Origin of the sequence: Mycolicibacterium llatzerense (assembly GCF_000878195.1) — a bacterium.
Lineage (GTDB): Bacteria > Actinomycetota > Actinomycetes > Mycobacteriales > Mycobacteriaceae > Mycobacterium > Mycobacterium llatzerense.
This window is the reverse complement of the sequence record NZ_JXST01000004.1, coordinates 56,050-111,893: the sequence shown is the minus strand read 5'-3', so window position 1 is coordinate 111,893 and position 55,844 is coordinate 56,050. Positions and strand designations below refer to the sequence as shown.

The following is a 55,844-nucleotide window of genomic DNA, read 5'->3' as shown; positions in this document are numbered from 1 at the left end:
ATCACGCTGCTGGAACTCGTTGCGCCGCAGGGCAGTCCGGAACCAGTGCAGGTCGGGCAGAGCTACCCGTTCGCCCCGCCGGTCGGCCTCATGTTCGTGCTGTGGGACGAGCGTGCGGTCCGCGATTGGCTGGGCAAGGAGCCGACGATCCCCCTGCGCACCGACAGTGCGCGGCTGGAGCGAGTGATTGCCGAGTGCCGCGAATCGGGCTACCTCGTCGAGCGACTGACGCCCGGCGGCCGGCGGCTGTACGCCATGATGGCCGGCATGTCGAGCAACCTGCCCGACGAATTACGGGTCCTGCTGGGCGAACTCGTCTCCGACATCGGCGAGCGCGTGTACCTGCCCAGCGAGTCGGGCGGGCGATCCAAGCACGACATCAGCGTCATCGCCGCGCCGGTGTTCGACCATCACCAGCGTCAGGTCATGGTGCTGTCACTGCAGATCGGCCGTGCGCTGACCGATGCCGAAATCAGTAAACGCGCCCGTGGGCTGGTGGCCGCGGCCGCGACGCTGACGACACAGCTGGGCGGATCTCAGCCCGGCCGAACGTGAGCTTGTGTGCGAAATCCGTTGGTGGATTGACACATTCGCTCACGTTCGGCGAGTGAGAGCTAAATGCCGTTGAGCACCGCGAGAGCGTCGGTCGGCGCGACCTGCAGGCCGCAGCGATCCTTGAAGGCGGCCAGCGGCGCCTGGATGCCGCGCAGCGCGTCGGCCTGGTCCGGGTGCTCCTTGAAGTAGTTGTCGAACTGGCTCATCGCGGTGAATGCCGGTTGACGGGTGGCGTCGAGCAGCGAGCTGTCGGCATCCGGGTGTGCAGCGAAGTAGTCCGACAGCTGCAGGGTGACCGAGCTGATGGTCTTGGCCAGCGTCGCGGTGCTGCAGTCGGCGACGGTGGCGGCCGGCGCCACGGTGGTCGTCGTGGTTGTCGTCGGCGCCGCGGTGGCGGAAGTGGTGGGTGCGGCCGTCGTGGTCGGTGCAGCCGTCGCAGACGTGGTCGGTGCGGCCGTCGTGGACGGCGTGGGCGTCACCGGCGTCGGATCCGCCGACGCGCGCGGCACGACCAGCGCGGCACAGGCAGCGCCCAGGGCGATGAAGCCGAGGGTGGAACGGCCGAAGGTAACGGCACGAGTCATGGAATCCTCCTTGGTTCTGGCCGCATCCTTCTTCCCCGGCCTCTGGGGGTATTTCGCTCGCTGCGGTACTGCTGTTACACAAGCGCTCAAAGTTGCAGGTCAGCGTGGCTCCGCACAGCAAGTATTCGCTTTCCTGGATTAGCTCGACTGTGGTGCTATTGGGCATGCAGCATTCGTCCTGGCCTCTGGCGGAACTGGAGGTGACCACTCCGGTCCTGCTGCTGTGCCATGTGACCGATGGCCTGGCCGATGAGCTCGCCCACCTGGCCGCCGAAGGCATCCACGATCCGGCGACCATGCCGTTCTCGGTCCCGTGGACCGACGCGGTCTCCCCCGAACTGGAGCGCAACACCGTCCAGTACTTCCAGCAGACCCGCGCCGAGGTGTCGACGGAGCACTGGGACGTACCGATGGCCGTCGTCGTCGGCGACAAGGCCGTGGGCGTCTGCGTGGTGACCGGCGACGGCTTCCCCGCGCGGCGGATGGTGTCCACCGGCTCGTGGCTTGGCCGCCGTTATCAGGGTCGCGGGCTCGGCCGGGAGATGCGCACGGCCGCGCTGCAGCTGATCTTCGCCGGCTTCGACGCCGACCTGGCGTGCACCAGAGCCTGGCACGACAATGCGGCGTCACTCGGCGTCACCCGGTCACTGCCCTACGTACAGACCGGCTCGTCGCGGCAATCGCGGCGCGGGGTGTTCGACACGATGCTGGAGTTCACGATGACGCGCGTCCAGTGGGAGACCGTGCGTCGCGGCGACATCCGGCTACGCGGCGTCGACGCGGTGCTCGACCAGCTGGGGCTGCGCCGGACCTAGCTCAGTGGCCAGCTATCGCACGCATATTGCGAAAATGCGTGCGCCAACTGGCCGCTCGGCGAACGACCCGTCAGCTGACGGACGCGATCCCAAACGGCAGCACTGCGGGCGCCCCGGCAGCGCGCAGCACCTGCGTCGCCATGGTCAGGGTCCAGCCGGTATCGACGAGGTCGTCCACCAGCAGCACCGGACCGCTGACATCCAGGACGGGGACCTCCCACGAATCCACCAGCGCCGCTACCCGATACGCCGAGTTGGCCGCGGTCACCGGGCGCCGCTGTGGCCGATAGTGCAACGTGCCGAGGTTCTGCAGCCGGCCGAGTTCGGCCAGCCGGGTCACCAACGAGCCGATCAACTGCGGGTGGCTGTCGGAGTCCAGGCCCATCACCGCTACCGGTCGGGCATCCCAGTTCCAGGCCTTCAGCACCGCAACCGCGGCCTGCACCACCTCGTCGGGCGCCTCGCCGTCGGGCCCGTCCAACAGCTGCCGCAGCCGAGCACCCCAACCCAGGTCGGTCAGGCGCCCGATCACCCGACCCGGCTCGGCTCCGCCGGAAATCCGCCCGGACAACTCAATTCCCAAGGAGCGCAGGCCTGTCGGCCACTGCTTTCGCGTAGCGAGCTCGACGCCGGGTCGCATCAGTTGGTCCCGTACCGCCGACGCGGCGCCGGCGTCGACGTCCGCGGTGTAGTGCGCACCTGCGCAGTTGTCGCAGCGGCCGCAGCCTTGGCCGTCGAGTTCGGGATCGTCGAGTTGGCTGCGCAAGAACACCATTCGGCACTCGGTCGTCGATTGGTAGTCCCGCATGGCCTGCTGCTCACGCTGCCGCGCCGCGTCCAGATTCCGGTAGCGCTCCTCGTCGTACGACCACGATTCGCCGGTACTGATCCAGCCGCCCTTGACCCGGCGCACCGCACCGTCGACGTCGAGCACCTTGAGCACCATCTCCAGCCGTGACCGGTTCAGGTCCACCAGCGGTTCCAGCGCCGCGGTGGACAGCGCCCGGTCCATCTCGAGTTCGCCAATCACCTTGCGTACCAAGGCTTCCGACGGGAAGGCGACCGAGGCGAAGTATCGCCAGATGTCGGCGTCCTCCTTACCCGGCAGCAGGATCACCTCCGCGCTGGAGGTGGCACGGCCGGCACGGCCGACCTGCTGGTAGTACGCGATGGGCGACGACGGGGCACCCAGGTGCACGACGAAGCCCAGGTCCGGTTTGTCGAACCCCATGCCCAGCGCCGACGTGGCGATGAGCGCCTTGACCCGGTTGTTCAGCAGGTCGGCTTCCAGCTGTTCGCGTTCGGCGGCTTCGGTGGAACCGGTGTAGGACGCGACGGGGTGCCCCTGCTCACGCAGCAGCGCGGCGACGTCATGCGCCTGCGACACCGTCAGGGTGTAGACGATGCCGGAGCCGGGCAGCGAATCCAGGTGCGCCGCAAGCCAAGCCGCGCGTTGCGCCGGTCCCCCGGCATGTACCACCGACAGCCGCAGCGACTCCCGGTCCAGCCCGCCGCGCAGCACCAAGGTGTCGCCACCGCCGACGCCCAGCTGCGCGGCGACGTCCTGCACCACGCGGTCGTTGGCGGTCGCGGTGGTGGCGAGAACCGGTATACCCGAACCCAACTCACCGATCAGGGTGCGGATGCGCCGGTAATCCGGACGGAAATCGTGGCCCCAGTCGGAGACGCAGTGCGCTTCGTCGACCACGACCAGCCCGGCGTCGGCGGCCAGTGCCGGCAGCACGGTGTCGCGAAAGTCCGGATTGTTCAACCGCTCCGGGCTGACGAGCAGGACGTCGAGGTCGCCCGCGGAGACTCGCTGGTGCACCTCGTCCCATTCGGTGACGTTGCTGGAATTGATCGTGGCAGCGCGGACGCCCGCTCGTTCGGCAGCGGCCACCTGGTTGCGCATCAGTGCCAGCAGCGGCGAGACGATGACCGTCGGGCCGCGGCCGGCGGCCCGCAGCAGCTTGGCGGCGATGAAGTACACCGCGGACTTACCCCACCCGGTGCGCTGCACCACCAGCGCCCGGCGGCCCTGCACCACCAGTGCCTCGATGGCCACCCACTGGTCGTCGCGCAGCACGGCGCCGGGACCGGCGAGCTGTTCGAGGAGCGCCTGTGCGTCAGTACGCGTAGGTGTTGCGGGGCTTGGGGATTGGGTCGGCACTGGTCACTTCCATGGTCGGGACGAAATTCGTGGACGGGCTGGACGTCCCGGGTATCACCTTGCCCTGCACCTTCAGCCAGGTGTCATCCGGGTGCGGACCGACCGCGCCGGTCAGGTGGACGCGGGCCAGTTGCGCGTCGGCGGCGCAACACACGATCACGACCCGGGCCAGATCGCCGCCCATCGTGAATCCGGTGACGGTGATGGTCCGTCCCTCAAGGCTTTTCGTGGAGTCGGCGCCGGCCCGCAGCACCACCTCCGGCAGCGATACCGCGCCGTCGGCCGGGAGCGGGGGAAACGCCCGCTTCGGCGGGGCCACCGCGGCGGTGACCGTCTCCGCACCGACCGGGCTCATCGGCGGCACGGCGACGAACGCGGTCAATGCCACCGGCACGAGCAGCAGCCACACCAGCAGGCCCCGGTGGTGGTGCCCGCCCGGCGGCCCATGACGCAGGTCCCGCACCAGACACACCAGAGCCAGCGCCACCAGCAGGACGGCGGCCACCAGCAGCCACGGGAACAGCGCCGGTTTCACGAAATTCAGGTAGGTGCCCTTCACTGCGATCAACCCCGTGCTCAGCCCGATCAGCAGCACCAGGATGTTCTGCGTTTCCCGGCTCATCGCACGTCCCCGAGCACCAGCAGCCCGACGGCCGTGGCGCACACCGCGGCCACCACCAGGGTCACGGGTGCGAATCGCACCGCGAACGGCCGGCCGAACACGCCGGCCTGCATCGCAAACAGCTTGACGTCCACCGCCGGACCGACCACCAGGAACACCAGTCGCGGCACCAGGGGGACCATGGTGAGGCTGGCCGCAACGAACGCGTCGGCCTCGGAGCACAGCGCCAGCACCACGGCCAATAGCGCCATGGTCACCACACCGACTGCCAGGTTGCCGGCGACATGCTCGAACACCCACGGCGGCACCGCCGCCCGCAGCACGGCCGCCGCACCGGCGCCGATCACCAGGTAGGCCGCGGACTGCAGGAAGTCGTGCCGGGCCGCCTCGGTGAACACGGTGAATCGGGACGCGCCCTCGTCGTGGTGGGTGGGCAGGGTGCGGGTCACCCATTCGGCGCGGCCCCAGCGCTGCCACAACAGGCCCATCACCACGGCGGTCAGCAGCGACGCCACGCAGCGGGCCACCACCATCTGCGGCTGGCCGGGAAACGCGACCGCTGTCGCCACCAGCACCACGGGGTTGATCGCCGGTGCCGACAGCATGAAGGTCAGGGCGGCCCCGGCCGTCTCGCCGCTGAACAGCCGGCGCGCCACGGGCACCGACCCGCATTCACATCCCGGCAGCGCGGCGCCGCCGACACCCGCCACCGCCACGGCGAGCGCGGGCCGGCGCGGCAGCAGGCGAGCCAGCCGTTCCGGGGTGAGATACGCAGCCACCAGGCCGCTGACGATGACGCCCAGCACCAGGAACGGCAGGGCCTGCACGAAAACCCCACAGAACACCGTGGCCGCGGTGGCCAGGCGGGCGTGGTCGGTCAGTAGGCCGCTGACCCAGGAACCCGACAGCGCCAGACCGGCGAGGCCGACGAGCAACAGCTCCATCGACCCGGCCCGCCGTCGGCGCTCGGGCGCCAGCGTTGATTCGTCCCCGGCCATGCGCCCATCTTGCCGGGGAAGTCTGACAAGTCGCTCGTTACGTCGGGACGACCGGGATGCGGCCCGCGCTCGCGCCGCCGTCGACCGCCAGATCCGCGCCCGTGATGATCGCGACCTTGCCGGTCAGGTCCACTGGGCCTCCCGCCCGCCACCCATGACTAGTTGTGATGTCCGGGGAGGTTGGTCAGTCGGGTGACTGGTGGCTGGCCTCCGATGGCGGAGTGGGCTCGGTGGTGATTGTAGAAATGCAGCCAGCCCGGTAGGGCCGTGTTGCGTTGTTCGGTCGACTCATAGAGCCGGGCGTAGGCCCAGCCGTCGGCCAGAGTGCGATGGAATCGCTCAATCTTTCCGTTGGTCTGAGGCCGGTACGGGCGCGTCTTCTTCGGCGTGATCTGCAATTGGGCGCAGGCGTCGCGCCACGCGCAAGACCTGTAGGCGGCCCCGTTGTCGGATAGAACGCGCTCTACGGTGACGCCTCGCTCGGCGAACCATGCGACCGCGCGGTGAAACACAGCGACCGCGGTGGCAGCCTTTTCGTCGGTGCAGATCTCGGCGTAGGCGACCCGCGAGTGGTCGTCAATGACGGTGTGCACGAACGCCGTTCCGGTCTTGGGACGCCAGTTCTCGGTGCTGTCACCGCGGTTGCCGGTGCGGATGGCCGTCTGGATCGCGTTGCGCTTGCTTTGTGCTCGGCCCACGAATCGGTGGCCGCCGCCATCGGGAATGTTGCCGAACTTAGTGACATCGACGTGGATCAACGCGCCGGGATGAGGATGCTCGTAGCGGCGCAGCGGCTCCCCGGTAACCCGGTCGATGTGAGAAAGGCGGTTGATCCGACACCGGGTCAGCACCGCGTGCACCGTCGAGGCCGGCACGCCCAGGCGTCCCGAGATCTGCACAGGCCCGTACCGGTGTCGCCACCGCAGACCCACAATCTGGCGCACCACCTGGGGCGCAGTCCGGGTGGGGCTGACAAGTGGCCGCGAACTGCGGTCGGCCATACCGTCCTCACCCTCGGCGCGGTAGCGGTCGGCCCACTTCTTGGCGGTTCGCGGGGCGACCATGAACATCTTAGCCGCTGCCGCATAGGTCCAGCCGGACTCGACGACAAGCAGGGCGAGTCTCAATCGAGCGCGCGGAGTCAGAGCAGCGTTAGCGTGGGACACGAAGGCCTCCTGGTTGGTGAAGCGGTTCCTAGACAGCTCCACTTCACAACCGGAGGCCTTCCCTGTCACACAGGCTCACCGATAACCAGAGGTACAACCTCCCCGGACATCACAACTAGTCGCTGTCCTGGTCGATACCGGTGAGCATCAGCTCGGAAACCCGGCGCGGGGTCTCCGTGAGGTAGGCCATCGCCGCGATCCGCTTGGGCAGGATGACGTGCTTCTTCTCGTGCTCGACCGCGTCCGCGATGGCCTCGGCGACCATGTCGGCGTCCAGCGGCTCCTGCGGGATCATCCGGAATTTGAGCGACCGCTCGATGGTGCGGCGGGCCGGCCCGAACGACCGGATGTGGTCGATCATGTCGGTCTTGACCTCACCGATCTGCACCAGCGTGGTGTTGACCGGCTTCTGGCGCAGCTCGGAGCGGATGCCGGCGGTGAAGTGGCTGAGCCCGGCCTTGGAGGCGCCGTACAGGGTGACGCCCGGTCCGGTCGAGATGGCGCCCATCGAGGACACGTTGACGATGTGGCCACGGCCCCGCTTGATCATCAGCGGCATCACCTGGCGACACAGCTCCATCGGCGCAATCAGGTTGACTTGCAACAGGTCTCGCACATCCTGCGACGACGCCTCGTAGAAGCGGCCGACCCGGTCGACGCCGGCGTTGTTGATGATGACATCGATGGGGCCGTCGGCCTCCACGCGGTCGATCAGCGCTTCGGCGGCCGCGGGGTCCATCAGATCGGTCGGATATGCCTTGCCGCCGAGCTCTTTGGCGAGCTCTTCGAGCTGGTCAGCGTTCCGGGCAACCAGCGCGACGTCAGCGCCGCGGCGAGCCATCGCCTGCGCGATGTTCTTGCCCAGACCACGGCTGGCACCGGTGACCAGAACTCGGCTGTTCCTCAGTTGCATATCCCTACTCCATTCAAAAAAGCGTGCAGACACAGACCGGCAAAGCCCCCTCCAGCTCCGCGTCGCGACGCCGAGTCAGCTCATGGTGAGCACGCTAAATGGGGTGCGAGCCGAAATTCAGAGGTAGTTCCCGATCAACGAGACAACATGTCCGCTGGCTCACATTTTCGGCCTCATAGTGATGTATGCGACGTTTATCGGGCGAGGACAACAGCTTCCTGGCGTGGGAAAGTGCCGTCCAGCCGCAGCACACCATCAAAGCCGTCGTGCTCGATCCCGCACAGGGCCATGAACCCATCACCTTCGAGGCCGTCCGGGCCGCATTGCCCGGACTCGTCGACCGCGTCGAGCCCCTGCAGTGGCAACTGATGTCGCCGCGGTTCGGTGCCGGCCGGCCGTGGTGGGTCACCCGCCCCCGGGGCGACCTGAACTACCACATGAAGCGCGCCACCGCCGCCGCTCCCGGCACCGACCGCGAGCTGGGCGCGGAGATCGCCAAACTCTTCGAAGAGCCCCTCGAGCGGGGCCGCCCGGCGTGGCAGATGTGGTACATCGACGGCCTGGCCGACGGCCGCGTCGCCCTCGTGCTCAAGATCCACCACGCCGTCGCCGACGGCATGGCATCGCTGAATTTGCTCGAGCAGTTCTACAGCCAGGACCCCGCCGACCTGCTGCCCGAGCCGTCGGCCCGCCCGGCGCCCGACGAGCACCGCCCGCCGGCCGCCGAATGGCTGCCGATGGTGGCGCGTCAGCAGGTCAAGTCGCTGACCAAATTCCCGAAGGTCGTGGCACGTACGGCCAAGGTCACCCGCACCATCCAGGACCGGCAGAAGTCGGGCAAGCCCGGCTATGCCGAGGCCTTCATCCCGCCGGCTCTGCCGTTCAACGAGCCGCTGACCGCCAACCGTGGATTCGCGTTCGTCAACGTCGAGATGGACCAGATCAAGCGGGTGACGAAGGCGTTCGGCGTCAGCGTCAACGACGTCTTCCTGGCCATGTGCGGCACCGTCCTGCGCGAGTACCAGGCCTCGCGCGGCCCGGTCGGCGACGACACCATGACCGCCGTGGTGCCGGTGTCGATGCGCCCCCAGGACGGCGACCGCTGGGGCAACAAGGTGGCCCGCTGGAACGTCGAACTGGCCACCAACATCGCCGATCCGGTGGAGCGGTTGAAGGCCATCGCGGCGAACACCGCCACCGCCCGCGAGGTGCAGAGCGAACGCGATGCCTGGCTGCAGCACGACTGGATGGAGTACTGGCCGCTGTTCAAGGTCTACTCGCGGGTGCTGCCGACCATCGGGGCGCAGGTCAAGAAGCGTCCGATGTTCAGCATGATCGCGTCGAACATGCGCGGCCCGCAGCAGACGCTGTACTTCGGCGGCGCCCCGGTCGAGAAGCTGATCTCGACCGGCCCGCTGGTCTTCCCGATGGGCATGAACATCACCGGCTGGAGCTACCAAGGCGGCATGCAGATCTGCGTGCTCACCTGCACCGACCAGGTCAAGGATCCGCACGGCATCGCCGATCGCCTGCCGGCGGCGCTGGCCGAGCTGGTCGCACGCTGCGAGACCGCGGCCGACTCCGTCAACAGCTGACCCGGCTACGCAAAACGCCGGCCGCCCCTTTCGGGACGGCCGGCGTTTTCGTGTCTCGGTCGGTCAGGCCTTGCCCTCGGCCCGCTCCCGCTGGATCTCGAGCGCGATGTCGATCAGCTGGTCCTCCTGGCCACCGATCAGCTTGCGCTGGCCGACGCGGAGCAGCAGCTCGTGGGCGGGCACGCCGTAGCGCTCGCCCTGGCGCACCGCGTGCTTGAGGAAGCTGGAGTACACGCCCGCGTACCCCATCACCAGCGCGTTGCGGTCCAGCAGGCACTCGGCCGGCATCGCCGGGGCGACGACCTCTTCGGCCGCGTCGGCGATGTCGAAGAAGTCGATGCCGGTCTTGACGCCGATCTTGTCGAACACCCCGACCAGCGCCTCGACCGGCGCGTTACCCGCACCGGCGCCGAACCGGCGGCAGGAGCCGTCGATCTGCTTGGCCCCGGCACGCACGGCCTCGACCGAATTGGCAACGCCCAGACCGAGATTCTCGTGTCCATGGAAACCCACCTGCGCGTCGTTGCCGAGTTCGGCGACCAGTGCGGCCACGCGGTCGGCGACACCTTCGAGCACCAGCGCGCCCGCGGAGTCCACCACGTAGATGCACTGGCAGCCGGCGTCGGCCATGATGCGGGCCTGCGCGGCCAGCTTCTCCGGGGAGATGGTGTGGCTCATCATCAGGAAGCCGACGGTCTCCAGACCGAGCTCGCGGGCGAAGCCGAAGTGCTGGATCGCGACGTCGGCCTCGGTGCAGTGGGTGGCGATGCGGCAGATCGAGCCGCCGTTGCCCTGCGCGATGCGGATGTCTTCCTTCGTGCCGACGCCCGGCAGCATCAGGAAGGCAATCTTCGCGGTCTTCGCGGTCTCGGCCGCGATGGTGATGAGTTCCTGCTCCGGGGTCTTCGAGAACCCGTAGTTGAAGCTCGAACCACCGAGCCCGTCACCGTGCGTGACCTCGATGACCGGAACGCCGGCGTTGTCGAGCGCACCGACGATCGCGCGGACCTCGTCGCCGGTGAACTGGTGGCGTTTGTGGTGCGAGCCGTCACGCAGCGAGGTGTCCGTCATCCGGACGTCCCACGCGGCGTCGAAGAAGATGTCTCCGGGTTCAAGTGCGGTGCTCATGCGTTCGCTCCCACGATTTCCTTGGCAATCTCTTCGCCCACCTTGGTGGCCGCGGCGGTCATGATGTCCAGATTTCCAGCGTAGGTCGGCAGGTAGTCGCCGGCACCCTCCACCTCGACGAAGATGCTGACGACGTGCTGGCCGCCGTTGACCACCGACGGCTCGTCGAACTGCGGCTCATTGAGCAGCCGGTAGCCCGGCACGTAGGTCTGCACGTCAGCGACCACGTCCTTGACCGACTGGGTGATGGCGGCGTGGTCGGCATCTTCGGGGATGGCGCAGAAGATGGTGTCGCGCATGATCATTGGCGGATCGGCCGGGTTCAGGATGATGATGGCCTTGCCGTCGCGAGCCCCACCGATGTTGCGCACACCGGCGCTGGTGGTCTTGGTGAACTCATCGATGTTGGCCCGGGTGCCGGGGCCGGCCGAAGCCGACGACACCGACGCCACGATCTCGGCGTAGGGCACGCCGCCCTGCGCCTCGACGGCACGGGCCACCGCGTAGACCATCGGGATGGTGGCCTGGCCACCGCAGGTGACCATGTTGACGTTCATCGAATCCAGGTGCGCCCGCAGGTTGGCCGGCGGGATCACGCCCGGGCCGACGGCGGCCGGGGTCAGGTCGATGGCCCGGATGCCGGCTTCCTCGTACCGCGGCGCGTACGCCTTGTGCACGTAGGCGCTGGTGGCCTCGAAGATGAAGTCCGGCTTCTCGCTCTGGGCCAGCAGCCAGTCCGCGCCTTCGGCGCTGGTCTCCAGCCCGAGCTTGCGGGCGCGGGCCAGGCCCTCGCTCTCCGGGTCGATACCGATCATCCAGCGCGGCTCGAGCCAGTCCGACCGCAGCAGCTTGTACAGCAGGTCAGTACTGATGTTTCCCGAGCCGACGATCGCGACGCTCGCTTTTGACGGCATGCTCACTCCTCTTTTGAAACTTTGGGTATTAGGCGAAAGACAGGTGGACGGAACCCAATCCGGCGAATTCGGCGACGAAGTCGTCGCCCGGCTTGGCATCGAACGCCCGCATGCAGGCGCCGGGCAGCACCACGTCACCGGCCTTCAGGCGCACACCGAACTGGTCGACCTTGCGGGCCAGCCACGCCACCGCGGTGACCGGGTTGCCGAGGACCGCGTCGCTGCGGCCCTCGCCGAGCACCTCGCCGTTGCACCGCAGGACGGCCGGAATGGCTGTGATATCCACGTCCTTCGGGGACACCCGCTCCTTACCCAGTACCCAGCCGGCCGAGGACGCGTTGTCGGCGATGGTGTCGCACAACTTGACCTGCCAGTTGGTGATGCGGGTGTCGATCAGCTCGATGGCCGGGGCGAACGCAGCGGTGGCGGCCAGCACGTCGTCCTCGGTGCAGCCGGCCCCGGGCAGATCGTCGGCCAGCACGAACCCGACCTCGACCTCGACCCGCGGCAACAGGTACTTCGAGGTCAGCACGGGCTGGTCCTCGAATACCTGCATGTCGTCGAGGAGGTGCCCGTAATCGGGTTCATCCACATTCATCATTTTCTGCATGGCCTCGCTGGACAGGCCAACCTTGTGTCCCACCACGCGGGCACCTTCTGCGACACGCTGACGAATGTTGAGCAGCTGAATCTCGTACGCGTCGACGACGTCGATGTCGGTGTACGTGTCGGTCATCGGCGACATCGCGACCCGGCTGCGCTCAGCTTGAGCCAGCGAGGCGGCGAGCTCGGCACGCACGTTGTCGGACAGCATTCGTGAATTCCCCTAACTTCATGGACCGGCGCAGTTGTCCACAGGCCGGGCAATTCTATAACGTGTTCTACATGACTGGACAGGAGTACGACGTTGTCGTCGTCGGCAGCGGTGCAGCCGGTATGGTCGCCGCCCTCACCGCAGCCCATCAGGGCCTTTCGACAGTAGTCGTTGAAAAGGCCCCACACTATGGAGGTTCCACTGCGCGGTCAGGTGGCGGCGTCTGGATCCCGAACAATGAGATTCTGCAGCGTGCGGGGGTCAAGGACACCCCGGAAGCGGCCCGCACCTACCTGCACAAGATCGTCGGCGACGTGGTGCCCGCAGAGAAGATCGACACCTATCTGCAGCGCGGCCCCGAGATGCTGTCGTTCGTGCTCAAGAACTCGCCACTGAAGCTGTGCTGGGTGCCCAACTACTCCGACTACTACCCGGAGACCGAGGGCGGCCGCGCCGGCGGACGGTCCGTCGAGCCCAAGCCGTTCAACGCCAAGAAGCTCGGGGTCGACGAGAAGGGCCTGGAGCCGGCGTACGGCAAGGTGCCGCTGAACATGGTTGTGATGCAACAGGATTACGTCCGCCTCAACCAGCTCAAGCGCCACCCGCGCGGCGTGCTGCGCAGCCTGAAGGTCGGCATCCGCGCCACCTTCGCCGGCATCACGGGCAAGAACCTGGTCGGCATGGGCCGCGCCCTGATCGCGCCGCTGCGCATCGGCCTGCAGAAGGCCGGCGTCCCCGTCGAGCTCAACACCGCGCTGACCGACCTCTACTACGAGGACGGCCGGGTTGCGGGCATCTATGTCCGTGACACGAATGCGCCGGAAAGCGCTGAACCGCAACTGATCCGGGCCCGCAAGGCGGTCATCCTGGGCAGCGGCGGCTTCGAGAAAAACCAGGAGATGCGCACCAAGTACCAGCGTCAGCCGATCACCACCGACTGGACCGTTGGCGCCAAGGCCAACACCGGCGACGGCATCCTGGCCGCCGAAAAGCTCGGTGCGGCACTGGAAATCATGGAAGACGCGTGGTGGGGCCCGACAGTGCCGCTGCCCGACAACCCGTGGTTCGCGCTGTCCGAGCGCAACTCCCCCGGCTCGATCATCGTGAACCTGAGCGGCAAGCGGTTCATGAACGAATCCATGCCGTATGTCGAGGCGTGCCACCACATGTACGGCGGCCAGTACGGCCAGGGCGATGGCCCCGGCGAGAACGTGCCGGCCTGGCTGCTCTTCGACCAGCAGTACCGCAACCGCTACATCTTCGCGGGTCTGCAACCGGGACAACGCATTCCGAAGAAGTGGACCGAGGCCGGCGTCGTCGTCAAGGCCGACACCATCGAAGAATTGGCAGAGCTCACCAACCTGCCCGTCGACGAGCTCAAGGCGACCATCGAGCGGTTCAACGGTTTCGCCCGCGGCGGCGTCGACGAGGACTTCGGCCGTGGCAACAGCGCCTACGACCGCTACTACGGCGACCCCACCAACAAGCCGAACCCGAACCTGGGCGAGATCAAGCACGGCCCGTTCTATGCGGCCAAGATGGTGCCCGGCGACCTGGGCACCAAGGGCGGCATCGTCACCGACATCCACGGCCGCGCGCTGCGTGAGGACGGCTCCGTGATCGAGGGCCTGTACGCGTCGGGCAACGCCAGCGGACCGGTGATGGGCCACACCTACCCCGGCCCCGGTGGGACCATCGGCCCCGCCATGACCTTCGGATACCTGGCGGCACTCCACGTGGCAGGAAAGGGCTGACATGCCGATCAATCTCGATGAGGCCATCGGAGCCGAACTCGCACCCGTCGAATTCTCGTGGAGCAGCAGCGATGTGCAGCTGTACCACCTGGGCCTGGGCGCCGGCGCCGACCCCATGAGCGAGCGCGAGCTGCGCTATCTGATCGACGACAAGCCGCAGGTCCTGCCGACCTTCGGCAACGTGGCACAGAGCTTCCACGAGACCAAGGCGCCGTCGGTCAAGTTCCCGGGCATCGACATCGAGCTGAGCCGGGTGCTGCATGCCAGCGAGGCGATCTACGCCGACGCGCCGATCCCGCCGTCGGGCACGGGCCGCGCCGTCACCCGGTTCACCGAGATCTGGGACAAGGGCAAGGCCGCGGTCATCTGGTCGGAGACCACGGTGACCACCCTCGACGGCGCTCCGCTGTGGAAGCAGAAGCGGTCCATCTTCGCCCGCGGCGAGGGCGGTTTCGGCGGCGACCGCGGCCCGTCGACCTCGGCGGCCGAGCCCGACCGCGCACCGGACCTGCAGATCGCCCTGCCCACGCTGCCGCAGCAGGCGCTGCTGTACCGGCTGTGCGGCGACCGTAATCCGCTGCACTCGGACCCGGCGTTCGCCAAGGCCGCCGGCTTCGACCGCCCGATCCTGCACGGCTTGTGCACCTACGGCATCGGCTGCAAGGCCATCGTCGACAACGTGCTCGACGGCGACGCCGGCCGGGTCCGGTCCTACGGCGCGCGCTTCGCGGGCACCGTGATTCCGGGTGAAACCTTGCAGGCCAACCTTTGGCGTGACGGTGAACGAATCACCGGCGTGCTGACGGCGCCGAGCCGAGACAATGTCGTCGTGCTTGCTGGAATCGAGCTCACCGCGTCCTGAACAGGACATATTCGGAATCGGCCGCCCAAACGGCGGCCGATTCCGGCAAACTAGGGGCAGCGGCCGGGTCACCGCTGCGGCGTCTGCCTGCATCCACAGCTGACGCTTAACCTGCTAGCTTGCGTAGTAGTCAGTATTCATCCGACTACACGAGACTCAACTTCCGTGGGGGAAGCCGCCCGTCGGACGACTTGGAGACAGAGGAGCCACATCACCATGAATACCCGCAAGATCACCATCGCTGTCGGCGCAGCCGCCGCATTCGGCCTGATCGCCACACCGTTCGCGCTGGCAGACTCCACTCAGCCCGCAGGTGTCGCGCCCGCCCCCACCACCGTGGCGTTCGGCGCGGACGGCAAGCTCGTCAACGGAAACACGGTCGGGGAATGGGAGATCAGCAACCTCAAGCCCAGCACCGATGTCCTGTCGGAGCACCTCAACGGCACGCTGTGGGAAGCGACGGCGGAGTACACGGCTGAGCGCGGCAACTCGCAGCCGTTCGTGCCGAACCTGAACGCCCGCACCGCAAGCGGTGACAACTACCGCGTGCTGTGGGGCGTCGCCTCCCCGCAGGGCATCAACCCCGCCGGCCTCTCCGAAGGTCAGGAATCCAAGGGCAAGATCTACTTCGACGTGACGGGCGCTGCTCCGACCAGCGTCGTGTACACCGACGGAGACCGCGAAGTGATCAAGTGGCAGGGCACTGAAGCCCCCGCTGCTGCTGCTCCGGGCACCGCACCGGCCCGTGGCGCCACCCCGGTCACTGCCGCGACTCCGGCTGCTGCGCCCGCCGCCACCCCCGCTGCCACCCCGGCAGCTGCTCCCGCCGGCCTCGGCAGCGCCGTGCCCGGCGCCACCCCGGCGGGCACTGTTCCGGCCGCCACGGGTGCGCAGCCTACGGCCGGCACCACCACCGGTGCGGTTCCGGCGGCGACGCCGAACGGTGAGACCCCTGCTGCCACCCCGGCCGGCACCCCGGTTCCTGCCGGTACCCCGGTTCCCGCTGGCACCCCGGTTCCTGCCGGTACCCCGGTTCCCGCTGGCACCCCGGCTCCGGCCGGCACCCCGGCGGTTGCTCCGGCTCCGGCGGGCACCCCTGCGGCTGACGCTCCGGCTCCGGCCGGCGCTCAGGTTCCGGCGGGCACCCCGGCCACGGCTCCGGTTGCCGGCCAGGCTCAGGAAGCGGCTCCGGTTCCCACCGCCGCCGAAAGCGGCCCGGGCACCGCCGCCACTGCCGGTGGCGCCGTTTCGCAGGCTCCGCTGACTCCGGCTCCGGCCCCGGCTCCGAGCCAGGCCATCGCCGGCCAGCCCGCGTCCAGCGCGGGTCAGGGCACCGCCGCCCCGGCCGGCAACCAGCAGGCCGCTCCTGCTGCAGCCCCGGTCATCCCGACCCCGGCACCGGCGTCCTAACGATCGAACATCGAATTGGGGCCAGTCGCGATCTTCGCGACTGGCCCCAATTTCTTTGTCTGGCTTGTTGTTTGACGTAACTACATCTGACGGCTTACGTCACCGCCACGCTGCGGCGGCGGGGCCACCGGGGCGATCGGCGCGGGTCCCGGGTTGGCCGTGCCCGCACTGGGCCCGGCCGCCGGCGGCTGGACCGGAGCGGAGCTGTGCCGACGGGAGTCGCGGGCATCCTGCTGGGCCTCACGCCGATCCTGCTGCGACTGCCGGTTGTCCTGCTGAGATTGCCGGTTGTCCTGCTGGGATTGCCGGTCGTTCTGCTGGTTCTCCCGGGCGTCCTGCTGAGCCTGACGCTGTTCCGGGGACATCGGTGCGCCGCCGCCGGCCGGGCCACCGGGCTGACCTTCCGAGGGTTCCCCGCCCGGCATGCCGCCTTCCTTGCCGCCGCCCTTGCCCATGGCCTGCTGAATCATCTGGCCGAACTGACCGGCCTGCTGACCCATCTGACCCATGCCGCCGCCCTGGCCGGCCATCTGACCCGCCTGCTGACCCATCTGACCGAGCTGGCCAAGCATCTGACCCAGCTGACCGACGCCCTGCCCACCCTGACTGTCGCCCTTGTCGTATGCCGATTGGGCGGCGTCGACCTTGCCGGAGAACATGCCCTCCTTGGCCTGCAACGAGGCCACGTTGGCGGTCATGTCAGCGGCCATGGCCGGCAGCACGGCGGCGATGGTCGCGCTCATGGCGTCCTCGCCGGGCTGGATCATCGGCATGTCGGGCAGCTCGACGGATGCCGCATTCCAGCTGATGTTGTCCGGTGTCTGCAACGGTGAACCCATCAGATATCCCCCCTAATCACCAGTCGTCGTCGACGTCTTCGTCATATGAGCCATGGTCCAGCGCTTCGGGCACGGCCAGCTGGTTGATCCGACCGCCGCCACCACCACCTTCGCGGTGCCCCATGCCGCCCATGGCACCCATCGCGCCGCCGGCACCAGCGGCGGCTGCGACCGGGGCCAGGCCACCGGCGCCCATGCCGCCGGCCACCCCTGCGGGCATGACTCCGGGTCCACCCGCGCCGGGACCGACCATCTTGGCGAGCAGAGGCGTCTGCACGGAGGCCGCGCCGACACCGCCGCCACCGCCGGGCATGCCGCCCTTCATCAAGCCGGCGCCGTGCGCCGCACCGGACCCGCCGGCCAACGGATGGTTCGAGAACGCGCCGAACGGCGAGGCGCCGAGTCCGGCCTTGCCCTGGCCACCGCCGGAGAACAGGGATGTCAACTGCTGCAGCGGCTGCGAAAGTTGTTGCAGCGGCTGCATGGCCTGCTGCGGCAGCTGTCCGAGCATCTGCGGGAGCTGTCCGGCCATCTGCATCATCTGGCCCATCATCTGGCCCATCTGATCGCCACCCTTGGACGCCGACTCCGCGGTCTTCTGCGCTGTCTCCGCGACCTGCGGCGGCACGCCGGGCGTCGGGATGCTCGGGGGTGCGCCGACGAAGTTGGCCACCTCGGTGGCGCTGGCCGTCACGGCGGCGATGTTCTGGGACAGGCCCATCTTGATCCGGCTCTGGATCAGCTCCTGCACGTTCGGGAACGGCGCCGCTGACAGGGCCATGCACTCCGCCTGGACTTCCTCTGCGGTGGCGTTGACCAGGTTCTTGGTCTTGATGACCGCGGCCACCATGGACTGCAGCTTGGCGGCGATGGCCGCCGCCTGCGCGCCGTTGGCCTCGTGACCGCCGATGATGGTGCCGGCCTCACCTGCCGCCGCCGCAGAAGCCGCGCCCATCCACTGGCCGGTGAGATTCATCAGCTGGCTGGTCTGCTGCGGCACCACTGATCCGGTGATCTTGGTGGCCAGCTTCGTATAGTGCGCGGCCGCTTCTTCGAGCTGCTCCTCATTGACGTTGGGCCACCCCGGCCCCGTCACCGTCTGCGATCCGAACGGACTGCTGTCCGGCTGAATCCCCATAGACACGGCCCCCTTCCCCAGACATACCGCGTCCGTTCGAGCCTACCGCCCCGACGGGCACCTACCCGACGCAAAATGACGGTGCGGTCGTTTGCGCGGGCTGCCTACGGATTCGGCTGATCCTGTCGGGCGAGCAGCCGGGCGTAGCCGGTCCCCATGGCCAGCAACACGAGGCCGACGACGATGAACACCGCCACCCGGAACATGCCGTTCAGGGTGCCGAGATCGAAGAGGAACAGCTTGGCCATCGCCGCGGCCACCAGCGCCAGGCCGCCGCCGATCGGCAGTGACCGCTGCGCCTTCTGTTGGCGCGCCGCGTACCCGAACAGTGCTGCCGCCACCGCGATCCAGCCGATCGTCGCGACCATGTGGCCGGCGAAGAAACCGCCCTTCACGCCGCCGATCAGTACGCCGGCGGTGACGGTCAGCATGGTGGACGCGTAGGCAGCGACCACGACCGCGCCGGCCCACATCAGCCGGACTTCGTCATCGTCACGCTTGCCGGCCCACGACCACACGACCGCCACCGCCGCAGCCACGGCCAAGATGCTGGAGATGATCGTGGAGGCCGCGCTGCGCGTGCTCAGTTCCACCGCGCGGAACAACAACTCGGGCGGCGAGTAACTGAGGTAGACGGCACCGCCGACGGCGCCGAACCCGGCAGCCACCCAGCGGGCGATCGCGTCGCGACGGCCTGCGACGGCCACCACGACGGACATTGCGAGCAGCACCGCGCCGCCGGTCCTGCCGTCGAAGGCCACCAGCACCGCGACCAGCGCGCACACCGCCGACACCGCCGACCAGATCCGTTGCACCACACCGGCGAGCCCGGGCAGCCGGTTGCCGGCCAGCACGACCGCGAGGAACAGGGCCGCCGCCGCGGCGATGATCGATGCGGCGATCATCGGGCGGACCACCCCGGCGATGAACAGCACCGGCAGCGCACCGCCCGCGGTGGCCAGGGCCAGCAGTGTGCGGTTGGTCGTCTTGGGCAACAGGATCAGCGCACCGGCGACGGCGAGGACGGCTGCGGCTGCGCAGGCGCCCGCGAGTCCCGGACTGCGGTTGGTGCCGAATGAGGCCGAGGCCAGCGCCACCAGCAACGGGAGGGTGCAGACCACGGTCCGGGCCACGAACATCGCGACCCAATCCTTGCCGATTTGCACCGGCAGCGACGCCGCGGACAGCGCCAGCATGAACCCGATCAGCAACAGCGAGACACCGTCGGCCACCACCGGCGCCAGCACCGCCAAGGGCACCAGCACCAACAGCGCGAGCTGCTGGGAGTCCCAGCGCCGGGCCAGGGTGAGACCACCGCCGCCGATCACCGCCGCCAAGACCAAACCGACTGGCGCAGAAAGCCATTCATAGACCGTCGTGACCGCGACGACGTCGATGTATGCGGCGGCGATACCGGTGGCGGCCAGGGCAACCGCCCCCACCGTCCCACCGGGCCGCGTCTTCAGCCGGATCGCCCCGACCACCAGACCGGCGGCCAGCACCGCCCCCGCGCCGACGCGGAACTCGGGCCGCAACAGCCCGGCCTGCGCGGCCAGTACCAAGAGCAGGGCGACGCCGATCAGCGTCACCGCGACACCGGCGGCGGCCAGCACCTTGCCGATCCAGCCCTCCGAGCGCTCCGGCCGCGGCGGGGATGGCTGCTGCGGCTGGGGCTGAGGTGCCGGCTGCGGTGCCGTGACCGGCGTGGCTTGGGCCGGCTGCCAATACTGCTGCGGTGCCGCGTACGCGACGGGCTGCGGCGTCGGCTGCTGGTGCGCCATCGACCGATCGAGTTCAGTGAGGCAGGCCGACACCCAGGCCAGGTGATGGGACATCGCTGCGACATCCTGGGAAAGCCGGGCAACCATCGCCCGCTGCGGTTCGGTCATCGTGACATCATCGCGCCGAGTGGCACCGATCCGGATGAGTAGGACTACCCGACTACCTATCGTGACCAGACACAAAACTGCCCCTCTTCCGTAGAAGCGGGGCAGTTTTGTGTCTGCTCGTGAAGGAGACTCAGCCCAGGATGAGGCCCGACGTCGGGACGCCGGTGCCGGCGGTGACGAGCACGTGCTCGACATCGGGCACCTGGTTCACCGAGGTGCCGCGCAGCTGGCGGACGCCCTCGGCGATGCCGTTCATACCGTGGATGTACGCCTCACCGAGCTGACCGCCGTGCGTGTTGATCGGCAGCTTGCCACCGAGCTCGATCGCGCCACCCGCGATGAAGTCCTTGGCCTCGCCCCGGCCGCAGAAGCCGAGCTCTTCGAGCTGCAGCAGCGTGTACGGGGTGAAGTGGTCGTAGATCACCGCGGTCTGAATGTCGTTGGGCGTCAAGCCACTCTGGCCCCACAGCTGCTTGCCGACCAGGCCCATCTCGGGCAGGCCGAGCTCGTCGCGGTAGTACGAGTACATGGTGAACTGGTCCTCGCCGGCAGCCTGCGCCGCCGCCTCGACGACGACCGGACGCTGCTTGAGGTCCTTGGCGCGCTCGGGCGTGGTGACGACGATCGCGACGCCACCGTCGGTCTCCTGGCAGCAGTCCAGCAGGCGCAGCGGCTCGGCGATCCACCGCGAGTTCTGGTGGTCCTCGATGGTGATCGGCTTGCCGTAGAAGTGCGCCTTCGGGTTGGTCGCCGCGTGCTTGCGGTCGGCCACCGACACCGCGCCGAAATCGGCACTGGTAGCGCCGTATTCGTGCATGTAGCGCTGCGCGACCATGGCCACCGAGGCGGCCGGGGTGCTGAGCCCGTGCGGGTAGGACCAGCTGTACTCGACACCGCGGGAGTCGGCGTTGACGGTCAGACCCGTCATCACCTGGCCGAAGCGGAACTCCGAACGCTCGTTGAAAGCCCGGTATGCGACAACGACTTCCGCGATACCGGATGCCACCGCCAGCACAGCCTGCTGGACGGTCGCGGCCGCGGCACCGCCGCCGTAGCCGATCTGGCTGAAGAACTTGAGCTCGCCGATACCGGTGGAGCGGGCCACCGCGGTCTCCAGGTTGGAGTCCATGGTGAAGGTCACCAGTCCGTCGACGTCCTTGGGCGACAAGCCCGCATCGTTCAGGGCGTCGGTGACCGCCTCGGCGGCCAGCCGCAGTTCACTGCGGCCGGAGTTCTTGGAGAAGTCGGTGGCGCCGATACCGGCGATGACCGCCTTGCCGGAGATGCTCACTGCGCGGCTCCCATCGTGAGCGTGGACGTGGCGATGACGTGATCGCCAAGACTGTTGCTGCCCACCACTTTCAGCGTCACCAGGTCGCCTTCGACAGCGGTGACCTCACCGCGGAAGGTGATGGTGTCGTAGGCGTACCACGGCACACCGAGGCGCAGCTTGATCGACTTGATGATGGCGTTCGGGCCGGCCCAGTCGGTGACGTAACGCCCCACCAGACCGGTGTCGGTCAGGATGTTGACGAAAATGTCCTTGGAGCCCTTGGCCTGTGCCTTGTCCCGGTCGTGGTGCACGTCCTGGTAGTCCCGGGTGGCGATGGCCGTCGAGACGATGAAGGTCGGGTCACCGTAGATGGAGAGCTCGGGCAGCTTGGTGCCCACGGTCGGAGCCGCTCCGGCGGCGACATCGGACTGGGTGCTCACTCCTTCGCTCCTTCCCATGCGTACAGGGTCCAGGCCGGACTGATGTCGCTGTCCGGGAAGTCGATAAACGTGGCGGAGACCGGCATTCCGATCTTCACGTCGTCATGCTCGACGCCGCGCAGCTCACCGAGCATGCGCACGCCCTCTTCCAGCTCGACGAGCGCGATGATGAACGGCAGGCTGCGGCCGGGCACCTTCGGTGCGTGGTGCACGACGTAACTGAACACGGTGCCCTGGCCCGACGAGACGACGTAGTCGATCGGGGCGTCCTTGTCCTGCCAGATTGCGGGCACCGGCGGGTGCTGCAGCGAGCCGTCGGGCCGCTTCTGGAGCCGCAGTTCGTGAGCGTTGACGCCGTCCCAGAAGAACTGGGTGTCGCGCGACGACGACGGACGCATCAGCTTGTCCGGGTCCAGATCTGCTGGGATCGAACCGGTTTCGGCAGCTTCCTTGCCCTGCTTGTTGGCGGGCAGGAACTTCATGATGCGCCAGTCCATGTCGGCGACTTCCTCGTCACCGACATGCCAGCGGATCTTCTGGTTGACGAAGTAGCCCTCGCCCAGCGCGGTCTGCTTCGGGCCCACCACATCGGTGACCTCGGCGCTGATGCTGACGCGCTCTCCCGGCTGCAGATAGCGGTGGTAGGTCTGGTCGCAGTTGGTGGCGACGACGCCGACGTACCCGGCGTCGTCGAACAACTTCATGATCCGGGCCAGCGGATCGTCGTCGGACCGGGTGCGGCCCAGGCCCATCATGGTCCAGACCTGGATCATGGCCGGCGGCGCCACGATGCCGGGGTGCCCGGCAGCTTTGGCGGCCTCCTCGTCGACGTAGATCGGGTTCTTGTCGCCGATCGCATCGGTCCAGTGGTGAATCATGGGCTGGTTCACCGGATCCCGGCTAAGGGTCGGCTTGCTGCGCCCGGCGGCGACGATCTCGTCGATGCCGGCCTGAAGATCACTCATCGCTTGTCTCCCTTACCGCGAAACCCGCGGCACCTTGAGGCCCGATGCCGCGATCATCTCGCGCATGACCTCATTGACCCCGCCACCGAAGGTGATGACCAGGTTGCGCTTGGTCATCTTGTCCAGCCACACCAGCAGGTGCGCGGTGTCCGCGTCAGCCGGGTTGCCGTAGCGGCCGACGATCTCCTCGGCCAGCCGCCCGACTTCCTGAATGCGTTCGGTCGAAAAGACTTTCGTCGCCGCCGCGTCGGCGACGGCGATGGTCTCGCCGGAAGACGCGACCTGCCAGTTGAGCAGTTCGTTGACGCGCCAGATCGATTTGATCTGGGCGAGCAACCGGCGCACCTCGGCATTGTCGATCGGCGTGACGCCGTTCGACCCGGGCTTCGAGGCCCAGGAGTGCACCTGGTCGTAGATGCCCGCGACGCGACCGGAGGGCCCCAGCCCCACCCGCTCGTGATTGAGCTGGGTGGTGATCAGCTTCCAGCCACCGTTCTCCCCGCCGACCAGCATGTCGGCGGGCACCCGCACGTCGTTGTAGTACGTCGTATTGGTGTGGTGGGCACCGTCGGACAGGATGATCGGGGTCCACGAGTAGCCCGGGTCCTTGGTGTCGACGATCAGGATCGAGATGCCCTTGTGCTTCGCCGCGGTCGGGTCGGTGCGGCAGGCCAGCCAGATGTAGTCGGCGTCATGGGCGCCGGTGGTCCACATCTTCTGACCGTTGACGATGAACTCGTCGCCGTGCCGTACCGCAGTGGTCCGCAGCGAGGCGAGGTCGGTACCGGCCTCGGGCTCGGAGTAACCGATCGCGAAATGGATGTCACCGGAGAGGATTCCGGGCAGGAACTTCTTCTTCTGTTCCTCGGTGCCGTACACCTGCAGGGTCGGGCCCACGGTCTGCAGGGTGACCAGCGGCAGCGGGATGTCGGCCTGGTTCGCCTCGTTGATGAAGATCTGCTGCTCGATGGGGCCGAAGCCCAGGCCGCCGTATTCCTTGGGCCAACCCACGCCGAGCTTGCCGTCGGCGCCCATCCGCTTGATAACGGCCCGGTAGGCGTCGTTGTGCCGGTTGGCCTCCATCGCCGCCGCCTCTTCGGGCCTGATCAGCGTCGAAAAGTATTCGCGCAGTTCAGCTTGCAGCTTGCGCTGCTCCGGAGTCAGTTCGATGTACATCAGGCTCCCACCAGGTCCAGACGGTGCGACGGACCACCCAGCAGACGGGTCAGGTCCTTGATCGACGAGTAGTAGCGGTCCATCGGGTAGGTAATGTCCATGCCCATGCCGCCGTGCAGGTGGTGGCACAGTCGCATGGCCGGCGCGGCCTGCGAGGTCAGCCAGTACCCGAGAATCTCCAAGTCCTCGGCGGCATCCAGCCCCTCCGAGAGCCGCCACGCCACCGACGTGGCGAGCAGATCGATTGTCCGCGAGGCGATGTAGATCTCGGACAGCTGCGCCGCCACGGTCTGGAATGTCGACAGCGGCCGGCCGAACTGCTCCCGGGTCGCGACATAGTCGGCGGTCAGACGCAGCGCACCGGCCACCAGACCGGCGCCGAACGCGCCGATCATGGCCAGCGCCAACTGATTCACCCGCGTAGCCGTTGCGCCGGCCAGGACGTCCTCGTCGGGCACCACGACGTCGGCGAAGGTCACGACGTACTCATCGGAACCGTTCGCCGTCGGGGTCGCGGTCACAGTGACACCGGCGGCTTGCGGTGACACCACGACCACACCGCTGTCGGTGGTGACCAGCAGCCACTGCGCGGTTTCGGCATAGGCCACACCGATTTTGGTGCCGTTGAGCTTGCCACCGGCAAAGCTGGTCGACGGCGCTTCGGGCAACTGGGCACCGGGCTCGTCCAGTGCGGCCGAGATCACCGCACCCTTGGCCACCCCGGCCAGGTACCGGTCCTGCTGCGCGTCCGTGGCCAGTTCCAGCAGCGGGACCAGGGTGAGCCCGATGGTGGCCAGCGCCGGCCCGGTGACGCCGCGCCGACCGATCTCGGTCAGCGCGGTGGCCGCCTCCAGCAGCCCGAGCCCGTCACCGCCCAGGCGATCGGGCACCGCAAGCGCCACGACGCCACCGGAAACCAGTGCGTCCCAAGTGTTTTCCCGCTCCAGCACGGATGTCACCACGTCGGCGACAGCCTGCTGCTCCGGGCTCGGTGTGAAATCCACCCGAATCCTCCTTGATTCGTGTTACCGGGCTACTCGCTCAGTTGCCGTCAGTGCTGGACGGGGCACTTGCCCGTGTAGTCGACCTGCCAGTGCTTGATGCCGTTGAGCCAGCCCGACTTCAGCCGCTCGGGCTCGCCGATCGAGACCAGGTCGGGCATGTTGTCGGCGATGGCGTTGAACATCAGGTTGATGGTCATGCGCGCCAGGTTGGCGCCGATGCAGTAGTGCGCACCGGTGCCGCCGAAGCCGACGTGCTGGTTCGGCGTACGCATGATGTTGAAGCTGTGCGGGTCCTCGAACACCTCATCATCGAAGTTGGCCGAACGGTAGGACATGACGACCCGGTCACCCTTCTTGATCGTCACGCCACCGAGCTCGGTGTCCTCCAGAGCGGTGCGCTGGAACGCGGTAACCGGTGTGGCCCAACGGACGATCTCGTCGGCTGCGCTCTCCGGGCGTTCCTTCTTGTAGAGCTCCCACTGCTCCGGGTTCTGCGCGAACGCGATCATGCCGTGGGTGATCGAGTTACGGGTGGTCTCATTACCGGCGACCGCCAGCATCACCACGAAGAAGCCGAACTCGTCATCGGACAGCTTCTCGCCGTCCAAGTCCGCCTCGATCAGCTGCGTGACGATGTCGTCGGTCGGGTTCTTGGCCCGCTCCGCGGCCATGTTCATGGCGTACGTGATCAGCTCGAACGAGGACGCAGCCGGGTCGATGTGCGCGTACTCCGGGTCCTCACCGGCGGTCATTTCGTTGGACCAGTTGAACAGCTTGTCGCGGTCTTCCTGAGGCACACCGAGCAGGCCGGCGATGGCCTGCAGCGGCAGTTCACAGGAGACCTGCTCGACGAAGTCGCCGGTACCGGAAGCGGCCGCGGTCTCGGCGATCTTCTGGGCCCGCTCGTTCAGCTCGGCCTGCAGCCGGCCGATGGCGCGCGGGGTGAAACCACGCGAGATGATCTTGCGCAGCCGGGTGTGCTGCGGGGCGTCCATGTTGAGCAACACCGCGCGCTGCACATCGACGGCGTCGCGGGTCATGGCCTGCGGCCAGACCGGAATCGCACCATCGGGCGCGCTGCCGAAGATATCGTTGCGCTTCGACACCTCTTTGACGTCGTCGTACTTGGTGACGATCCAGTAGCCCTTGTCGCCGAAGCCGCCGGTGCCGCCGGGCACGTCGACCCAGTGCACCGGCTCGGACTTGCGCAGCTCGGCGAGCTCCTCGACGGGCAGTCGCTCGAGGTTCAAGTTGGCGTCCAGCAAGTCGAGATCGGACGGAATCGGGCAGGGCATGGTGTCTCCTTGGGGAATCCAACGCCTCAGAACTGGGTTCCGAGACAAATCCTTCTAGTTCCTGTTGCGACCATTGAAACATGCCTTCACCGCAGATCAAAGGCCCAACCCAATCGTTGCTTGTCAGACTAATGAAACGTGTTCTAGCCTGACCTCATGGGTAATCCTGTCATCGTTGAAGCCACTCGTAGCCCGATCGGCAAGCGGGGAGGTTGGCTGTCCGGCCTGCACGCAACCGAGCTTCTGGGCGCGACGCAGAAGGCGCTCGTCGAGAAGGCCGGGCTCGACGCCGGCGACATCGAGCAGCTCATCGGCGGCTGTGTCACGCAGTACGGCGAGCAGGGCAACAACATCACTCGGCAGTCCTGGCTGGTCGCCGGATTGCCCGAGCATGTCGGCGCCACCACCATCGACTGCCAGTGCGGCAGCGCCCAGCAGGCCAACCACCTGATCGCGGGCCTGATCGCCACCGGCGCCATCGACATCGGCATCGCCTGCGGAATCGAGGCCATGAGCCGGGTGCCCCTGGGCTCCAACGGCGGTGGCGCCCGCGCCGCATCGTGGGACATCGACCTGCCCAACCAGTTCGACGCAGCCGAGCGCATCGCGAACCGCCGGGGCATCACCCGCGCCGACATCGACGCGCTGGGCTTCGCCTCGCAGGCCAAGGCCAAGCAGGCCTGGGCCGAAGGCCGCTTCGACCGCGAGATCTCGCCCATCGAGGCGCCCGTCATCGACGAGAACAAGCAGCCGACCGCCGAGCTGAATCTGGTCAGCCGCGACCAGGGCCTGCGCGACACCACCCTGGAGGGCCTGGCCTCGCTGAAGCCGGTGATCGAGGGCGGCATCCACACCGCCGGCACCTCGTCGCAGATTTCCGACGGTGCCGCCGCGGTGCTGTGGATGGACGAGGACAAGGCCAAGGCGCTCGGGTTCAAGCCCCGCGCCCGGATCATCGCGCAGGCCAACGTCGGCGCCGAGACCTACTACCACCTGGACGGCCCGGTGCAGTCCACTGCCAAGGTGCTCGAGAAGGCGCGCATGTCGATGGCCGACATCGACCTGGTCGAGATCAACGAGGCCTTCGCGTCCGTCGTGCTGTCCTGGGCTCAGGTGCACAAGGCCGACATGGATAAGGTCAACGTCAACGGCGGCGCCATCGCGCTGGGCCACCCGGTCGGTTCGACCGGCTCGCGGCTCATCACGACCGCGCTGCACGAGCTGGAACGGACCGGCAAGTCGACCGCGCTGATCACGATGTGCGCCGGCGGTGCGCTGTCCACCGGCACGATCATCGAGCGCATCTAGGAGCAGGGTCGCCACCATGGCCGACGGGGAAATGAACGACAGGCAGCTGAAGATCCTGAATTCCAAGGGGATGCAGGTCGGCTTCAAGTGGATGTCGCGGATCAACACCTGGGCGTTCCGCGCCACCGACGGCCGCATCGGCGCCAAGTGGCGGCTCGGCTCCAAGCCTGTCGCCACCCCTCCGCCGGTCGGCATCTTGACGACCATCGGGCGCAAGTCGGGCGAGCCGCGCGACAGCCCGCTGCTGTACCTGCGCGAAGGCGGTCGGATCGTCGTCGTCGCCTCGCAGGGCGGCCGCGACACCCACCCGATGTGGTACCTGAACCTGGTTGCCAACCCGAGCGTGAAGTTCCAGGTGCGTGGCGAAAAGCTGCAGCTGACCGCCCGCGAAGCCACCGACGCCGAACGTGACGAGTACTGGCCCAAGCTCGACGCCATGTACCCCGACTTCGTCGACTATCGCTCGCACACCGACCGGAAGATTCCGATCATCCTGCTCGACCCGGCCTGATCACAGACCCGAAAAGCTCCCCTGGACCGCATTCGCGCCAGGGGAGTTTTTGGATTCGCGACAAGGTTGCTGGCGCTGAACCAGTCAGGCCTGGCGATCGTGGTCTAGAGAGGGGACTTTCACGATCGGAGAAAACTCATGGAGCGCTCGATCATCCTGCCTTGCCTGGTCACTGTGTTTGTCGCGCTGACACCCGCCGGCATCGCACTCGCCGACAACCCGCACGCCCCCGGCACCACCGGCCAACCGGGCAAGGAAGCCAGCGACGACCCCGCCCTGAAGCCGCCGGGCTTCAGTAGCCCTGGGTTCGCCAATGCCGAACAGCACTACGCGGGCAGCGCATTGAATCCGAACCGGGGCAACACCGACAAAGCCGTGAGCCAATACGACGTCGCCGGCTTCCAGTGGCAGCAGCACCACCCAGGAGGTTAGGGCGCGACGGCCCGTGGTCAGCAAGTTTTCGGAGCTAATTGACGGCACAGACTAGACAGATTCACAGATGTGTACATAGTGTGGCCCTGCACACATCCAGGGCAACACTATGGAGCCGTCTATGTCATCGATGTTCCGTCGGGGGCTGTCCCACAGCCGAACATTCAGAAGCGCACTACGCAGAGCGGCCGTTTTGGTCGCCGCTGTGTTCATGTTCCTGACCTCCGCATTCTCTGCCTGGGCCGCGACCAACATCACCATCACATTCGTCCGCCACGGCGAATCCCAGGGCAACGCCTCGGGCCTCATCGACACCAAGATCCCGGGTCCCGACCTGACCGCGACGGGCCAGACCCAGGCCCAGACCGTGGCAGGCGTCCTCGCCAATGACGGCCTGGCGCACGACGCCATCTTCGCCTCCGACATGGTGCGTACCCAGCAGACCGCGGCGCCGTACGCCACCGCGACCGGCATGCCGGTGACCGTCCTCAGCGGCCTCCACGAGGTCCAGGCCGGCATCTTCGAAGGCCAGTCGCAGGACTCCGGCTTTGCCCGCATCCTGTACGCGCTGATCCCGCTGTCCTGGGCCACCGGCAACCTCCTGATGCCGATGCCCGGTTCACCCGACGCCAACGGCGCGGTCTTCCAAGACCGGTTCAACGGCGCGGTCGACGACATCTACGCCAGCGGCGCACAGAACCCCGTCGCGTTCGCACATGGCATGTCGATCATGGCCTGGACCTTGATGAACGTGGAGAACCCCGACCTCACGCTGATGCTCAAGCACCCCCTGGGCAACACCGACATCGTCAAGGTGACCGGCAACCCCGAGGACGGTTGGACCCTGGAGAACTGGGGCGGCGTCGCCGTCACGCAGAATCCTGCGCTGCCCACCAAGCTGTTCGTCAACGTCCGCGACGCTGTCAAGGTGCCGCAGATGGCGCTGTACAACGTGGCCAAGGCCCTCGGCACCGGCAATATCGCCAACATCGCCAACGCAATTCGCGACGGCGTGTTCGACACAGCCAAGGCCGCGGTGAACCTGCCGATCAACGTGGTCAAGAGCGTCGTGAAGTCCGTCCAGACCGGCACCGTCTTCAAGGCGGCGCCGCCGCCGGTGTCGGTGCAGGCCGTCACGCCCAACGCTGCCGCCGCGGCGAAGGACACCGACAGCGCCGACAAGCCCTCGGTGACGCCGACGATCGCCAAGCAGGTCTCCGCCAGGAAGACTGCCGTGACCGGCGCCAAGGACAAGGCGGTCAAGGCCACCGAGGAAACCAAGGTCGACACCACCAAGGTCGATGACACCAAGGTCGATGGCACCAAGGCCGGCGACACCAAGACCGAGGACTCTCCGAAGCCGAACGCCGGCGACAAGGGTGCCGAGGGCAACGACACCAAGGTCAAGAAGGACAAGCCGCAGAAGGACAAGTCCGAGACGGCTGACAAGCCCAAGGTCGAGAAGCCCAAGAAGCAGAAGAAGGACAAGGCCGCCAAGGCCGACTCCGCCAAGTAGCCGCAGCAAAAAAAGCTCCCCCAGAACGAGATTCGTTCTGGGGGAGCTTTTTGCAGTGCCTGTCTGGTGGCAGGGTGACGCCCTGGTTTCCAGATCAACGCGGTGCGCCGTCATTGGCGAGTTCACTCTGAACTCATGGCGGTGGTTACTCGATGTTTTGCGCCGCCAGTTCCGAGTCAACGCAGATGGGCACCCGCGGTCAGCTGCCGTAGACCGGAACCGGCGGACGCTCCTTCGTGAGCAGATCGGCGACCACGGGGCCCAGCTCGGCCGGGTCCCACTTGGCGCCCTTGTCGATCTCGGGACCGTGCGCCCAGCCCTCGGCGACGCGAATCTTGCCGCCCTCGAGCTCGAACACCTTGCCGGTGACGTCGCGCGACTCGACGCTGCCCAGCCACACCACGAGCGGCGAGATGTTCTCGGGGGCCATGCTGTCGAACGCCTGGTCCTGGGTGTTCATCGCGTCGGCGAAGACGGTCTCGGTCATGCGGGTGCGAGCCGACGGCGCGATGGCGTTGGCGGTGACACCGTAGCGGCCCATCTCGGTCGCGGCGACCAGCGTCAGCGCAGCGATGCCGGCCTTGGAGGCGCTGTAGGTGGCCTGGCCGACGCTGCCCTGCAGACCCGCGCCCGAGCTGGTGTTGATGATGCGCGCGTCGACGGTTTCACCGGCCTTGGCCTTGGCCCGCCAGTACGCCGCGGCGTGCTTCATGGTGGCGAAGTGCCCCTTGAGGTGCACCGCGGTGACGGCGTCGAATTCCTCTTCGGTGGCGTTGGCGAACATGCGGTCGCGGACGATGCCGGCGTTGTTCACCAGCACGTCGAGCGTGCCGTACGTGTCGACGGCCTGCTGGATCAAGGCCGCGGCCTGCTCCCAGTCGGCGACGTTCGAGCCGTTGGCCACAGCCTCGCCACCGGCCGCGACGATCTCGTCGACCACGTTCTGCGCGGCGCTACCGCCACCGGCGGGCGAACCGTCCAGGCCGACGCCGATGTCGTTGACCACGACGCGGGCACCTTCGGCGGCAAACGCAAGCGCGTGCTCACGCCCGATTCCGCCACCGGCGCCCGTCACGATGACCACGCGGCCGTCGAGCAATCCCATTGATCTCTCCTACTGTGGTTGTTTTACGGGCGCTGGCCGCCCTACTTGTTGGCGCTTGACGTTTCCAGGTACTGCGGCGGCTCGCCGCCGCCATGCACTTCGAGGGACGCACCGCTGACGTACGACGCGGCCTCGGAGGCCAAAAATGCTGCGGCCCAGCCGATATCGGCCGGCTTGGCCAGCCGCTTGAGCGGAACCGTCGCGGCGACGGCGGCCACCGACTCGGCATCGCCGTAGAACAGCTCGGATTGCTCGGTCTCGACCATGCCGACGATCACGGAGTTGACCCGGACCTTGGGCGACCATTCGACGGCGAGCGTCGTGGTCAGGCTGTCGATGCCGGCCTTGGCAGCGCCGTAGGCGCCCGTGCCGGGGGTCGGTCGGTGCGCGCTGACGCTGGAGATGTTGACGATCACGCCACCCTCGGGCTGCTGCTGCATCACCGCGTTGGCGTGGGTCGAAACCAGCAGCGGCGCAATCAAATTGAGCTCGATGATCTTGGTGCTGAATTTGGCCGATGCATCAGCAGCGAGCGCGAATGGCGAGCCACCGGCGTTGTTGACGACGACGTCCAGTCGGCCATGCTTGGCGACGATGGCGTCGATCATGGCCTTGACCGCCGCGTCGTCACGAACGTCGCAGGCGTGGAACTCGTAGGGCAACCCCTCGACCTCGCGCCGCGCGCAGGTGATGACGGTCGCGCCCTGCTCGGCGAACACCGCGCTGATGCCGGCGCCGACGCCGCGCACACCGCCGGTGACCAGCACCACGCGCCCGGCCAATTGCAGATTGATTCCAGCAGTCACTGTGCTAGCGTACCAAGCAAGTGCTTGCTTAGGTACCCGTCCCCCAGGAAGTGACTGATGACCATCACCACCAAAACAGTCGAACCGGGCATCGTCTCGGTCACCGTGAACTACCCGCCGGTCAACGCCATCCCGTCGGCAGGTTGGTTCGAGTTGGCCGATCAGATCACTGCGGCCGGGCGCGACAAGAGCACCCACGTGGTGATCCTGCGCGCCGAGGGACGTGGCTTCAACGCCGGCGTCGACATCAAGGAAATGCAGAACACCGAGGGCTTCGGTGCGCTGATCGACGCCAATCGTGGCTGCTACGAGGCATTCCGCGCGGTGTACGAATGCCAGGTCCCGGTCGTCGCGGCGGTCAACGGCTTCTGTGTCGGTGGCGGTATCGGCCTGGTCGGCAACGCCGACGTCATCGTCGCCTCCGACGATGCCAAGTTCGGTCTGCCCGAGGTCGAGCGCGGCGCCCTGGGCGCGGCGACCCACCTGTCCCGCCTGGTCCCGCAGCACATGATGCGCCGGCTGTTCTTCACCGCCGCCACCGTGCCTGCGACGACACTGCAGCACTTCGGTTCGGTGCACGAGGTCGTCCCGCGCGAAGAGCTCGACGAGGCTGCGCTGCGCGTCGCCCGCGACATCGCCAGCAAGGACACCCGCGTCATCCGCGCCGCCAAGGAGGCGCTGAACTTCATCGACGTGCAGCCCGTCAACGCGCGCTACCGCATGGAGCAGGGCTTCACCTTCGAACTGAATCTGGCCGGCGTGTCCGACGAGCACCGCGACGAGTTCGCGGGGACCAACAAGGGAGCCAAATAGAATGGCAGACAAGACAACAACTCTCGAAGCCGCAGTCGCCGAGATCGAAAGCGGCATGACCATCGGCATCGGCGGCTGGGGTTCCCGCCGCAAGCCGATGGCGTTCATCCGCGCACTGCTGCGCACCGACGTCACCGACTTGACCGTCGTCACCTACGGCGGCCCCGACCTCGGATTGCTGTGTGCCGCAGGCAAGGTCAAGCGCGTGTACTACGGCTTCGTGTCACTGGACTCGCCGCCGTTCTACGACCCGTGGTTCGCCAAGGCCCGCATGAGCGGCGCCATCGAGGCCCGCGAGATGGACGAGGGCATGCTGCGCTGTGGTCTGCAGGCTGCCGCACAACGTCTTCCGTTCCTGCCGATCCGCGCCGGCCTCGGCAGCGACGTCCGCACCTTCTGGGGCGACGAGCTCAAGACCGTCACCTCGCCGTACGAGACCGACGGTGCGCACGAGGAACTCATCGCCATGCCGGCGCTGAACCTCGACGCCGCGTTCGTGCACATGAACCTCGGCGACGTGAAGGGCAATGCCGCCTACACCGGCATCGACCCCTACTTCGACGACCTGTTCCTGATGTCGGCCAAGCGCCGGCACCTGTCGGTCGAGAAGATCGTCTCCACCGAAGAGCTGGTGAAATCGGTTGTGCCGCAGCAGCAGGTCATCAACCGCATGATGGTCGACACCGTCGTCGAGGCCCCGAACGGCGCCCACTTCACCACCAACGAGCCCGACTACCGGCGTGACGAGAAGTTCCAGCGCCACTACGCCGAAGCCGCCGGCTCGGAGGAGACGTGGGCCGAGTTCGTCAAGACCTACCTGTCCGGAACCGAAGCCGACTACCAGGCCGCGGTCCGTAAGTTCGCCGAGGCCCAAGCAGCCCAGAAGGAGGCCGCCAAGTGAGTGACGCAACCCGCGCCGAGGTCTGTGCCGTCGCCTGCGCCGAATTGTTCCGTGACGCAGGGGAAATCATGGCCAGCCCCATGACGACCGTCGTGCAGATCGGTGCCCGCCTGGCCCGGCTGACCTTCTCCCCCGACATCGTGATCACCGACGGTGAGGCCCGCATGCTGGCCGACACCCCGGCGATCGGCGCCCCGTTCGCCGTCGAGGGCTGGATGCCGTTCAACCGCGTCTTCGAGACCCTGGCCTGGGGCCGCCGCCATGTGGTCATGGGCGCCAACCAGATCGACCGCTACGGCAACCAGAACCTGTCGGCCTTCGGCCCGATCCAGCAGCCGACCCGCCAGATGTTCGGCGTCCGCGGCGCGCCCGGCAACAGCATCAACCACGCCACCAGCTACTTCGTGGGCAACCACACCAAGCGCGTGTTCGCCGACTCGGTCGACATCGTCTCCGGAATCGGTTGGGACAAGGTCGATCCGGCCAACCCGGCGTACCGCTTCCTGAACGTCTACCAGGTGGTGTCCAACCTGGGTGTGTTCGACTTCAACGGCCCCGAGCACCAGATGCGCGCGGTGTCGCTGCATCCAGGTGTGACGGCCGACGAGGTCGCCGACAACACCTCGTTCGAGGTGCACGGCCTGGACGCCGCCAGCGAGACCCGCCTGCCGACCGCCGATGAACTGCAGCTGCTGCGCGAGGTCATCGACCCGAAGTCTCTGCGGGACAAAGAAGTGAAAGCGATCTAGTCCTGATGTCCAAGCTCAAGACCCCGCTGACCGAGCTGGTCGGCATCGAATACCCGGTCGTGCAGACCGGCATGGGCTGGGTGGCCGGTGCGCGTCTGGTCGCGGCCACCTCCAACGCCGGTGGTCTCGGCATTCTGGCGTCGGCGACGATGACGCTGGAAGAGCTGCAGACCGCCGTCGCCAAGGTCAAGGCGGCCACCGACAAGCCGTTCGGCATCAACATGCGTGCCGACGCCGGCGATGCGGCCGCCCGCTGCGACCTCCTGATCCGCGAAGGAGTCAAAGTCGCCTCCTTCGCCCTGGCTCCCAAGCCCGAGCTGATCGCCAAGCTGAAAGATGCCGGCGTCGTGGTGATCCCGTCGGTCGGCCTGGCCAAGCACGCCAAGAAGGTGGCGAGCTGGGGTGCCGACGCGGTGATCGTGCAGGGCGGCGAGGGCGGTGGCCACACCGGCCCGATCGCCACCACGCTGCTGCTGCCGTCGGTACTCGACGCGGTCAAGGACACCGGCATGCCGGTGATCGCCGCGGGTGGCTTCTTCGACGGCCGCGGCCTGGCGGCCGCGCTGTCCTACGGCGCCGCCGGCGTCGCGATGGGCACGCGGTTCCTGCTGACCTCGGACTCGACGGTGCCCGATGCGGTCAAGCAGCGGTACCTGGACGCCGCGCTGGACGGCACCGTGGTGTCGACCCGCGTCGACGGCATGCCGCACCGCGTGCTGCGCACGGGCCTGGTGGAGAAGCTCGAAAGCGGTTCCCCCGTGCGGGGTTTCGCCGCCGCGATCGGCAATGCCCAGAAGTTCAAGAAGATGTCCGGCATGACCTGGCGGTCGATGGTCAAGGACGGCCTGGCCATGCGCCACGGCAAGGACCTGACCTGGTCGCAGGTCGTCATGGCGGCCAACACCCCGATGCTGCTGAAAGCCGGTCTGGTGGAAGGCAACACCGAGGCGGGCGTGCTGGCCTCGGGCCAGGTGGCGGGCATCATCGACAGCCTGCCGTCGTGCGCCGAGCTGGTGCCCCAGATCGCCGCCGAGGCCATCGAGCACCTGCAGGCAGCCACCAGCTACATCGTCTAGTTTCTGTCTGCTGGCGGGGTTACTGGTCGACGGTCATGCCGTTCCAGCGTTTGACGTCCGGCAGGGTGACGTCGAACAGGTCGAGGGCACGGCCGACGGTCTGGTTGACGATGTCGTCGAGGGTCTGCGGGACGGTGTAGAACGCCGGCACCGGCGGCATGATGATCGCGCCGTTGCGGGTCGCCTGGGCCATCAACTCGATATGCCCGGCATGCAACGGCGTCTCGCGCAGCAGTAGCACCACGCGCCGCCGCTCCTTGAGACAGACATCGGCGGCCCGCACGACCAGAGAATCGTTGTAGGACTGTGCGATTCCGCTCAGGGTCTTGATGGAGCACGGCGCGACCAGCATGCCGGCGGTGATGAACGAACCGGACGACACGGTCGCTGCGATGTCGCGTGGGTTGTGTACCTCATCGGCGAGGTCACGGACGTACTCATGCGTGTACTTGGTCTCTTGGGCGATGGTGCGGTGCGCCGCGGTGGTGACGATGGCGTGCGTCTCCACGTCGGCGACACCGCGCAACAACTCCAGTGCCCGGATGCCATAGACAGCCCCCGATGCACCGGTGATCGCCACGATCAGTCGCTTCATGTGTTCCCCACTCCTGCAGCCGCTGCGGCGATCGTAGCCAGCGCCGCGTCCTCGTCGCTGGTCAATGGCCGGTCCGACTGTGCGCGCACAACCATCGTCAGGGCCTCGGCGACCCGTGCGACGGTGTCCCCGCCGACCGGCTCGCTATCAGGCACCAGCGCGTCCAACTCGTCGAGCTCGATCAGCTCGGCGCGGATCTCCACGGCCTTGAGCTGCTCTCGGAGCTCGGTCGTGGCCGGGCTGGGCGCCGGCGGTGGCCCGGACTTGAGCCTCCGTCGCACAGCACGCAGGGGACGGACGATCTCGCTGTGCCACCGGGCCACTCGCTCGCTCGCGACCGCAAGCGTGTCCGTCGTCAGCTGACCTGCAACGCCAACCCGAGCCGCGAACAACATCAGGTTCACGTCGAGACCGAAGCGGTCCTGCAGCAGCACGCACGCCTGCTCGACCCCGTCTTCGCGATGTACCCGCAGAGCAAAATCTGGTAACTGCACGGTGACCAATTGTGGTGTTCGGTGACCCGACCTGGCTAGTCGTAGTAGACAGATATTTGCCGCGACCGAGAAAGACCAGAGTAAGGATGGCGCTGGACGATGCCCTTCGACGACTTCCGCTCGTTTCTCACCGCGCTGCGCGACCAAGGGCAACTCATCGAAGTCGCCCGGCCGGTGGCCCTCGAGCTCGAAGTCGCCAAGGCCATGCGCAAGAGCGCCGCAACCGGTGGGCCGGCCATTGTCTTCAACAACAATGGCACCAAGTTCCCGCTGGTCGGTGGCATCTACAACTCGCGCGCCAAAGCGCTGCTGGCCTACGGCTGCACCGAGGAGAACGCGTTCGGCGACATCGTGAATCGGCTGAAGACCCGCATTCCACCGGTGTACGTCGATGACGGTCCGGTGCACGAGAACGTTATCCTCGGCGATGACATCGACCTGTCGATCCTGCCGGTGCCGAGGTACAGCCCGGACGACGGCGGCCCGTACATCACGCCCGGCATCGTCGTCAGCCACGATCCGGAGACCGGAGTGCCGGACATCGGGCACTACCGCTGCGAGATCATCGACAGCAAGACCATGACGCTCATGGCGATCCCGAACCACCGCTTCGCCAAGAATCAAGCCAAAGCGCTTGCCATGGGGCACAAGACTTTCCGGGCTGCGCTGGTGATCGGCGTCGACCCGATGATCGCCTACACGGGCCCGATCCAGGTGCCCGAGGACACCAACGACTGGGAGGTCGTCGGCGGAATGCGCGGCGCGGCAGTGGAGTTGGTGAAATGTCGCACCAACGACGTGTCGGTGCCGGCACACGCCGAAGTCGTCATCGAGTTCGAGGTCGACTTCACCGAGACCGTCACCGAAGGTCCGCTGGGTGAGTACACCGGCTACTACACCCCGGCCTCCCCGAAGCCGGTGGTGCGGCCGACCGCGATCACCCATCGCAACGACGCCTACTTCCAGGCTCTGCTGACCGGCCGCCCCACAACGGAAAACCATATCCTCAAGCAGCTTTCGTTCGAGGCGTCGTTCTTCGACATGATGCGCCAACAGTTTCCGACCATCGAGAAGGTGTCGATCCCCGCGTCGGGCGGCGTCTATTTCCGCGTGGTGATCTCCATGCGCCAGCGCTTCGCCGGCGAGGCCCGCAGCCTCATCCTGGCCGCGATGGGTAGCAACCTGCGACCGAAACAGGTTGTCGTGGTGGACCCCGACATCGACGTCTACGACTCCGAACAGGTCGAGTGGGCCATGGCGTTTCGCACCCAACCGGCGCGCGACGTCATCATCGTCGAGGGCCTGCCCGGCGGCCCGCTGGACCCGACGGCCGACGAGTCCCTGCCGCCGGATCAGCGCACCGGGTCCGCCATCGGCACCGACGCGACCTATCCCTACGGCACCATCGTCAAGAAAGTCGGCGACGTGTGCGGACCGGCACTCGAAGAACACGGCGGTCGCGTCGTCGAGGTCGCCGATGTGCCCGGCTGGCGGGAATACGAGTTTCCGGAACTGGACGAAAAGACCGGCCCCACAACCACTTCTGAATAGGACGCGCAATGCCGCAGCAGACCCTGACCGAGTTCGTCGAGGAGATGGAGAAAGCGGGTCTGCTCGTCCGCGTCACCGAGGAGAAGCGGGTCGACGAGTTGCCCGCGGTGATGGAGGCCAACCCGCTGACGGCCGTACTGGTGGAGAACGTCAAGGACTGCGAATTCCAGTTCCTCGCCAACGCGTACTCCAATCAGGATCAGTACGCGTGGGGGCTCGGCTGCGACAAGAGCCAGAGCGGCTTCATGATGAGCGAGCTCGCCAAAGGCCGCATCAAGCCAGAGATCGTCGACACCGCGCCGTGCAAGGAAGTCATCCTGATCGGTGACGACGTCGACCTCACGCGGCTGCCACTGTTCCTGCACCACGACCGGGACGGGCACGCGTACACCAACGACAACCTGGTGGTCAGCCGGCACCCCGACACCGGCATCCACGACTGGGGCATCTACCGGAGCATGTTCCGGTCCAAGACCGAGAAGATGTTCGACATGACGTGCACCTCGCACCGGGCGCGCATCAATGCCATTGCGGCGCAGGAGAAAGGGCAGAACCTCGAGGTAGCCATCGTCCTCGGTGGTCCGATCCTCGACAAGGTGGCGTCGCTGACGGGCGTGCCCGCCGACACCGACGATTTCGAGGTGCTCGGCAGCTTCTATGGGCACCCGGCCCGGTTGGTGCAGTGCGAGACCATCGATGTCCTGGTGCCCGCGAACGCCGAGATCGTGCTGGAGTGCGAGCTGATGGCGTCCGAGGGGCTGACGCACGACGAAGGTCCGTACGGCGAGTTCAGCGGTATGTACGGCGGCGGCATCAAGCACAACTACCGAGCCGTGGTGAAGGCGATGACCTATCGCAAGGGCGGCATCTTCCAGCACGCCACCATCGGCGGCGCGCACCCCTGGTACACAGACAACATGTTGCAGCTGCCCGCGGTTGAGGCAGATATCTTCGGCGCCTTGAAGTTCGCGGGCATCAACGTCAAAGAGGTCCGGTGCCCGCTCGGTGGTCTGTCGAACATCGCCTACGCCAAGATCAAGCCCAACGGGGGCGGTGATGCGAAACAGGCCCTCGGCATCATGCTGACCTGCTCCAAGCTGGCGCTGCCGAAAATCGCGATGGTGTTCGACGAGGACATCGACATCTGGGACGACAACGCTGTGCAGTTGGCCATGGCGTTCCGGTACATGCCGCACCTTGACACCGTGCTGCTGCCGGGCGGCAACACCATGACCGTCGACCCGATGATCGGGTCCGATGTCGCACCCGGCACCGCGTCGAAGATCGGCTTCGACTGCACCATCCCGATGGGGCCGCAGTTCACCCGCAGCAGCTTCGACCGCAGTTCGGTGTTCGTGCTGCCCGACCCCCCGGCCGATGTGGTCACCCTGTCGGAGGACGACCTGACCGCCGCCATGGCCGACCTCATCCGCGAGCAGCCACGCGCGTGGAAGGAAATTCTGGAGCACTTCAACGGCCAGCCCTACCGCACGATCTACCGGGCGTTCAGCAATCTGCGACCCCGGTTGGGCCGCTGCGACGACGCCCCGTGGTACCGGTACACGTTCTCCGACGGGGACTTCGCCGTCGCCGAGCCGGAAACGCTGACGCACAATTACGACCCGCGGCACCGGCCTTGAGCTGGTCCACAGCAACATTCCTGCAGTGCGTCAACTGGTGGGGATCGCGTTGGCTTCTCGCGACAACATATCCGCGCAATTGCGTCAGATCTTCGGCCGCTGGGGATGTCGCCGCCGCCCTCCGACCTCCGTAACGTAGCCATCGACCACAGCGGCAAGGTTCCTACCTGCACAGGCTCGACATCCGCACCAGAGAGGCGTCGCATGACTGTCATCGGCGGTGTGGCCTACGTCGTCGCCACCTTGCTCCCCGTTCTGACCCTTGCCGCGATCAACGCCATGGTCCGCGCGATCGGTAGGCGCCGCGGACGGCCAGACCCCGCAAACGAGGACTGATGACCACGCTGACTGCCGCCCCCAACCCGGCCGCCGCCCCGAGCGTCCCCAACCCGACCTTCATGCGGTACATCCAGAACCCGATCTGGAACTTCCTGTGTGACAACTACTTCCGGCTCGAGATCGACGGCTGGCACAGGGTGCCCGACGAGCCGTCGCTGCTGATCGGTATCCACTCCGGCGGCTCCCTGACCATGGACGCCTGGACCCTGGTGCATTCCTGGTACCGGCATTTCGACGGGCAGCGGGTCCTGCACGGCACCGCGCACGACGTGTTGATGGGCGCGCCCGGTCTCGGTGACTACTTCCGCGCCGTCGGGGTCATCCCGGCTTCGCGCGACGGTGTCACGGGCGCCTTGGCCGCCGGCCGTGACGTCGTGGTGTGGCCCGGCGGCGAACTCGACGCGATGCGCACCTGGCGCGACCGCGACAAGGCGATCCTCGCCGGCCGCAAAGGCTTTGTGAAGCAGGCGATCCGGTCCGGCGTGCCGATCGTCCCGGTCGCGACGATCGGTGGGCACGACACTGTCTTCGTGTTGAACGAAGGCAAGTTCCTCGCCAAGTGGAGCGGCCTCGGCAAGCGCTTGCGCGGCGCCAACATGCCGATCATCGCCGGCTTCCCGTTCCCGCTCGCCATCGAAATCCTGCCCGCGCATCTGCCGCTGCCCGCGAAGATCCGCACCGAACTGCTCGACCCCATCTACGTCGACACCGACCCCGAGCGGGCGAACGATGCCGCGTACGTCGACAAGGTGTACGACGAGGTGCAGTTCGCGATCCAGTCCGGCATGGACCGGCTGGCCAAGCGCCGCAGCTTCCCCGTGCTCGGGTGATAGGCGCAGCCGATCAGTTGCTCGGAACTTCCACTTTGACGGTCACTCCCCGACTGCGACAACCTGATTGAGTCAGTCGTTCATCGATCGGAGTGGGCCCATGCGCACGGTCTATACGCGCGTGCGCAGGGCCATGACCCCGCCGATGGAGGACCACCGCCCGGCCTTGCGGGTGGCGCTCGGTCTGGCTATCCCCGGCATCGCCCTGCTGGCAGCCGGGCGCCCCGACCTGATCATCTACGCGGTGTTCGGTGCGATCACCGGCATGTACGGCCGCACCGAAACCCGCGGCCGCCGGTTCGCACACCAGACACAGGGCGCGGTGATCCTGGTCCTGGGCGTGGCCATCGGGGTGGCGCTGGCCAATTCCCATGTCCCACCGGCAGTCCTGGTCATCGCCGCCGTGACGGTCGCGTCCATCGGATCGGTGGTGACCGACTACCTCGCGCTCAAACCGGAGGGTCCGTTCTACGGCGTCTTCGCGCTCGGCGCCATCGCCACGGTACCTGCCGGCCGGGTGGCGCCGGCGTCCGCGATATTGCTCTGTGCCGCAACAGCTCTACTGTCTGTCCTGCTCGGCATTCTCGATGCGCCCCGCGCAGCGGAGCCGGTGACCCGACTGGCGTTGCCGAACCGTCGCGACGTGCTGATCCACGCGGGCCGCTACGCGCTCTCCATCACCGCGGCGGGTACCGCCGGCCTGGCTCTGGGTGTCGATCATGCCAACTGGGCCATTGCCGCGGCAGCCGGGCCGCTCGCCGCGGCGGATGCCAGCGGTCGCGTCAGGCGCGGAATCCACCGCCTCGGTGGCACTTTCATCGGTCTCGCCGTGGCGGCCGCGCTACTCGTGCCCGGGCCCAGCGAGTACGTGCTGGCCATCTGTGTCATGGCACTGCTGTTTCCCACCGAATTATTCATGGCCCACCACCATGCGGTCGCACTCGGCTTCTTCACGCCGTTGATCATGCTGATGACCGATCTGGCCGTGCCCACCGAACCGCTTGTGCTGCTGGCCGATCGCGGCATCGACACCATCATCGGCGTCACCGCCGCGATCGCTGTATCGATGCTGCTGCCCGGCACCCGCGAATAGGCGTCGCGCGTGGCCAGTTCCGTTGGCGCTTCGCCTAGTTGGTCGACGGTGTTGGTGGTGGCTCGAAGGGTTGGTACCACCACCACTGGGCACGTTCCCCGGTCGGGCCTGGGCACGGTGGAACCTCAGGGCGGGGTGTGGTGGGTGGCCGGGCCAGTGATCCACCGAGCAGTTCGCTGCCGGCACTGTCGGTGACAACGAGCCGGTCGGCGGGTCCTGCGATGGTGATGCCACCCCGGTGATGCAACCGGTGGTGATAGGGGCACACCAGGACCAGGTTGTGCAGTTCGGTGAGACCGCCGTTCTCCCAATGGATGATGTGGTGGGCGTGCAAGCCGCGGGTGGCCCCGCACCCGGGAACGACGCAGCAGCGGTCGCGGTGTTCCAGAGCTCGGCGCAGGCGGCGGCTGATCTGGCGGGTGCTGCGTCCGGCACCGATCGGCTGACCGTGGCGCTCGAGCCACACTTCGCAGGAGGCGTCGCACAACAGCAGTCGACGTTCATCGTCAGTCAGTACCGAACCCAAGTGCAGTGCCGCGCTGTCGTGGTCGAGGTCCAGGTGCACGACAACCGTGGTGTGCTGCCCGTGCGGCCGGCGTGCGACGTCGGTGTCCCAGCCGGCGTCGACCACGCTCATGAACGCATCCACCTGATTCGGGAACGGCGGCGCCTCATCCGACACACGGTCATCGTTCTCGTGGTCACGTTTCCAGTCCGTGACCAACGCATCCTGGTGCGAAGCCAGCGCGGCATCGAACTTCGCCGCCTCCAGCTTCGGCAACCGGATCGTGTACGTCGTGGAACCGTCATCGTGGGTGGTCTTCTTGATCGACCGCTCAGGATCCGGCTTCGACTCCGGCTCCGGCCGCGGCTCGAGCTTCACCGCCGTACGCAACTGGGTGACCGTAGCGCTGGCCGCGAACTGGGCATAGTGCTCATCCGACCCGTCCGCGGCGTGTTCGGCGACCACCCCGACCTGATCCAACGACAACCGACCCTCACGCATCGCCTCAGCGCACCGCGGGAACTCCTCCAGCCGGTGCGCGACCGCCACCAGGACTTCCGCGTTACGCGGCGACACACCCGTTTTCCACGCCACCAACGACACCATCGATCGGGCACCGGTCGCACCCCACAGCCCGTCACGATCGATCTCGGCCGCAATCTCCACCAGCCGCGCGTCGATCGCGTTGCGCTGACCAGTCAGCTCACCTATCTCGTCGAAGAACGCATCCATACGCTCACACGGCGACGCCTCAACATCGAAAGCCGTTGCAGCGGTGGACATGACACCATCAAAGCAGACGGCACCGACAAGTTTTCGCTCCTGGAAACACCCCGGGCGCGAAGCCCGGATGCGCCCAGAAGCTTCTAGTCTCCCGCCGACTTCGTCACCGTCACCTTGACGTTCTTCATGATGGGCTGGTCGCTCTGCGTGCTGAAATCGCCGATGGCGCACAGCACATTCATCTCGGGCATGTACCCGGCCGCGTTGCCGCGCGGGATGCCGTAGGGCACCGCCTTGTAGCGGCGCAGCGAGCGGACGCTGCCGTCACGCGCTGTCGCGACGATGTCGACGTCGTCGAACTCTTTGATCCCGCGGTCGCCCATGTCGCGCTCGTTCATGAAGATCAGCGTGCGCAGGTTCTTGATGCCGCGGTACCGGTCGTTGTCGGAGTAGACGGTGGTGTTCCACTGATCGTGCGACCGCAGCGTCGCCAGGATGAGGGTGCCTTCGCTGACGGTGTCGTCGGGCAACTCGACCGCGGAGAACTCGGCGCGGCCGGACGGGGTCAGGAAGATCAGCTCCCGTGCGGGCTGCTTGATCCGGAAGCCCAGTGGCAGCCGAACCCGCCGGTTGAAGTCCTCAAAACCGTTGAGCACCTTGGCCATGGTGTCGCGGATGCGGTCGTAGTCCTCGACATACCAGTGCCACGGCGTCTGACTCTGCGGCAGCGCGGCCGCCGCGATACCGGCGATGATCGCCGGCTCGGACAGCAGGTGCGGCGATGCCGGCTTCTTCATGCCGACCGACAGGTGCACCATGCTCATCGAGTCCTCGACCGAGGTGGACTGGATGCCCTCCTTCTGGTGGTCTTTCTCGGTGCGGCCCAGGCACGGCAGGATCAGGGCCTGCCGCCCGTGAATCACGTGGCTGCGGTTGAGTTTTGTGCTGACCTGCACGGTGAGGTCGCATTTCTGCAGGCCCTCGAAGGTGTACGCGGTGTCCGGTGCCGCGCTGGCGAAATTGCCGCCCATGCCGATGAACACCTTGACGTCGCCGGTGTGCATGCCCTCGATGGTGTGGACGGTGTCGAGGCCGTGCGCGCGCGGCGGATCGATGCCACAGACTTCACCGAGCCGCTCCAGGAAGGCCTCGGCCGGCCGGTGGTCGATACCGCAGGTGCGGTTGCCCTGCACGTTGCTGTGGCCGCGCACCGGTGACGGACCGGCGCCTTCACGGCCCAGATTGCCGCGCAGCAGAAGCAGATTCACGATCTCCCGGACGCTGTCGACGCCGTGTTCGTGCTGGGTCACGCCGAGGCACCAGCTGATGATGCTGCGGTCGGCGTCGCGGTAAATCTTGGCGGCCCTGCGGATATCGCGCTCCGACACCCCGGACTTGTAGACGATCTCGTCCCACGAGGTGGCCTCAACCGCGGCCCGGTAGGCCTCGAACCCGCTGGTGTACCGCTCGATGAACTCGATGTCGAGCGCTTTCGGGTCCGTTTCCGACTGTTCCAGAACAACTTTGGCGATGCCACGGATCAGGGCCATGTCCCCGCCGATCCGGGGCTGCAGGTTCAGCGTGCTGGTCTTGGTGGACTTGAACGTCGCCATCCGCAGGAAGTCGTGCGGGATGATGGTCTTGGTGGCGCCGGCCTCGACCAGCGGGTTGATGTGCACGATCTGCGCGCCGCGGCGGTAGGCCTCCGACAGTGCGGTGAGCATGCGCGGCGCATTGGAGGCGGCGTTGACGCCGATGACGAACAGGGCGTCCGCGGCCTCCCAGTCTTCGAGGTCGACGGTGCCCTTGCCGGTGCCCAGCGACGCCTGCATGGCGCGGCCGCTGGCCTCATGGCACATGTTGGAGCAGTCGGGCAGATTGTTGGTCCCCAACTCCCGGGCCAGCAGCTGATAGAGGAACGTCGCCTCGTTACCCAGCCGGCCCGAGGTGTAGTACGACGCCTGGTTCGGGTCGTCGAGATCGGCCAGGGCCCGGCCGACGAGATCGAAAGCGTCGCGCCAGCTGATGGGCTTGTACCGGTCGGTCGCGGCGTCGTACACCATGGGTTCGGTGAGCCGGCCCGTGTCTTCGAGCGCGAAGTCGCTCCACTCCGCCAGTTCCGAAACCGTGTGCTGGGCAAAGAATTCCGGCCCGCAGCGCTTGTGCGTCATCTCCCACGTGACGTGCTTGATGCCGTTCTCGCAGATGTCGAGCTTGAGGCCCTTCATGTCGTCGGGCCAGGCACAGCCGGGACAGTCGAAGCCGCCGTCCTCGTGGTTCATCTTCATGATCGCGTGCGGCCCACTGATGGGCTCGCGCTCGCGGGCCAGGAACTTCGTGACGCTGATCGCCGCGCCCCAACCGGCGGCGGGATGGTGATAGGGCTTGAACTCAGGTTCGCCGTGCTCGTCTGACTCGGTACGCTGCTCAGTGCTCCGGTCGGTCATGGGTTCAAGTCTGCTCGGCGGAGGACACCCGAGTCCAAGGGCAATTTCCGTGAGTCTGATAGGCGCCGCCTATCAGACGTGGTCGAATAGTCCATGCTCTTCCGCCAGCTCGAATATTTCGTGGCGCTCGCCCGCGAGAAGCACTTCGCGCGCGCGGCTGCGGCCTGCTACGTGTCGCAGCCGGCACTGTCCGAAGCGATCCGCAAGCTCGAGAACGAGCTCAAGGTTCCGCTGGTGCGGCGCGGGCAGAACTACGAAGGTCTGACGCCCGAAGGCGAACGGCTGGTGTTGTGGGCCCGCCGGATTCTGGCCGATCACGACGCGCTCATCCACGAGGTGTCCGCGTTGCAGACCGGCCTGACCGGCGAGCTGCGGCTCGGCGTCATCCCCGCGGCTTCCGGCACGGTAGCGCTGCTGACCGATCCGTTCTGCCTCGAACATCCTTTGGTACGAGTGCAATTGGAGAGCAGCCTGCGCTCGGCGGGCATCGTCGAACGCATAGGCCGCTTCGAACTCGACGCTGGAATCATCTACCCAGACGGCGTCGACACCGCGGGCCTGACGGTGACGCCCCTGTACGAGGAACGGCAGGTCCTCATCGCCGGCGCCGAACTGCTTGCCGGCCAAGCTGATCCGGTCACCTGGGCCGACGCCCTCGAACTGCCGCTGTGCTTGTTGAACACCGGGATGCGGGGCCGGCAGCTGCTCGACGACGCGCTGTCCGCCCACGGCTTGACCGCGACGCCGCGACTCGAGGCCGATTCGGTGGTGTCCCTGCTGGCCCACGTCAGTGGCGGCCGGTGGGCGAGCATCATCCCGCAGACCTGGCTGCACACGCTGCGAACGCCGGACGGAGTGCGGACGGTGCCGTTGGACGATCCGCAGGTGACGGCGACGGTCGCGCTGGTCACCAGTGCCGCCGAACCCGGCTCGGTGCTGGCGCGCGCGCTGGTCGCGACCACGCACCGCGCAACGATCAACCCCGACTAGCGATACCAATCGGGCAACTCGACGGGGCGCAGATCCGTCGTGTCACCCGGGCGGGTCAACGTCAGCACGGCCCGCACGATCTCGGGGCGAGCCGCCAACGCGTCGGCGACGAGGTTGAGCTGGGCGGCCACGTTCGATTCGGCCGCGTCGCCGACGAGGTCGACGGCCGCGACGAGATAAATCCGATCCGCGCCAACCCATTCCATGTGCAGATAGCTGACCCGCTCGATGTCCTCATGGTCCAGCAGGGCGCGCAGTGCATTGTTGCGGGCGAGCGGGGTGACACTCTCCCCCGTCAGGAAATCCATGTTGCGCCCGATGAGAAACAGCGCGACGGCGCCGAGCAGTACACCGACCAGGATTGAGCCGATGGCGTCCCAGACCGCATTGCCGGTGAGCTGATGCGCCAGGATGCCGCACGTCGCGATGACGAGGCCGATGAGGGCCGAGAGGTCCTCGGCGAACACCGCGCGCAGCATGGGGTTCGACGTGACGCGGATATAGCGCAGCGGATGGATTCGCCGCTCCAGCGCGCCAGATTTGGTCTGCCACAACGCCTGCAGGAACGAGGATCCCTCCAGCACGAAGGAGACCGCGAGCACCGCATAGGCCCACCCGTAGGACGTCGCCTCGGCCTCGCCGTGCAGCGACTGGATGCCGTGCCAGATCGATACGACCGCGCCCACGGTGAACAATCCGAAGGCCGCGAACATCGACCAGATGTATCCGGCTCTGCCGTAGCCCAGTCGATGCTCGGCGTCGGCCGGCTTGTCCGACTTGCGAGTGCCGATCAGCAGGAACACCTCGTTGCCGGTGTCGGCCCAGGAATGCGCGGACTCGGCGAGCATCGAGGCGCTCCCGGTGACGACGGCCGCGGCGGTTTTCGACACCGCGATCAGAGCATTGGCACCGAGGGCGACGACGACTGTCAGGAGACTCTCGCCGCCCGAATCACTCATGCCCTGAACAGTAAAGCCCGTCAGTAGGCGTCGCCGGGCTGAACCGCCCGGACCGGTCCGCGGCGCGGTGCCGCGGGCTGCGGTTCCTGCGCCCACTGCGCACCGCTGGCCTCCATCAGCCGGCCGATCTCGTCGATGTGCATGTCCGCCAGGTCCCACACGTCAGGGACCAGCTCGCGGTCGACGATGAAGCCGAAGTCCAGGCGGTCCAGGTAGCTCACCACGGTGATGTTGAGCCCCTGCCCTTCGGTGACGATCGACACCGGGAACTGATTGACCAGCTGCGCCCCCGCGAAGTACAGCGGCTTACGCGGGCCGGGCACGTTCGAGATCACCAGGTTGAACGGCGTAGCGGCAATCCGGTGGGCCAGCCCGAAGCGGGACGCCAGCCGCATCGCCGACGTCGACAGCACCGGGGCCGAGACCTGCGCCATGTCGCCGAGCTGGCTGGCGGGCACCAGATCCAGTAGCCGTTTCGCATCGAGCATCGCCTCGCGGCAGCGGGCCACGCGATCGAGCGGGTCCTCGCAGTCGGTCGGCAGTTCGGGGAAGATCGCCGAGACCCGGTTGGTCCACGGATCCTCTTCGTCACCGGTGCGGATGGACACCGGCACCATGGCACGCAAGGGTCCGTCCGGCAATGCATCGTGGGCCAGGAGGTACTGACGCAGAGCACCTGCACAGATCGCCATCACGATGTCGTTGACCGTGCCACCGGTAGCGGTCTTGAGCCGCTTGACGTTGTCGAGCGACGCCGTGCGCATGGCGAAGCGCCGGTGTCCGGTGATGGTCTTGTTCCACGGTGTGGGAGGCGCGGAGGAGGTCGGCAGCGGGATCTTCGGCCCATCTTCCTTGCCAAGGCGGGCAAGGGATTTGATGGCCGAGCCGGCCTTGCTCGCAGCGCTGCCGACACTGTCGATGCCGGCCGCGTCGGCGAGCTGACCGACCAATCGCGTCTGGAACCGCAGCGCCTTGGCGGGATGCCCGGCAAGGTTGATGACGGCCTTCCGCAAGAGTTCGATGCTGCCGGGCACTGCCTCGGCTTCCCAATCGGGGCCCGGTCCCGGCGGGGCTGCGTCGGGCACCGTATCGGTGAGGGCGTTGAGCATGATCTGCCCGGCGGCGCCGTCGATGGTGGCGTGGTGGTACTTCGTCAGCATCGCCCAGTTCCCGGTGTCGAGCCCGTCGATGACGTACACCTCCCACAGTGGCCTACTGCGGTCCATCGGTCGCCCGACGATGCGGGACACCTGGTCGGCCAACTGGTCGACCATTCCCGGTCGCGCCAAATGGATTTCGCGGACGTGGAAGTCCAGGTCGAAGTTCGGGTCGTCGATCCAGTACGGATGGTCCAGCCCGAGCGGCACCTCCACGAGCCGCCGCCGCAGCGGCGCGAGCTCGCCGACCAACGACGCGAACTTCGCGTGCACCGCGGCGTAGGGGTCGAACTCCTCGTTGGGCCGCTCGAAGATCATCAGCCCGTTGACGTGACCGAACGTCGTCGGCGTCTCCAGGTACAGGAACGTGGCGTCGAGGCCGCTGAGCTGCTTCACGAGTGTTCTTCTCCTTGATGGGTTTTGGGCTCAGCTGGTGAGCAGTCCACCCTCGACGGGCAGGGTGATTCCGGTGACGTAGCTGCTGGCATCGCTGGCCAGGAAGATCAGTGCGGCGCTGAGTTCCTCTGTGCGCCCGAGCCGTCCGGCCAACGTCCGGGGCAGGATGGTCGTCTCGAAGTAGTCGTCCTCGTACTGCTCGGTCATCTCCGAGGCGAAGAAGCCCGGCGCCAGGGCGTTGACGCGGATACCCTTGCGGCCCGTCCACTGCTGGGCCAGGTCGCGGGTCAGGCCGATCAGCCCGGCCTTCGACGATGCGTAGGCGGCTTGCGGGAGTCCCGCGGTCGTCAGGCCGAGGATGCTGCTGACGTTGATGATCGAGCTGCCCGGCCGCATGTGCGCGGCGCATGCTTGCGCCATCCAGTAGCACCCGTTCAGGTTCAGATCGATGACCGACCGGAACTGCTCGGGCGTTTCGCGCGTCGCCGGGACGGCAGTGCCCACTCCCGCATTGTTCACCAGAATGTCGACGCGCCCGAAGGAATCGACGGCGGCCTGGACCAATGCCTTGCAGTCGTCGGGGTCGGTGACGTCGGTGCGCACCGCGACAGCGTTGCGACCTGCGGCTTCCACCAGCGCCTTCGTCTCGTCGAGACGGTCTTCGCGTCGCGCACCGAGCACGACGTCCGCGCCCGCCTGGGCCAGTGCCTGCGCGAATCCGACGCCGAGGCCACTCGAGGCACCGGTGACGACCGCGACACGGCCGTCGAGACGGAAGAGATCAAGGATCGAAGCTGCGTCACTCTGGGTCACTGGTGCATCATATTCAGATTTGTTGCATCTACGAGACGGATGGAGATATATCTCACTCGAACATCAACGGCTACCATGATGCGAGGTGCCCGCGACGACACAGGAGGTGCGGTATCACCGAGACACCGCTGGGACGCATGCTCGCGTCGACCGACCGACGCCCCGACCCGATCGAGGCGTTCCGCATCGCGCGCCGCTGGTTCCTCGAGGGTCGTCGCATTGAAATGCAGGAACTGGCAACCGAACTCGGCATCAATCGGGCCACCCTGTTCCGCTGGGTCGGCGGCCGCGACGAACTGCTCGCCGAAATCCTTTGGTCGCTGGCCGAACCCACCCTGCGGGCCTCCATCGACGCGGCACCCGGGCACGGCGCCGCACACATCGCGCGGGCCGTCGGCCACTACGCCACCGTGATCGACGAGTCCGGGTTCTTCCAGGCCTTTCTGCGGCGCGAACCCGAACGTGCGCTGCGGATTCTGGCCACCCGCGCCGGGACCTTCCAAGGCAGGTTGGTCGCGGCGATCGAAGAACTGCTCAACGACGAGATCGCGACCGGTCAGCTCGACCCGCCACTCCCGTCTCGCGACCTCGCGTTCCTCGTCGTGCGCATCGTGGAGTCGTTCGTCTACGCCGACATCATCACCGGCGAGCCACTGGAGGTCGGCAAGGCCGAGCAGGCCATCGGCGCGCTGCTTGGTCACCGACCCGCGTAGGTCGTCACCGTCGGGGACCGACATCTCCCATCCCGGGCGGGGCGGGAATCACCGGCGGCGGCGCGGTGACTGTGACGGTGGCGGTGGCCGTGCTGGCGCGCGTCGACGGTGTCGTCGGCGGCGTCGACGGACCGACCGGAACTCCCGGGATGATCTCCGTTGAGGTCACCGTCGTGCTCGTGCTGGACGTGGGCTTCGACGGCGGCGGCGACTCTTGCGAACAGGCACTTGCACCGAGGACGACGGCTGCCACGGCCATGAGGACGACGGGTTTGAACATCCTTCCCGAATGCCCGCTCAACTGAGCGCGTAAACAATCTGGCCAGACGCAAAACTGCCCCTCTCCATAAGGAAAGGGGCAGTTTGTGCCTGCGAGCACAGGTATCAGAGGCGCTCGATGATGGTGACGTTGGCGGTGCCGCCGCCCTCGCACATCGTCTGCAGGCCGTAGCGACCGCCGGTGCGCTCCAGCTCGTTGAGCATGGTGGCGAACAGCTTGGCACCCGTGGCGCCGAGCGGGTGGCCCAGGGCAATGCCGCCGCCGTTGGGGTTCACCTTCGCCAGGTCGACATTGAGCTCCTTGGCCCACGCCAGCACGACGGACGCGAAGGCCTCGTTGATCTCGACGACGTCGATGTCGTCCATGGTGAGGCCGGTCTTCTCCAGCGCGTACTTGGTCGCGGGGATGGGGCCGGTCAGCATCTTCACCGGGTCGTCGCCGCGGCAGCTGATGTGGTGAATCCGGGCCCGCGGCTTGAGGCCGTGAGCCTTGACCGCCGCCTCCGAGGCCAGCAGCGTGGCCGACGCGCCATCGGAAATCTGGCTGGCCAGCGCGGCGGTCAGCCGGCCGCCCTCGACCAGCACCTTGAGCGAGGCCAGCTTCTCCAGGGTGCTCTCGCGCGGACCCTCGTCGACCTTGAAGCCGTCGATCGGGATGATCTCATTGTCGAAGCGGCCCTCGCGGATCGCGGCAAATGCCCGCTGGTGGCTGTTGAACGCGAACAGCTCCATGTCCTCGCGGGAGATGTCCCACTGCTCAGCGATCATCTCGGCGCCGCGGAACTGCGAAACCTCCTGGTCGCCATAGCGTTCCACCCAGCGCTTCGACTCGTTGGTCGGCGAGGTGAAGCCGAACTGCTCGCCGACGATCATGGCCGAGCTGATCGGAATCTGGCTCATGTTCTGGATGCCGGCGGCCAGGATCAGGTCGGCGGTGCCGGACATGATGGCCTGCGCGCCAAAGGAAATGGCCTGCTGCGAGGAACCGCACTGCCGGTCGACGGTGGTGCCGGGGACGCCCTCGTCGTAGCCGGCGGCCAGCCAGGTCAGCCGGCCGATGTTTCCGGCCTGCCCACCGATGGCATCGACGCAACCGACGATGACGTCGTCGAACGCAGCGGGGTCGATGTCATTGCGGGCGAAGATGCCGCGGTAGGCCTCCACGCCGAGGTCGATCGGGTGGTAACCGGAGAGGCCACCACCCTTCTTGCCGACGGCGGTGCGCACAGCGTCGATGACGTACGCCTCAGATGCGGCCATTTCTCATCTCCTTCTTTGGGTGAAACTCATTTGGCGGCAAGGTGTTACGGCGTTACCGCAACACCGCCGAGCACAATGTTCAGGTAGTGCCGACCCACGTCCTCGGCGGTCAACTTGCCGCCAGGCTGGTACCAGCGCACCGAGACCCACGTGGTGTCACGGATGAACCGGTACACCAGGTCGACGTTCAGGTCGGACCGGAAAACGCCTTCCGCCATCCCCTGCTTCAGGACGTCGACCCACATCTTGCGCTGCTGGCGATTGCGCTCGTCGACGAAACCGAACTGCGGCAGGATGCCCAGCCGCTTGGCCTCGTCCTGGTAGATGACGACCTGCGCGTGCCGGTGCTCGATCGCGTCGAAGGACGCCATGAAAAGGCCTTTGAAGCGCGCCAGCGGATCAGGCTCGGTGGCGATGATCTGCTCATACCGGGTGAACAGCCAATCAAGGAAGTCCCGCATGACCTCTTCGACCATCTGTTCCTTCGATTTGAAGTGATGGTAGAGACTGCCCGACAGGATGCCGGCCGAGTCCGCGATGTCCCGGACAGTGGTTGCCTTCAGCCCACGCTCAGCGAACATCGCCGCGGCGAGCACGAGAAGCTCGTCGCGCCTGCTCGCGGGCTGACTGGGCGGTGAAGACGCCATCCCAACAGCATAGCAACCAAGCGCTTGTTAGGTCGATTGTGGTGGCTAGTGAGTGTCACCACTGCGTGGGTCAGATTATGTATCACCCGCCCAACGTGAACTTGATGGCCAAAAATCGCCGAAATCTCGCCAACTTCCTCACGTTCGGCGAGGTGGCGGGGCCATAGGCTGACGAGGTGGGGGACGTGGCTTTCGGGGTGGCTGTTGTCGGGCTTGTCGTCATGGCCTTCGCCGCCTTCCGAGACGACAAGGATTACGCACGTCCGACCTTCTGGACCGGCGCGGCGATCACTACTGCGGCCGCTATTGCCATCGGCCTACCGCGGGGCTGGACCGAAACCCTCGGTGGGATCGCGTTCTCAGCGGGCTGCATCTGGTTCATCGCGTACATCCACACGCGCTTCATTACATTCGGCGGCAGAACCTGGACGTTCTACAGCGAGGAACGTCAGCCCTACGGCTCGCACGCCAGCACGCCGAAGATGTGGTGGGTGTTTGTATTGGCGGCAATCGTCTTCTCGTACCCGGTATATGCCTTCGCAAATAACCGCGACCACGCTTGGGAATTGGTCGCCTATGTCGCGATCACGCCACTCGCCGGCGCACGCTTCGGCTACCTCGACCGACTTCTGAACAACCCAGTAGCCGCTGGCCAATACCTACAGTTCGCGTTTCTCTCGATCCTGACGGTCGGACTCTTCCCCGCCGGCTACCTGGCGATGTACTACGGCGGGCGGCGCTTCATCGCGAAACAACAAGAGCACGGCCGACATTCGCGCCGCTAGTCGCGGTATGACCAGTACTGGTCGCAGTAGTCGGGCAGGTCGGTGCCGACCGGCCTGTCCGCGTTCGATCGGGAGAGGTTGAACAGGTACCACGGGTCGTCGTGCGCGCGGTCTGCTCGCACGCAGGCGCGGAAACGCTCGGGCAATCGGTGCAGCGCAGGATCGATGTCCGACGACAGCCGGGACAGGTACTCGGCATCGAGTTGGCCGGTCTGCTCGAAGCGGTCGATGTTGCGATCAGCGACGAGGCGCTCGGGATTGAGTGCCGCCAGCCCCAACAGCGCCACCACCCCGGCCGCCAGCACGGCGTGCGGCAACCAGCGTCCAGACATTCGCACCCCCGCCACGGCGACCAGTAGGAACACCGCACCCAACCAGAGTTCGATGGTGATCACCATCAACCGGTCGGTGCTGAATCCGTAGGCCTGCTGATACAGCCACATCCGGTGGATCGCCGACATCACCACGACAACCGAAGTGGCACAGAGGATTCCGGCCAGAATCCGAAGCACGCGGCGGTCACCGGCGGTCACTCGCCCCGCCACCCGGATCACCACGCTCAGCACCAACAGGGTCAGCGCCGACACCCACAACAACTGCCAGAAGCCCTGCCGCGCGTACTCGGCGTACGTCAGCCCCTCGGTTTCCAGCACGTGGGTATGACCGCCGAACAGCACCGCGGCCTGCACCGCCACGAACGCGATGAACAGCGCGTCGAGCACCCCGAGCGGCACGGCCCACTCCCAGCGCGGCACCGGCTTCATCGGCTTGGGTGCGAGGACATCCAGCCGCGGCGCGAACCGGGTCAGGTAGGCGCCGCCGAGCACGAACGCCGCCACCATGCCGAAGACAACGATGCGGGCGACCACGTCGACACCGTCGAAGCGCGGCACCAGCTTGCCCACCAGATGCGCGAATGCGGCGTCCGCCGAGGCGAACAGCGCACCGAACACCAACGTCAGCAGCACGGTGAGTCCGATGACGGCGGCAACGCGAACCGGGTTGGCGATACCTACCCGGCCCGACACTCCGCGGCGCGCCCAACCGAGTACGCGAGCCGGCAGCGCCCACGCCAGGAACGGCCCGGTCACGACGGCGGTCCAGGTGCGCCCACCGAACAACGTGCACCATCCGACGATCCAGGCCGCCATGATGCACAGCACGCCCAGCCAGTCAGCGGCCAGTAGCGCGGGCACCGCAAGCAGCGCCAGGGTCAGCGCCACGCCGACCCACTCGGTGCGCGTCGGGCGACGCCCGGCGGTGCCGTACACGACGGCGAAGACCATCACGCCGACGACGAGGTAGCCGATGCTCAGCGACGACGGCCGCCACAACGCGGTGCCGAGCAGCCCGGCCAGCACGGCAAGCAGGACGACCCGACGTGGCGCTGCCGCCAACGGGCTGATCGGCCAGACCCGCCGCGGCAACATCGTCCAGCCGGGCTCACCGCGGCGTGGCAGCGCCGGCCCGATCAGCGGCGGAACCATCGGCTGCCCTGGGTAACCCATCAACGTCGTCATGCCGACTGCTCCTCTGATTCCGGAATGCTCACCCTGAAGCGGCATCCCACCTTCGTCTCCACCACATCGATGGCGCCGCCGTGCAATTCGACTGCCCAGCGGGCGATCGCCAGGCCCAGACCAGTGCCGCCGTCAGAGGTGGCACCGCGGGTGAACCGTTCGAACACCCGCTCGCGCTCCGCCGACGCGATACCCGGGCCTTGATCGGCCACCTCGAGCCGCAAGCCTGATGCCTCGCGGGTCGCGCGCACTGTCACACTTCCGCCGGCCGGGCTGTGCCGAATCGCGTTGTCCACCAGGTTGACCACCACCTGCCGTAACCGTGCCGGATCGGCCAGAGCCGTCAGCCCGGGCGGCGACACCTCGACCACCACCGGCACGTCACCCGCCGATACCGAGACGTGCTCGACGGCGGCGCACAGGAACGCATCCACATCAAACCGACTGATCTGTAATGGAATTGCCCCGCCTTCGAGCCGGGACAGGTCCAGCAGATCGGTCACCAGTTCGCCGAGGCGCTCGGTCTGCGACAGCGCCAACCGCATGGTCTGCGCGTCGGGCTCGACCACCCC

General features: G+C 67.1%; 54 protein-coding genes (2 of these 54 only partly in view). 23 read left to right on the top strand and 31 right to left on the bottom strand.

The annotated features are described in order from the left end of the window. Window positions 1-555, top strand: the 3' portion of a protein-coding gene (locus tag TL10_RS03995) for an IclR family transcriptional regulator (RefSeq protein ID WP_043984592.1). It extends 342 nt beyond the left edge of the window; the window shows 555 of its 897 coding nt (coding positions 343-897); the start codon falls outside the window, past its left edge; it ends in the stop codon at window positions 553-555. A gap of 59 nt (window positions 556-614) precedes the next feature. Here TL10_RS03995 and TL10_RS03990 read toward each other — a convergent pair whose 3' ends face one another. After that, window positions 615-1,139, bottom strand: coding sequence for a hemophore-related protein (locus TL10_RS03990; RefSeq protein ID WP_234711361.1), 525 nt, complete (start codon window positions 1,137-1,139; stop codon window positions 615-617). A 200-nt stretch (window positions 1,140-1,339) separates the two neighbouring features. Here TL10_RS03990 and TL10_RS03985 point away from each other — a divergent pair, with 200 nt between their 5' ends. Next, window positions 1,340-1,954 (top strand): GNAT family N-acetyltransferase, encoded by a 615-nt coding sequence (locus TL10_RS03985; RefSeq protein WP_234711360.1) that lies wholly within the window; start codon window positions 1,340-1,342, stop codon window positions 1,952-1,954. A 70-nt stretch (window positions 1,955-2,024) separates the two neighbouring features. Here TL10_RS03985 and TL10_RS03980 read toward each other — a convergent pair whose 3' ends face one another. From TL10_RS03980 to TL10_RS03960, 5 genes are all read right to left on the bottom strand, one after another. After that, on the bottom strand, window positions 2,025-4,124 hold the full coding sequence (locus TL10_RS03980; protein WP_043984590.1) for a RecQ family ATP-dependent DNA helicase: 2,100 nt from the start codon (window positions 4,122-4,124) through the stop codon (window positions 2,025-2,027). Continuing rightward, entirely contained in the window at window positions 4,081-4,746 is a 666-nt protein-coding gene (locus TL10_RS03975; RefSeq protein WP_043984589.1) for a TIGR03943 family putative permease subunit, read from the bottom strand. The genes TL10_RS03980 and TL10_RS03975 overlap by 44 nt, the downstream gene beginning before the upstream one ends. Then, window positions 4,743-5,744, bottom strand: a complete 1,002-nt coding sequence (locus tag TL10_RS03970; protein ID WP_043984588.1) for a permease — start codon at window positions 5,742-5,744, stop codon at window positions 4,743-4,745. Before TL10_RS03970 ends, TL10_RS03975 begins: the two co-directional genes overlap by 4 nt. Window positions 5,745-5,902: 158 nt before the next feature. After that, on the bottom strand, window positions 5,903-6,910 hold the full coding sequence (locus TL10_RS03965) for an IS481 family transposase (protein WP_110788958.1): 1,008 nt from the start codon (window positions 6,908-6,910) through the stop codon (window positions 5,903-5,905). Between the two features lie 115 nt (window positions 6,911-7,025). Next, the gene (locus TL10_RS03960; RefSeq protein WP_043984586.1) at window positions 7,026-7,823 is read right to left on the bottom strand and encodes an SDR family NAD(P)-dependent oxidoreductase; all 798 of its coding nucleotides are present in this window, start codon (window positions 7,821-7,823) and stop codon (window positions 7,026-7,028) included. 185 nt (window positions 7,824-8,008) lie between these two features. On the opposite strand from TL10_RS03960, the gene TL10_RS03955 reads away from it, so the two are divergent. Then, window positions 8,009-9,418, top strand: a complete 1,410-nt coding sequence (locus TL10_RS03955; protein ID WP_043984585.1) for a wax ester/triacylglycerol synthase family O-acyltransferase — start codon at window positions 8,009-8,011, stop codon at window positions 9,416-9,418. A 63-nt stretch (window positions 9,419-9,481) separates the two neighbouring features. Here the strand turns inward: TL10_RS03955 and dmpG are convergent, their stop codons facing one another. From dmpG to TL10_RS03940, 3 genes are read right to left on the bottom strand one after another with little or no spacing between them, the layout of a single operon-like run. Next, window positions 9,482-10,546, bottom strand: coding sequence for a 4-hydroxy-2-oxovalerate aldolase (gene dmpG, locus TL10_RS03950; RefSeq protein WP_043984584.1), 1,065 nt, complete (start codon window positions 10,544-10,546; stop codon window positions 9,482-9,484). Beyond that, window positions 10,543-11,460 carry an acetaldehyde dehydrogenase (acetylating) gene (locus TL10_RS03945; RefSeq protein ID WP_043398321.1) on the bottom strand — a complete coding sequence of 306 codons (918 nt, stop codon included), beginning with the start codon at window positions 11,458-11,460 and terminating at the stop codon, window positions 10,543-10,545. Before TL10_RS03945 ends, dmpG begins: the two co-directional genes overlap by 4 nt. Window positions 11,461-11,488: 28 nt before the next feature. Next, a complete protein-coding gene (locus TL10_RS03940) occupies window positions 11,489-12,274 on the bottom strand; it encodes a 2-keto-4-pentenoate hydratase (protein WP_043984583.1) in 786 nt (261 codons plus the stop codon). Window positions 12,275-12,345: 71 nt separating this feature from the next. Here TL10_RS03940 and kstD point away from each other — a divergent pair, with 71 nt between their 5' ends. The 3 genes from kstD to TL10_RS03925 all read left to right on the top strand — a co-directional run bounded on the left by kstD (window position 12,346) and on the right by TL10_RS03925 (window position 16,300). Continuing rightward, window positions 12,346-14,028 (top strand): 3-oxosteroid 1-dehydrogenase, encoded by a 1,683-nt coding sequence (gene kstD / locus TL10_RS03935; protein ID WP_043984672.1) that lies wholly within the window; start codon window positions 12,346-12,348, stop codon window positions 14,026-14,028. A 1-nt stretch (window position 14,029) separates the two neighbouring features. After that, entirely contained in the window at window positions 14,030-14,890 is an 861-nt protein-coding gene (locus TL10_RS03930; RefSeq protein ID WP_043984582.1) for an enoyl-CoA hydratase ChsH3, read from the top strand. Window positions 14,891-15,106: 216 nt separating this feature from the next. After that, window positions 15,107-16,300: a DUF1942 domain-containing protein gene (locus TL10_RS03925; protein WP_052506295.1), complete on the top strand. Its 1,194-nt coding sequence runs from the start codon at window positions 15,107-15,109 to the stop codon at window positions 16,298-16,300. Window positions 16,301-16,380: 80 nt separating this feature from the next. Here TL10_RS03925 and TL10_RS03920 read toward each other — a convergent pair whose 3' ends face one another. From TL10_RS03920 to TL10_RS03880, 9 genes are all read right to left on the bottom strand, one after another. Continuing rightward, on the bottom strand, window positions 16,381-17,139 hold the full coding sequence (locus TL10_RS03920) for a PE domain-containing protein (RefSeq protein ID WP_043984581.1): 759 nt from the start codon (window positions 17,137-17,139) through the stop codon (window positions 16,381-16,383). Between the two features lie 16 nt (window positions 17,140-17,155). Continuing rightward, the gene (locus tag TL10_RS03915) at window positions 17,156-18,277 is read right to left on the bottom strand and encodes a hypothetical protein (protein WP_043400280.1); all 1,122 of its coding nucleotides are present in this window, start codon (window positions 18,275-18,277) and stop codon (window positions 17,156-17,158) included. Window positions 18,278-18,381: 104 nt separating this feature from the next. Beyond that, window positions 18,382-20,166 carry a DUF2339 domain-containing protein gene (locus TL10_RS03910; protein WP_043984580.1) on the bottom strand — a complete coding sequence of 595 codons (1,785 nt, stop codon included), beginning with the start codon at window positions 20,164-20,166 and terminating at the stop codon, window positions 18,382-18,384. A gap of 130 nt (window positions 20,167-20,296) precedes the next feature. Continuing rightward, window positions 20,297-21,451 carry a 17-hydroxy-3-oxo-4-pregnene-20-carboxyl-CoA lyase gene (locus tag TL10_RS03905; RefSeq protein ID WP_192830173.1) on the bottom strand — a complete coding sequence of 385 codons (1,155 nt, stop codon included), beginning with the start codon at window positions 21,449-21,451 and terminating at the stop codon, window positions 20,297-20,299. Window positions 21,452-21,453: 2 nt separating this feature from the next. Continuing rightward, window positions 21,454-21,879 (bottom strand): MaoC family dehydratase, encoded by a 426-nt coding sequence (locus TL10_RS03900; protein ID WP_276525125.1) that lies wholly within the window; start codon window positions 21,877-21,879, stop codon window positions 21,454-21,456. After that, window positions 21,876-22,844, bottom strand: coding sequence for a bifunctional MaoC family dehydratase N-terminal/OB-fold nucleic acid binding domain-containing protein (locus TL10_RS03895; RefSeq protein ID WP_043400288.1), 969 nt, complete (start codon window positions 22,842-22,844; stop codon window positions 21,876-21,878). Before TL10_RS03895 ends, TL10_RS03900 begins: the two co-directional genes overlap by 4 nt. A gap of 12 nt (window positions 22,845-22,856) precedes the next feature. Further along, window positions 22,857-24,020, bottom strand: coding sequence for an acyl-CoA dehydrogenase FadE29 (gene fadE29 / locus TL10_RS03890; RefSeq protein WP_043400290.1), 1,164 nt, complete (start codon window positions 24,018-24,020; stop codon window positions 22,857-22,859). Then, window positions 24,020-25,024, bottom strand: coding sequence for an acyl-CoA dehydrogenase family protein (locus tag TL10_RS03885; RefSeq protein WP_043400293.1), 1,005 nt, complete (start codon window positions 25,022-25,024; stop codon window positions 24,020-24,022). Before TL10_RS03885 ends, fadE29 begins: the two co-directional genes overlap by 1 nt. A 47-nt stretch (window positions 25,025-25,071) precedes the next feature. Next, entirely contained in the window at window positions 25,072-26,319 is a 1,248-nt protein-coding gene (locus tag TL10_RS03880; RefSeq protein WP_043400296.1) for a cytochrome P450, read from the bottom strand. A gap of 156 nt (window positions 26,320-26,475) precedes the next feature. Between TL10_RS03880 and TL10_RS03875 the strand changes: the two genes are divergently transcribed. The 4 genes from TL10_RS03875 to TL10_RS03860 all read left to right on the top strand — a co-directional run bounded on the left by TL10_RS03875 (window position 26,476) and on the right by TL10_RS03860 (window position 30,086). Then, complete coding sequence (locus tag TL10_RS03875) at window positions 26,476-27,627, top strand: steroid 3-ketoacyl-CoA thiolase (protein WP_043400299.1); 1,152 nt, start codon at window positions 26,476-26,478, stop codon at window positions 27,625-27,627. A 16-nt stretch (window positions 27,628-27,643) separates the two neighbouring features. Beyond that, the gene (locus TL10_RS03870; protein ID WP_043400301.1) at window positions 27,644-28,138 is read left to right on the top strand and encodes a nitroreductase family deazaflavin-dependent oxidoreductase; all 495 of its coding nucleotides are present in this window, start codon (window positions 27,644-27,646) and stop codon (window positions 28,136-28,138) included. A 138-nt stretch (window positions 28,139-28,276) separates the two neighbouring features. After that, window positions 28,277-28,570 carry a transporter family protein gene (locus TL10_RS03865; RefSeq protein WP_043400307.1) on the top strand — a complete coding sequence of 98 codons (294 nt, stop codon included), beginning with the start codon at window positions 28,277-28,279 and terminating at the stop codon, window positions 28,568-28,570. Between the two features lie 211 nt (window positions 28,571-28,781). Then, window positions 28,782-30,086 (top strand): histidine phosphatase family protein, encoded by a 1,305-nt coding sequence (locus TL10_RS03860; RefSeq protein WP_234711359.1) that lies wholly within the window; start codon window positions 28,782-28,784, stop codon window positions 30,084-30,086. 199 nt (window positions 30,087-30,285) lie between these two features. On the opposite strand, the gene TL10_RS03855 is transcribed toward TL10_RS03860, so the two are convergent. Together TL10_RS03855 and TL10_RS03850 are read right to left on the bottom strand one after the other, a co-directional pair. Beyond that, window positions 30,286-31,191 carry an SDR family oxidoreductase gene (locus tag TL10_RS03855; RefSeq protein ID WP_043400312.1) on the bottom strand — a complete coding sequence of 302 codons (906 nt, stop codon included), beginning with the start codon at window positions 31,189-31,191 and terminating at the stop codon, window positions 30,286-30,288. 41 nt (window positions 31,192-31,232) lie between these two features. Then, complete coding sequence (locus TL10_RS03850; RefSeq protein ID WP_043984577.1) at window positions 31,233-31,997, bottom strand: SDR family oxidoreductase; 765 nt, start codon at window positions 31,995-31,997, stop codon at window positions 31,233-31,235. A gap of 57 nt (window positions 31,998-32,054) precedes the next feature. On the opposite strand from TL10_RS03850, the gene echA20 reads away from it, so the two are divergent. The 4 genes from echA20 to ipdC are packed head-to-tail and all read left to right on the top strand — an operon-like array spanning window position 32,055 to window position 35,536. Then, a complete protein-coding gene (gene echA20, locus TL10_RS03845) occupies window positions 32,055-32,810 on the top strand; it encodes a (7aS)-7a-methyl-1,5-dioxo-2,3,5,6,7,7a-hexahydro-1H-indene-carboxyl-CoA hydrolase (protein ID WP_043400318.1) in 756 nt (251 codons plus the stop codon). A 1-nt stretch (window position 32,811) separates the two neighbouring features. Then, a complete protein-coding gene (ipdA, locus tag TL10_RS03840) occupies window positions 32,812-33,711 on the top strand; it encodes a cholesterol ring-cleaving hydrolase subunit IpdA (RefSeq protein ID WP_043984576.1) in 900 nt (299 codons plus the stop codon). Next, on the top strand, window positions 33,708-34,460 hold the full coding sequence (gene ipdB / locus TL10_RS03835; protein WP_043984575.1) for a cholesterol ring-cleaving hydrolase subunit IpdB: 753 nt from the start codon (window positions 33,708-33,710) through the stop codon (window positions 34,458-34,460). The genes ipdA and ipdB overlap by 4 nt, the downstream gene beginning before the upstream one ends. A 5-nt stretch (window positions 34,461-34,465) precedes the next feature. Then, complete coding sequence (gene ipdC, locus TL10_RS03830; protein WP_043400327.1) at window positions 34,466-35,536, top strand: (3aS,4S,5R,7aS)-5-hydroxy-7a-methyl-1-oxo-octahydro-1H-indene-4-carboxyl-CoA dehydrogenase; 1,071 nt, start codon at window positions 34,466-34,468, stop codon at window positions 35,534-35,536. 19 nt (window positions 35,537-35,555) lie between these two features. On the opposite strand, the gene TL10_RS03825 is transcribed toward ipdC, so the two are convergent. Both TL10_RS03825 and TL10_RS03820 read right to left on the bottom strand, forming a co-directional pair. Next, on the bottom strand, window positions 35,556-36,131 hold the full coding sequence (locus TL10_RS03825) for a UbiX family flavin prenyltransferase (protein WP_043984574.1): 576 nt from the start codon (window positions 36,129-36,131) through the stop codon (window positions 35,556-35,558). Then, window positions 36,128-36,625 carry a TIGR02444 family protein gene (locus tag TL10_RS03820; RefSeq protein ID WP_051955134.1) on the bottom strand — a complete coding sequence of 166 codons (498 nt, stop codon included), beginning with the start codon at window positions 36,623-36,625 and terminating at the stop codon, window positions 36,128-36,130. Before TL10_RS03820 ends, TL10_RS03825 begins: the two co-directional genes overlap by 4 nt. A 99-nt stretch (window positions 36,626-36,724) precedes the next feature. Here TL10_RS03820 and TL10_RS03815 point away from each other — a divergent pair, with 99 nt between their 5' ends. The 5 genes from TL10_RS03815 (at window position 36,725) to TL10_RS03800 (ending at window position 42,078) form a co-directional block, all read left to right on the top strand. Then, window positions 36,725-38,176: a UbiD family decarboxylase gene (locus TL10_RS03815; RefSeq protein WP_043984572.1), complete on the top strand. Its 1,452-nt coding sequence runs from the start codon at window positions 36,725-36,727 to the stop codon at window positions 38,174-38,176. Window positions 38,177-38,184: 8 nt separating this feature from the next. Then, on the top strand, window positions 38,185-39,816 hold the full coding sequence (locus TL10_RS03810; RefSeq protein ID WP_043984571.1) for a UbiD family decarboxylase: 1,632 nt from the start codon (window positions 38,185-38,187) through the stop codon (window positions 39,814-39,816). A gap of 204 nt (window positions 39,817-40,020) precedes the next feature. After that, window positions 40,021-40,152 (top strand): hypothetical protein, encoded by a 132-nt coding sequence (locus TL10_RS31920; RefSeq protein ID WP_260971750.1) that lies wholly within the window; start codon window positions 40,021-40,023, stop codon window positions 40,150-40,152. Then, entirely contained in the window at window positions 40,152-40,985 is an 834-nt protein-coding gene (locus TL10_RS03805; protein WP_043400337.1) for a lysophospholipid acyltransferase family protein, read from the top strand. Before TL10_RS31920 ends, TL10_RS03805 begins: the two co-directional genes overlap by 1 nt. Window positions 40,986-41,085: 100 nt before the next feature. After that, window positions 41,086-42,078 (top strand): FUSC family protein, encoded by a 993-nt coding sequence (locus TL10_RS03800; RefSeq protein WP_043984570.1) that lies wholly within the window; start codon window positions 41,086-41,088, stop codon window positions 42,076-42,078. Window positions 42,079-42,112: 34 nt separating this feature from the next. On the opposite strand, the gene TL10_RS03795 is transcribed toward TL10_RS03800, so the two are convergent. Together TL10_RS03795 and TL10_RS03790 are read right to left on the bottom strand one after the other, a co-directional pair. Continuing rightward, complete coding sequence (locus tag TL10_RS03795) at window positions 42,113-43,366, bottom strand: HNH endonuclease signature motif containing protein (RefSeq protein WP_043984569.1); 1,254 nt, start codon at window positions 43,364-43,366, stop codon at window positions 42,113-42,115. Between the two features lie 83 nt (window positions 43,367-43,449). After that, the gene (locus tag TL10_RS03790; RefSeq protein WP_043984568.1) at window positions 43,450-45,753 is read right to left on the bottom strand and encodes an FdhF/YdeP family oxidoreductase; all 2,304 of its coding nucleotides are present in this window, start codon (window positions 45,751-45,753) and stop codon (window positions 43,450-43,452) included. A 93-nt stretch (window positions 45,754-45,846) separates the two neighbouring features. Between TL10_RS03790 and TL10_RS03785 the strand changes: the two genes are divergently transcribed. Then, entirely contained in the window at window positions 45,847-46,743 is an 897-nt protein-coding gene (locus tag TL10_RS03785) for a LysR family transcriptional regulator (RefSeq protein WP_043400350.1), read from the top strand. Here the strand turns inward: TL10_RS03785 and TL10_RS03780 are convergent. From TL10_RS03780 to TL10_RS03770, 3 genes are read right to left on the bottom strand one after another with little or no spacing between them, the layout of a single operon-like run. Then, complete coding sequence (locus tag TL10_RS03780) at window positions 46,740-47,702, bottom strand: cation diffusion facilitator family transporter (protein WP_043984566.1); 963 nt, start codon at window positions 47,700-47,702, stop codon at window positions 46,740-46,742. The two genes, TL10_RS03785 and TL10_RS03780, sit on opposite strands and share 4 nt — an antisense overlap. A gap of 20 nt (window positions 47,703-47,722) precedes the next feature. Then, entirely contained in the window at window positions 47,723-49,255 is a 1,533-nt protein-coding gene (locus tag TL10_RS03775) for a WS/DGAT/MGAT family O-acyltransferase (protein WP_043984565.1), read from the bottom strand. Between the two features lie 30 nt (window positions 49,256-49,285). Continuing rightward, entirely contained in the window at window positions 49,286-50,068 is a 783-nt protein-coding gene (locus tag TL10_RS03770) for an SDR family NAD(P)-dependent oxidoreductase (RefSeq protein WP_043400360.1), read from the bottom strand. 137 nt (window positions 50,069-50,205) lie between these two features. Between TL10_RS03770 and TL10_RS03765 the strand changes: the two genes are divergently transcribed. Beyond that, window positions 50,206-50,781, top strand: coding sequence for a QsdR family transcriptional regulator (locus tag TL10_RS03765; RefSeq protein WP_043984564.1), 576 nt, complete (start codon window positions 50,206-50,208; stop codon window positions 50,779-50,781). A gap of 65 nt (window positions 50,782-50,846) precedes the next feature. Further along, on the top strand, window positions 50,847-51,086 hold the full coding sequence (locus tag TL10_RS03760; RefSeq protein WP_043400363.1) for a hypothetical protein: 240 nt from the start codon (window positions 50,847-50,849) through the stop codon (window positions 51,084-51,086). Between the two features lie 79 nt (window positions 51,087-51,165). Here TL10_RS03760 and fadA6 read toward each other — a convergent pair whose 3' ends face one another. Further along, window positions 51,166-52,320 carry a steroid 3-ketoacyl-CoA thiolase FadA6 gene (fadA6, locus tag TL10_RS03755; protein ID WP_043984562.1) on the bottom strand — a complete coding sequence of 385 codons (1,155 nt, stop codon included), beginning with the start codon at window positions 52,318-52,320 and terminating at the stop codon, window positions 51,166-51,168. Window positions 52,321-52,364: 44 nt separating this feature from the next. Further along, window positions 52,365-52,967 (bottom strand): TetR/AcrR family transcriptional regulator, encoded by a 603-nt coding sequence (locus tag TL10_RS03750; RefSeq protein ID WP_043984561.1) that lies wholly within the window; start codon window positions 52,965-52,967, stop codon window positions 52,365-52,367. A gap of 185 nt (window positions 52,968-53,152) precedes the next feature. Here TL10_RS03750 and TL10_RS03745 point away from each other — a divergent pair, with 185 nt between their 5' ends. Continuing rightward, window positions 53,153-53,752 (top strand): hypothetical protein, encoded by a 600-nt coding sequence (locus tag TL10_RS03745; protein ID WP_131630670.1) that lies wholly within the window; start codon window positions 53,153-53,155, stop codon window positions 53,750-53,752. Here the strand turns inward: TL10_RS03745 and TL10_RS03740 are convergent. Together TL10_RS03740 and TL10_RS03735 are read right to left on the bottom strand one after the other, a co-directional pair. Beyond that, entirely contained in the window at window positions 53,749-55,272 is a 1,524-nt protein-coding gene (locus TL10_RS03740) for a DUF4153 domain-containing protein (protein WP_043984559.1), read from the bottom strand. The genes TL10_RS03745 and TL10_RS03740 overlap by 4 nt on opposite strands. Next, window positions 55,269-55,844: the 3' portion of a HAMP domain-containing sensor histidine kinase gene (locus TL10_RS03735; RefSeq protein WP_043984558.1), read on the bottom strand. Its footprint extends 447 nt past the window's final position; the window shows 576 of its 1,023 coding nt (coding positions 448-1,023); its start codon lies beyond the right edge, outside the window; its stop codon occupies window positions 55,269-55,271. The genes TL10_RS03740 and TL10_RS03735 overlap by 4 nt, the downstream gene beginning before the upstream one ends.

What these genes read in the sequence shown, in the direction of transcription:
- TL10_RS03805 (WP_043400337.1), top strand. Translation starts at nt 40,152, where the DNA reads ATGACCACGCTGACTGCCGCCCCCAACCCGGCCGCCGCCCCGAGCGTC.
- fadA6 (WP_043984562.1), bottom strand. Translation starts at nt 52,320, where the DNA reads ATGGCCGCATCTGAGGCGTACGTCATCGACGCTGTGCGCACCGCCGTC.
- kstD (WP_043984672.1), top strand. Translation starts at nt 12,346, where the DNA reads ATGACTGGACAGGAGTACGACGTTGTCGTCGTCGGCAGCGGTGCAGCC.
- TL10_RS03915 (WP_043400280.1), bottom strand. Translation starts at nt 18,277, where the DNA reads ATGGGGATTCAGCCGGACAGCAGTCCGTTCGGATCGCAGACGGTGACG.
- TL10_RS03810 (WP_043984571.1), top strand. Translation starts at nt 38,185, where the DNA reads ATGCCGCAGCAGACCCTGACCGAGTTCGTCGAGGAGATGGAGAAAGCG.
- TL10_RS03920 (WP_043984581.1), bottom strand. Translation starts at nt 17,139, where the DNA reads ATGGGTTCACCGTTGCAGACACCGGACAACATCAGCTGGAATGCGGCA.
- TL10_RS03815 (WP_043984572.1), top strand. Translation starts at nt 36,725, where the DNA reads ATGCCCTTCGACGACTTCCGCTCGTTTCTCACCGCGCTGCGCGACCAA.
- TL10_RS03910 (WP_043984580.1), bottom strand. Translation starts at nt 20,166, where the DNA reads ATGACCGAACCGCAGCGGGCGATGGTTGCCCGGCTTTCCCAGGATGTC.
- TL10_RS03740 (WP_043984559.1), bottom strand. Translation starts at nt 55,272, where the DNA reads ATGACGACGTTGATGGGTTACCCAGGGCAGCCGATGGTTCCGCCGCTG.
- TL10_RS03750 (WP_043984561.1), bottom strand. Translation starts at nt 52,967, where the DNA reads ATGGCGTCTTCACCGCCCAGTCAGCCCGCGAGCAGGCGCGACGAGCTT.
- TL10_RS03780 (WP_043984566.1), bottom strand. Translation starts at nt 47,702, where the DNA reads ATGAGTGATTCGGGCGGCGAGAGTCTCCTGACAGTCGTCGTCGCCCTC.
- TL10_RS03925 (WP_052506295.1), top strand. Translation starts at nt 15,107, where the DNA reads ATGAATACCCGCAAGATCACCATCGCTGTCGGCGCAGCCGCCGCATTC.
- echA20 (WP_043400318.1), top strand. Translation starts at nt 32,055, where the DNA reads ATGACCATCACCACCAAAACAGTCGAACCGGGCATCGTCTCGGTCACC.
- TL10_RS03855 (WP_043400312.1), bottom strand. Translation starts at nt 31,191, where the DNA reads ATGGGATTGCTCGACGGCCGCGTGGTCATCGTGACGGGCGCCGGTGGC.
- TL10_RS03930 (WP_043984582.1), top strand. Translation starts at nt 14,030, where the DNA reads ATGCCGATCAATCTCGATGAGGCCATCGGAGCCGAACTCGCACCCGTC.
- ipdA (WP_043984576.1), top strand. Translation starts at nt 32,812, where the DNA reads ATGGCAGACAAGACAACAACTCTCGAAGCCGCAGTCGCCGAGATCGAA.
- TL10_RS03790 (WP_043984568.1), bottom strand. Translation starts at nt 45,753, where the DNA reads ATGACCGACCGGAGCACTGAGCAGCGTACCGAGTCAGACGAGCACGGC.
- TL10_RS03970 (WP_043984588.1), bottom strand. Translation starts at nt 5,744, where the DNA reads ATGGCCGGGGACGAATCAACGCTGGCGCCCGAGCGCCGACGGCGGGCC.
- TL10_RS03990 (WP_234711361.1), bottom strand. Translation starts at nt 1,139, where the DNA reads ATGACTCGTGCCGTTACCTTCGGCCGTTCCACCCTCGGCTTCATCGCC.
- TL10_RS03945 (WP_043398321.1), bottom strand. Translation starts at nt 11,460, where the DNA reads ATGCCGTCAAAAGCGAGCGTCGCGATCGTCGGCTCGGGAAACATCAGT.
- TL10_RS03865 (WP_043400307.1), top strand. Translation starts at nt 28,277, where the DNA reads ATGGAGCGCTCGATCATCCTGCCTTGCCTGGTCACTGTGTTTGTCGCG.
- ipdC (WP_043400327.1), top strand. Translation starts at nt 34,466, where the DNA reads ATGTCCAAGCTCAAGACCCCGCTGACCGAGCTGGTCGGCATCGAATAC.
- TL10_RS03795 (WP_043984569.1), bottom strand. Translation starts at nt 43,366, where the DNA reads ATGTCCACCGCTGCAACGGCTTTCGATGTTGAGGCGTCGCCGTGTGAG.
- TL10_RS03975 (WP_043984589.1), bottom strand. Translation starts at nt 4,746, where the DNA reads ATGAGCCGGGAAACGCAGAACATCCTGGTGCTGCTGATCGGGCTGAGC.
- TL10_RS03825 (WP_043984574.1), bottom strand. Translation starts at nt 36,131, where the DNA reads ATGAAGCGACTGATCGTGGCGATCACCGGTGCATCGGGGGCTGTCTAT.
- fadE29 (WP_043400290.1), bottom strand. Translation starts at nt 24,020, where the DNA reads ATGTACATCGAACTGACTCCGGAGCAGCGCAAGCTGCAAGCTGAACTG.
- TL10_RS03800 (WP_043984570.1), top strand. Translation starts at nt 41,086, where the DNA reads ATGCGCACGGTCTATACGCGCGTGCGCAGGGCCATGACCCCGCCGATG.
- TL10_RS03955 (WP_043984585.1), top strand. Translation starts at nt 8,009, where the DNA reads ATGCGACGTTTATCGGGCGAGGACAACAGCTTCCTGGCGTGGGAAAGT.
- TL10_RS03875 (WP_043400299.1), top strand. Translation starts at nt 26,476, where the DNA reads ATGGGTAATCCTGTCATCGTTGAAGCCACTCGTAGCCCGATCGGCAAG.
- TL10_RS03940 (WP_043984583.1), bottom strand. Translation starts at nt 12,274, where the DNA reads ATGCTGTCCGACAACGTGCGTGCCGAGCTCGCCGCCTCGCTGGCTCAA.
- TL10_RS03960 (WP_043984586.1), bottom strand. Translation starts at nt 7,823, where the DNA reads ATGCAACTGAGGAACAGCCGAGTTCTGGTCACCGGTGCCAGCCGTGGT.
- TL10_RS03870 (WP_043400301.1), top strand. Translation starts at nt 27,644, where the DNA reads ATGGCCGACGGGGAAATGAACGACAGGCAGCTGAAGATCCTGAATTCC.
- TL10_RS31920 (WP_260971750.1), top strand. Translation starts at nt 40,021, where the DNA reads ATGACTGTCATCGGCGGTGTGGCCTACGTCGTCGCCACCTTGCTCCCC.
- TL10_RS03765 (WP_043984564.1), top strand. Translation starts at nt 50,206, where the DNA reads ATGCTCGCGTCGACCGACCGACGCCCCGACCCGATCGAGGCGTTCCGC.
- TL10_RS03880 (WP_043400296.1), bottom strand. Translation starts at nt 26,319, where the DNA reads ATGCCCTGCCCGATTCCGTCCGATCTCGACTTGCTGGACGCCAACTTG.
- dmpG (WP_043984584.1), bottom strand. Translation starts at nt 10,546, where the DNA reads ATGAGCACCGCACTTGAACCCGGAGACATCTTCTTCGACGCCGCGTGG.
- TL10_RS03895 (WP_043400288.1), bottom strand. Translation starts at nt 22,844, where the DNA reads ATGAGTGATCTTCAGGCCGGCATCGACGAGATCGTCGCCGCCGGGCGC.
- TL10_RS03785 (WP_043400350.1), top strand. Translation starts at nt 45,847, where the DNA reads ATGCTCTTCCGCCAGCTCGAATATTTCGTGGCGCTCGCCCGCGAGAAG.
- TL10_RS03860 (WP_234711359.1), top strand. Translation starts at nt 28,782, where the DNA reads ATGTTCCTGACCTCCGCATTCTCTGCCTGGGCCGCGACCAACATCACC.